We start from the raw sequence: 57,671 nt of genomic DNA, 5'->3' as shown, positions 1-57,671 counted from the left end.
TATTTGTAGATCTCGCTGACGGACACAACGCCCGGATCCTCGTGCGCCGCAAACTCTTTTTTATCGGTATTGGCCTTATACCAGTCCAGAATTCTGCCCACAAACGGCGAGATGAGGTAAACGCCCGCCTCGGCGCAGGCCCGCGCCTGTGCAAACGAGAACAGAAGCGTGAGGTTACAGTTGATGCCCTCTTTTTCCAACTGCTCAGCGGCGCGAATGCCCTGCCAGGTTGAAGCCAGCTTGATCAGGATGCGATCGTTGCTGACGCCGGCATCGTTGTAAAGTTTTATCAGACGCTTCGCTCTGGCGATACTGCCTTGCGTATCATAAGACAAACGCGCGTCTACTTCGGTAGAAATACGGCCCGGAATAAGCTTTAGAATTTCCAGGCCGATATTTACCGCCAGTTTATCAGTCGCGTCAGTCACCTGTTGCGCGCGATCGTCGCTCTGACCACGCGCCCAGGAGACGGCGTCATCAATCAGTTTGCGGTATTCAGGAATTTGGGCGGCGTTGAGGATAAGGGAAGGGTTAGTTGTGGCATCCTGCGGCTGGTATAACTTCATTGCCGCGATGTCCCCTGTGTCAGCCACTACGGTCGTGAACTGACGCAGCGAGGTCAATTTATCCGTCATGATACTCTTTCTCTTAAAAACGATGATGTTAGGGAGATGTAATCAGTCTGCCTCGATAATATCACGCGACACTTTCGGCGCAACCGAAGTCATTATGACGGGCACGCTGTGATAAACTGCCCGCCAAAACGGATGAATATTCGGGTCTTTCCTATAGCCACCGCGCGGGATAATCGAATCGAGTCGCCCTGGGGAACATGCATGCGAGATTTTTTACTATTTATCAATGATCTGCTCTGGGGCTCGATCATGTTTTATCTGCTCACTGGCGCAGGTCTGTGGTTCCTGTGGCATATCTGGCGTATCCCGCTGCGCTACTTCAACACCTTCTTTGACACGTTGAAAAACCGTCCCCGCGTCGAAAACGGCAGCATTACGCCCTTTCAGGCGCTGACAATCGCGCTGGCCGCGCGCGCAGGCAGCGGTAATCTCGCCGCGGCCGCGCTGGCGCTGGTTGCCGGCGGCCCCGGCGCTATCTTCTGGATGGGGATTGCAGGCCTGTTTGGAATGGCGATCATTTTCGCAGAAAGCGCCCTCGCCCAGCTCTACAGAAGACGAAATAATAAAGGGTATTTTCGGGGCGGCCCCTCCTGGTATATGGAGCACGGGCTGGGTATGTACTGGGTAGCGCGGATTTTCGCCGTTTTGCTGGTACTGACGTTCGGTTTTATATTTAACGCGCTACAGGCCAGCTCCATCAGCAAAATCGTTAATTACTCTTTTAATATTCCACCTTCTGTTACCGCCGCTACGATGGCCGTTATCGTCGTGCTAGCGATCCGCCAGGGTATCCAGGGCGTAGCGCGTATTACGCAATGGCTGGTGCCGCTACTGACAGTGATATGGCTACTTCCCTGCCTGGGCATTATTTTCTGGAATATCGGGCGTCTGCCGGACATTATTTCAACCATTATTAGCAGCGCTTTCGGCTGGCATTCTGCCGCCGCAGGCGCGTTTGGCTATACTCTGGGCCAGGCGCTCAATAACGGCTTTCAGCATGGTTCTTTCTCCAGCGATGCCGGGCAGGGCTCCACGCCAAACGTCGCAGCCGCGTCTTCCAGCACGCCTGCGCATCCGGTTTCACAGGGTATCGTGCAACTTATGGGCGTATTTATTGATACGTTAGCCATCAGCACCCTCACTGCCACGCTGGTGCTGCTGTCCGGCATGCTGGAGACCGATACGCTTCGGTTAAACGGCCATATGCTGGTCTATCACGCCATGACCAGGCTGCTCGGCCAACAGGGCGGTGAGTTTATTACGCTGATGTTCTGTGGTTTCGCCGTCATATCCGTATCCGCGAATATTGTTTATGCCGAAAACAGCCTCAGTTTTTTAATGAAGTTGAAGTCCTGCCAGAAAACCATTTTCCGCATTTGTGTGGCAGGCATGATAGCGCTGAGCTGTTTTGTAAGCATTCCCGGTATGTGGCAACTGGCGAAAGTCGCGATGGCGTTACTGTCAGTGATTAACCTGAGCGCTATTTTGCTGCTTACGCCCGCGTTAAAAATTATCGTCAACGACTGGCTACGCCAGCGCAGCCTGGGCCTCACGCCAACATTCGATTCAAGCCACTATCCTGAGCTGCACGGACAGCTTGAACCAGACGCCTGGACAGAACCTGATAACGCGTCAGAATTCAATCGCAGCCATTGGCGTTAACGGCCGCCATAATGGGTGTAGTTTTGTTAAAATAGCGGCAATTCATCCGGAAGGAAAAGCGATGCTTATACTTATTTCACCTGCTAAAACGCTTGACTATCGAAGCCCTCTCGCCACTGAACGCTATACCCAACCCGAGCTGCTGGATGCCGCGCAACAGCTTATCCGCGAGGCGCGTAAACTGTCTACTCCGCAGATTGCATCGCTGATGGGTATCAGCGATAAGCTGGCCTCTCTTAGCGCCACCCGTTTTCACGAATGGACGCCGGAGTTCACGCCAGATAACGCCCGGCAGGCCATTCTGGCATTCAAGGGCGATGTTTATGCCGGGCTGCAGGCCGACACCTTCACTGACGGGGATTTTGAATTCGCCCAGCAGCATCTGCGTATGCTCTCAGGTCTGTACGGCGTACTGCGCCCGCTGGATCTTATGCAGCCCTACCGCCTTGAAATGGGCGTTAAATTTGTGAATAAAAAAGGCCGCGATCTTTACAGCTTCTGGGGCGATACCCTCACCCGGAAACTTAATGAAGCGCTGACAGCGCAGGGCGACGATATCCTCATTAACCTGGCCTCAGAAGAATATTTTAAATCGATAAAACCCGCAAAGCTGAAGGCGGAAATCATCAAGCCTGTGTTCCTTGATGAGAAAAACGGCAACTTCAAAGTTATCAGTTTTTATACCAAAAAAGCGCGTGGCATGATGAGCCGCTTTATTATCAAAAATCGTCTGACTAAGCCGGAACAGCTCACCGGGTTTTGCAGCGAAGGCTATTTCTTTGATGAAACCTCATCCAGCCGCCATGAACTGGTCTTTAAACGATACGCGCAGTAGCGCAATACCGTAACCGCGACGAACTCGCGCCGGCCCGTACGCGCCAGTCTCAATACGCGCCTTCTCATTTCATTAAACGCAAAAAAACCGCTTCGAAGAGCGGTTANCTCATTTCATTAAACGCAAAAAAACCGCTTCGAAGAGCGGTTAGAGACTGCTGACAAACCCCATCCTGTCGCAGACAGGATGGATGAAATACAATAAAAAATACGGAAAATCAATGAATTGATTTTCGCCTGCTTACTACAAAGAAGGAAAAACCCCGGTTTTTCCTTCTTTGTCAACAACCTGAACCGCTCCGAAGAGCGGTTAGCCGTTCGCGCCTGCGTGCTTATTTCAACAACAGCGCTCTTAGCGCATCAAAATCAGCAGGCAAATTTACTGACAGCAGCGCCATACCGGCACGTTCAGCCAGTTCAGGGGGTAACGGCAGCGTTTCGCCGAGAATAGCGTCCACGCTTTCCTTAAATTTAGCCGGATGCGCTGTGCCAAGAAAAAGGCCAAACTCACCGGGCTGCAGCGCATCACGCAGCGCCCGCCAGGCCACCGCCGCGTGCGGTTCAGAAATATAGCCAAGCGTTTTAAGTTCGCGTACTGCCGCGCGCGTAGTTTCTTCATCAACGGCGGCATAACCCAGTTCTTTAAGCTGCCAAACTTTGCGGCGGAAAAGCTCTTCCACGCGCGGCCAGTTATTCGGCTGGCTGACGTCCATCGCGTTAGATAAGGTAGCGACCGTCGCTTTTGGCGTCCACTCGCCGCTTTGCAGATAGCGCGGCACGGTGTCATTGGCATTGGTGGCAGCAATAAAACGCTTCACCGGCAGACCCAGCGCTTTTGCCAGCAGCCCGGCGGTAAGGTCGCCAAAATTACCGCTCGGCACCGATATCACTAGCTGATTACGGGCCTCCTGCGGCAATTGCGCCACAGCTTCAAAGTAGTAACAAATCTGAGCCAGCAGGCGGCTGATATTAATGGAGTTTGCTGAATTAAGCCCCAGCGTCTGCTTGAGCGTCTCATCATCAAACGCCTGTTTAACCAGCGCCTGGCAGGCATCAAAGTCACCCTCCACCGCTACGGTTTCGATGTTGCCGCCCAGCGTGCAGAACAGCTTCTCCTGCAACGGGCTGATTTTACCCCGTGGATAAAGGATCACCACGCGCACATTCTGCATGCCATAAAACGCATGCGCCACCGCCGCGCCGGTATCACCGGAGGTAGCCGTCAGGATCGTAACTGGCTTGTCGCCGCGAATGTGTGACAACATCTGCGCCATAAATCGGCCGCCAAAATCTTTAAACGCCAGCGTCGGCCCGTGAAAAAGCTCAAGGCAGGCTACATCATCGCTCACCCGCACGACCGGCGCCGGGAATGCAAAAGCGCTGCGCACGCGCTCCTCAAGGCGCTGAAAGGGAATTTCGTCGCCAATAAACGCTGAGAGAATTTTGCTACTGCGGCTAACAAAGTCCATTTCCAGCATCGCATCAATATCTGTCAGGCTGAATTCCGGCAGATCGTGTGGGAAAAATAGCCCTTGCTGGCGGCCCAGTCCTTGCGTCACGGCCTGCGCAAAGCTGACCTGCTCGTTATGATCTTTTAAATTATAGAGTTTCATGCGTTATCCCAGTACACGCGCGCCCGTGGTATCCAGACGGCAAATATGAACGAAACCTTCATCATTTTGTAAATAGTGCTGATTGAGCCAGGCAGCCATGCGCTGCGCCGTATCCTGTTGCCCGCAAACGGCAAACAGCGTCGGGCCGGAGCCGGAAATACCGCAGGCCAGCGCCCCCATATCCGTTGCGGCCAGGCGTGCCTCTTTGAATCCCGGCAGCAGTTGCGTACGATACGGTTCGGCAATCACATCACGCATCAACGCCGCCGCAAGCTGAGGCTGGCGCGTATGACAGGCATGAATAAAGCCGGCAAGGTAGCGGCCGTGGCTGATAATATCTTTACGCGAATAGTTGGCGGGCAAGATTGCGCGCGCCTGTGCGGTAGAGACTTTTATCCCAGGGTACGCCATCACCCATAGCCACTCGTCAAACCCCGGCACTGGCTGGCTGATAATGCCCTGTTCTTCCAACATCAACTGCATGCCGCCCAGAAAACACGGCGCGACGTTATCGTAATGCACGCTACCTGAAATCCGCCCTTCCAGCTCGCCCATGAGCGCCAGCAGTTGCGTATCATCCAACGGCCTGCCGCAGTGCTCATTAAGCGCCATAAATGCCGCGACAACCGAACAGGCGCTGGAGCCAAGCCCGGACCCAATGGGCATATTTTTTTCCAGCGTTAACGCGACCGGCACGGTTTCACCCAACGCCTCGCAAAAACGTTCCCAACACTGATAAACAATATTTTCACGCGGTTCAACGGGCAGTTTGTCAACAAAGCGCCCGACATTTTCCAGGCTAAAGCTTGCGGCAGCCTCAACGCTCACGCAGTCGCCCAGCAACGCGCCATCCACCGGCGAGACCGCAGCCCCCAGCACATCAAAGCCCACGCTGACATTGCCGATAGAGGCAGGGGCATACACTTTAACCATCTTAAACTCCCGAATTCCATGACAGGGTACGCAGCAAATCCGCAAATACGCCAGCGGCCGTTACGTCATTACCGGCGCCATAACCGCGCAGCACCAGCGGCAGCGGCTGATAATAGTGGCTGTAGAACGCAAGCGCGTTTTCGCCATTTCTGACTTTAAACAGCGGATCGTTGCCGTCCACCGCTTCAATCCTGACGCGACAGCGCCCGTCTTCTTCAATTAACCCCACATAGCGCAACACTTTGCCTTCATCGCGCGCCTTTACCACACGGCTGGAGAATGCATCATCAAGCTGCGGCAGACGCGCCATGAAACTTTCCACATCGCCTGTAGCGTCAAAGCTTGCAGGCAGCACAGGTTCAACCACAATATCCTTTAATTCAAGGGCGTAGCCACTTTCTCGCGCCAGAATCAAAAGCTTGCGCGCCACATCCATTCCAGACAGGTCGTCGCGCGGATCCGGTTCGGTATACCCCATTTCCCGCGCGATACGCGTGGCTTCAGACAGCGTAGCGCCTTCCTCCAGCTTACCAAAGATAAACGACAGCGAACCGGAAAGTATCCCGCAAAAACGCTGAAGCTCGTCACCGGCGTTAAGCAGATTTTGCAGGTTTTCAATAACCGGCAAACCCGCGCCCACGTTGGTGTCGTAAAGAAACTTACGACGCGAGCGCGCAGCGGCAGATCGCAGTTGCCGGTAATAATCCATCGTAGAGGTGTTAGCCTTTTTATTAGGCGTAACGACGTGGAACCCCTCATTGAGGAAGTCGACGTACTGATCCGCTACCGCCTGGTTCGAGGTACAGTCAACAATAACCGGATTTAACAGGTGATATTCCTTCACCAGGCGAATCAGACGGCCAAGGTTGAACGGCTCAGAGGCTTGCGCCAGCGCCGGGCGCCAGTTTTCCAGGTCCAGCCCATGAACATTCGTGAGCATGGCGCGAGAATTAGCAAGTCCACAAACACGCAAATCAATATGCTTCTTCTTCAGCCATGCCTGCTGGCGCTTAAGCTGCTCCAGCAACGCGCCGCCGACGCCGCCGACGCCTATCACAAATACCTCGATGACCTGCTCTGTATTAAACAGCATCTGATGCACCACACGCACGCCTGTAGTGACATCGTCATTATCCACCACCACCGAAATAGAGCGTTCCGACGACCCTTGCGCAATAGCGATAATATTGATGCGCGCGCGCGCCAGCGCGGCAAAGAATTTTGCTGAAATACCGCGCAACGTGCGCATGCCATCGCCTACCACAGAAATAATGGCCAGGCGTTCAGTAATGGCTAACGGCTCCAGCAGCCCTTCTTTCAACTCCAGTTGAAATTCATCTTCCAGCGCGCGGCTGGCGCGGGTACAGTCGCTCTGCGGCACACAAAAACTGATGCTGTATTCAGAGGAAGACTGGGTAATCAACACAACGGAGATGCCGCTGCGCGACATGGCGGCAAACACGCGCGCCGCCATGCCCACCATGCCCTTCATACCCGGACCGGAAACGCTGAACATCGCCATGTTGTTAAGGTTAGAAATGCCTTTAACCGGCATATCGTCCTGCTCACTGCTTTTAGCCCCAATCAATGTGCCAGGCGCATCAGGGTTTCCGGTATTTTTTATCAGGCAGGGGATCTGGAACTGGGCGATGGGAGAAATAGTACGCGGGTGAAGCACTTTGGCGCCGAAGTAGGATAGCTCCATCGCTTCATGCCATGACATCGATTTCAGCAGCCTGGCATCCGGCACCTGGCGCGGGTCACAGGTATATACGCCGTCGACGTCAGTCCAGATTTCACAGCACCGGGCACGCAGACAGGCAGCCAGCACGGCGGCGGAATAGTCAGAGCCGTTACGCCCCAGTACCACCAGCTCACCTTTTTCATTACCCGCTGTAAAGCCTGCCATCAGAATCATATTTTCTTCAGGAATACGGCTTGCGGCGATACGACGCGTAGACTCAGCGATATCCACCGTTGACTCCAGGTAATGCCCAACGGCAAGCAGTTTTTCCACCGGGTCAATAACCGTCACTTTACGCCCGCGCGCTTCCAACAGCGCAGCCATAATAGCGATGGACATTTTCTCTCCCCGGCATATGAGCGCGGCATTGACGCTATCCGGGCACTGCCCAAGCAGGCTAACGCCGTGCAGCAGGTGCTTAATTTGAGCAAACTCCTGGTCAACAAGCGTTTTCATGCGGGTATAAGCAAAATCCGGCTGCGCCTGCGCCAGCCCTTGTAACAGTTCGTCAAAAATACGCTCAGCATCGCTGATATTTGGCAGCGCATCCTGGCCGGCGATAGTTTTTTCAATCATCGCTACCAGGTGGTTGGTGATTTTAGCAGGCGCAGACAAAACGGCCGCAACCTGTCCCTGTTGAGTTTTACTTTCCAGAATATCGGCAACGCGTGCGAAACGCTCCGCGTTAGCCACCGAAGTACCGCCAAATTTCAACACATGCATACTTTTATTGCCCCCTGAATTCCGTCCAAAAAAAAAGCCCGCTCCTTACTACGGAGCGGGCTTTCTCGATGTTTCCTGTACGCGTCAGCCCGCCCCGTTACCTGTGGTAATGGTGGTGGTGATGGTAATAGTCGTGGTCAGGCCGTTGCGAAACATGATGTTTGTTTTAACTCTGCATTTCCATACGTGTATCTCTATTGGATAAAGTATCTGCGCCGGCAGGTCAACGATTTTTTCATTCCATCGCGGTCGTTATCATTGGTTGACAACGTGGTTTTCTTCTAAAAAATCGTGTTATTTTGCCAGCCTGCAGGCCACATCCGGCAAAAAAAACCCATCACCACGCCTGATGCAGTTTTTTACTCTGGCAGTTTTTTTTCAATATCGTGCAGCAAACGGTGCAACATAACCGTATCCCGCTGGCCCAAAAACCCCAGTCGCTGCTGCAACCAGTCGGCCATTTTTCTGTCATCCGCTACCGCCAGCTTTGCTAACAGCGCACTAATACGTCTTCGCAGCGCGTCCAGTTGCCCTGTATCCGCTATGGCGCTGTTTCCAGCTTTAACGCCTGCCAGCGAAGCAAGCTGCCAGCAGTACACCATTACCGCCTGCCCCAGGTTGAGCGAAGGATAGTCCGACGCCATTGGAATGCCTGTCAGCACATCCGCAAGTTCCAGCTCTTCGTTTGTTAACCCTGAATCTTCACGTCCAAAAACGAGCGCGGCGGTTGACATCCACTGCCGGCGCTCTTCAAGCAGCGGTAACAATTGCTGCGGCGTCGCATAATAGCGATAGCGCGCGCGGCTGCGCGCAGTGATCGCAACGGTGAAATCAACATCATGTAACGCCTCGGCCAGTTCGCCGTAGCGCTGCGCATTTTCAATGATATCTGTCGAACCATGCGCGACATAACGCGCAGCCGGCTGTAAATGCGCCTCGCTACCCACAATGCGAAGTTCAGAAAAACCCATTGTTTTCAAGGCTCTGGCCGCAGCACCCACATTTTCTGCTCTTGCTGGCTCTACCAGGATAATAATTAACCGCATAAGTCCTCTTAATTAACGCCAAACCCAATCCACAGGTAAAGCGCCATACGTCAACGTGATATTTCGCCTGCTTAATTTACCTTTCATCAACAAAAAAACAGCACATTATTCGCCTAAATTCATAACAAAAATTGATGTAAACATCGTCACACTTTTAGCTAAGAAAGACAAAAAAAGAGCGGTATCTTTTTGTTTATTAGCAATAAAAATGCTAAATTTCATATCAAGCATCGTACATGGCGCGGTCCAAAAACGGGTATAAAAAACGAAAAAACATTAATAAAATGTGATTAACACAGGCAATTCGCTATGAATAGTTCATCAATCTGTTAACGTGCTACAATTGAAATTGATATATGTCAACGAAGCGTAGTTTTATTAAGTGTCGTAAACCATGCGCTCTGTTATGTTGCTGTTAAAATGGTAGGATGGCAGCCGTTTTTGACACTGTCGGGTCTTGAGGGAACTGGATCCCACGACCAAGCTAATGATGTTGTTGACGTTGATGGAAAGTGCATCAAGAACGCAATTACGTACTTTAGTCATGTCGTCGCCTAACATGTTAATTCACGACATGTATCAGGCAGGTCAGGGACTTCTGTACTCCTGTTTCGATTTAGTTGGCAATTTTAGGTAGCAAACATGCGGACCCCTCATATTCTTATCGTTGAAGACGAGCTGGTAACACGTAATACGTTAAAAAGCATTTTCGAGGCGGAGGGCTATGATGTCTTCGAGGCGACTGATGGCGCCGAGATGCATCAAATCCTCTCCGATAATGATATCAATCTTGTGATAATGGATATCAATCTGCCGGGCAAAAACGGCCTGCTACTTGCGCGCGAGCTTCGGGAACAGGCGAATGTGGCGCTGATGTTCCTGACCGGTCGCGACAACGAAGTGGATAAAATCCTCGGTCTTGAAATAGGCGCGGACGATTATATCACCAAACCATTCAATCCGCGCGAGCTAACCATTCGCGCGCGTAACCTGCTCTCGCGCACGATGAATCTGGGCAGCGGCAGCGAAGAACGCCGTTCCGTTGAAAGCTATAAATTCAACGGCTGGGAACTGGATATTAATAGCCGTTCACTTATCAGCCCTAACGGCGAACAGTATAAACTTCCCCGCAGTGAATTCCGCGCCATGCTGCACTTCTGCGAGAATCCCGGAAAAATTCAGACGCGCGCGGAACTGCTAAAGAAAATGACCGGCCGCGAGCTAAAGCCGCATGACCGCACCGTTGACGTGACCATCCGTCGTATCCGTAAGCATTTCGAATCCACCCCGGATACGCCAGAAATCATCGCGACAATTCACGGAGAAGGCTATCGCTTCTGCGGCGATTTACAGGAATAACGGGGCAGACCCCGCTAAGTAAAAAAAAGGCGGATATTTCCGCCTTTTTTTTAAGGTTATATCCGCCTGTTTCTCTGCCAGGAATGGCCGAAACGCCATATATATTATATTTTTTGCAACCATTAATAACTTAAGCTTATATCACTTATTTAAGCGATAAATATAACGCCACGCTTTACAGGGTTATGCCATTACGCCTCGAAATAAAGCCCGCTTTTCTCATTGGGTATTCTCTCGTTTGTCAAACCTGTATTCCTTTTGCTCTGAAGCGTTATTGCATTTCCTTACCGGGATTAACCGTTAATCGCGAATAAAGAAAGCCGGAAACCGCAACCGTGCGGCGACGGTTGCCATCAGCATACTACCCCGCCTATTTCCAGGGCATGATCGGTACAGCGCTTAGCGCGTTTTTAGGCGAGCCATCAACAATTTTATCCGAATAAGAAAGGTAAACCAGAGTATGGCGCTGCTTGTCATAAAAACGGACCACCTGCAACTTCTTAAACACCAGCGACGTACGCTTACGAAAAACGACTTCGCCTTCGGCTTTTCCCGCAGCGATCTTTTCACTGACTTCAACAGGGCCAACCTGCTGGCAAGAAATCGCCGCATCGGCCGTATCTTCAGCCAGCCCCAGACCACCTTTGATGCCGCCTGTTTTCGCACGACTGATATAGCAGGTCACGTTTTTTACATCAGGGTCGTCAAAGGCTTCAACCACGATTTTGTGGTCAGGCCCGAACATCTTAAAAACCGTATCCACAGATCCAATTTGTTCCGCTCTGGCGGCGCCCGCGGCCAGAAGCAGCGACAAAAGGGATACCATTACCTTACATTTCATATTGTTACCATGCTTAACGTTGCGTTTAACCATTAACAGCGTATCGTCAAAAAAAATGTTTAATATCACGTTATTAAACTTTTCCGGGTTTACCCCCCCTAATTTGAGCATGAAATGCATAAAAAAACACTGAATGCTTAAACAATAAAAAATGTTATTATCCATTCCTAAAAGTTGAGGTATACGCTCGTCAGGATGAGGATAATTTATGGATCAGGCTGGGATTATTCGCGACTTATTAACCTGGCTGGAAAGCCATCTCGACCAACCTCTTTCGCTGGATAACGTTGCTGCCAAAGCCGGTTATTCAAAATGGCACTTACAGCGGATGTTTAAAGAGGTTACCGGTCACGCCATTGGCGCATATATTCGGGCCAGACGGTTATCCAAGTCCGCCGTTGCGTTACGCCTGACCGCCCGCCCGATACTGGATATTGCGTTACAATACCGTTTTGATTCACAGCAAACCTTCACCCGCGCCTTTAAAAAACAATTTGCCAGAACGCCCGCGCTGTATCGGCGTTCTGCGGACTGGAGCGCCTTCGGCATGCGCCCCCCGATTCGCCTGGGGGAATTCACGCCGCCGCAACCCCATTTTATTACGCTGCCGGAAACGCATCTGCTGGGCACCACGCAAAGCTATAGCTGCACGCTCGAGCAAATCAGCGCCTTTCGAAACGAGATGCGTATTCAGTTCTGGCACCAGTTTTTGAGCCACACCTCGACCATTCCCCCCGTACTGTATGGCCTGCATGAACCGCGCGCCAACGCAGATAAAGACGATGAACAGGAAGTGCTCTATACCACCGCGCTGCCGCCAGAGATGGCTAACAGCAATATTCCTAACCTACAGCCGGTGCATCTTGAAGGCGGAGACTATGTGCAGTTTAACTATGAAGGGCCAGCGGAAGGGTTGCAGAATTTTGTTCTAACGCTTTATGGCACCTGTATGCCCATGCTGAATCTTACCCGTCGCCGTGGGCAGGATATCGAGCGTTTTTATCCTGCCCACCGAGAAAAACTGGCCGAACCGCCGAAAGAGGTACGCTGTGAATACCTCATTCCGGTACGCCGCTAGCGTTGTAATTCATCCAGCGCGGGGGCGTCAAGGTGCGAGATGTCGCCCGCCATTTCCACCACCCAGCCAGGCGCAAGCCACGGGCTTTGCTGAAAATCAACCCTTGAGAGCGAACAGTTACGCAGGCGTAACCGGCGTTCAGCCCAGGGCGCCAGGCCAAGAATCGTACTGACCAGGCAGCCCAGCGCCATGCCGTGACTCACCAGCAGCGGCCGGCTGCCCTGAGGAAGTTCACAACAGGCATTCAACGCGCCGTGCATGCGCACGCTCACCTCCTGCATGGATTCCCCGCCGGGTATACGCCCGTCCGGCGTACCGTTAACCAGACGCCGCCGCCAGCTTTCTTCTTCTTGCGTGAGCGAATCAAGCTGTCTGCGTTCCAGTACGCCCATATCCAGCTCGCGAAGGCGCGGGTCGAGCGTCACGCCGCAGCCGCAAATATTGGCAATGATTTCTGCGGTGCGCGTTGTACGCCCCAAATCACTGGCGATAACGTGCGTTATGTTCAGTTGCTTCACGCGCTGCGCGACCTGCGCAGCCTGACGTTCTCCACGCGCCGTAAGAGGGCTGTCGGATTGTCCCTGAATCCGTCGTTCGGCATTCCACATTGTTTCGCCGTGACGGACGAGATATACCTGTAACATGCGTTTTATCCATGATAACCCGCCATATTTTACGTACGCAAAAGCGGACGGCCCGTCATTTACACTTTAAGTAAACCACCGTTTCAGGTTAGCTAAGTGTATTGACTGCCGACAGCCTTTCTGCAACGCAAAGTATTTTGGGTATACTGCTTTCATAAATTTCTATCAGAGTTCCACAGATTATGTACCATGTCATCTGCGCAACCCAAAACCCCGCCAAAATTCGGGCAATTCTGGCGGCATTTGAATTAATTTTCGGCGCCGGATCCTGCCATATTGACGCCGTTAGCGTTGAGAGCGGCGTCCCGGAACAGCCCATCGGCAATGAAGAAACGCGACGCGGCGCCCGTCAGCGTGTTGAATATGCCCGTAATGCCAGCCCTGATGCGGATTTCTGGGTCGCTATCGAGGCGGGCATAGATGACGCAAGCACCTTCAGTTGGGTGGTCATTGAGAACAAACACCGCTGCGGCGAGGCGCGATCTGCTACGCTGCCGCTACCGAAAGCCATTCTCGAGCGCGTGCTGGCAGGCGAAGCGCTGGGGCCGGTGATGTCTGAGTGGAGCGGCATCAGTGAAATCGGCCGCAAGGAAGGCGCAATAGGCGTTTTCACCGCAGGCCATCTTACGCGCAGCAGCGTTTACCATCAGGCGGTGCTACTGGCGCTCAGCCCTTTTCATAACGCGGTGTATCACTGACTGTCAGCCTCGCCCAACAACACCGCCTCCAGCCAGGCGCGCAGCGCTGGCGGGGCGGATTTCAGACTATTGGAACCCCGAGTGATAGTCGCAATGCCAGCGCCCAGCTCATTTTTAAGCTCGCGCTGGCTCATTTCGCCGCGCAGAAGCTCTTCAATAATACGAATACGCGTACCGAGCGCATCACGCTCATCCGGGGTAAGCATTAGCGTCAGCAGCGGCAAATGAAGCTGTTTATCAAACGCCTGCTGCAACAGCGCTACAAAACGCAGCCACTCTTTATTACTCTGTTCCGCCTGCGCCGCAGAATACTGGGATAGCTGAGACATGTTATGCCACCATACCGTTAACAATACTATCTAACTAGTACAGCAGCATAACATAGCTACGGGAAAAATCAGTAACGCGACTGCCACTCAGCATCCGTCATCAACCCAGGCGCACGGTCTTTACCGGAAAAATAGCGATAGTAAGCATCATAGGCCAGTACGTTCTTTACATAGCCGCGCGTCTCAGAAAATGGAATGCTTTCTACAAACGCCACCGCGTCAATACGCCCGCCGCTATTGCCGCGCCAGGTTCTCACTCGCCCAGGCCCTGCGTTATAAGCCGCCGAGGCGAAGATACGGTTATAACCAAACTGTTCATACACACTCTGCAGGTAAGTGGTCCCCAGATTAATATTCATATCCGGGTCGAGCAGTTGACGTGGGCTGGAGTAAGGAATTCCATACGTTTTCGCCGTATGGGCCGCCGTTGCAGGCATGAGCTGCATCAACCCGGTCGCGCCAACCGGTGAGCGCACCTTAGGATTCCAGGCGCTTTCCTGGCGAGCAATCGCCATCGCATAGCTGGAAGAAATATCCTTATTGCGGGTGTAGCTGTCAAACGTAGACTGCCAGGCAAGCGGGAAGCGCTCCTCCAGGTGATTCCACAGCTTACCGGCAATCGTTGCCTGCACGCTCAGATCCCACCAGCCCTGGTTAAAGGCGTATCGCGCCAGGCCTGCCTGCTCCGACGTCGAGCGGCTGCTTACCAGGTTTGCCCATTCTCCGCGCGCGGTATTGTCCAAATTCCAGTACATCAATTCACGCACGCGCGCCATCTCAGCGCCCTGAAGCAGAAGCGGGCTAACCGCCGGCGCTTTATCAATACGCAGTACGTATTTTTCCCCCAGCCGCTGCGCGGCAGCCATAGGATAAAAACCACGACCGCGCATCAACTCATGCAATATCTCTTTTGCTTCTCTATCACGCCCTTGCGCCAACAGCAGGTCAGCCTGCCAGTAACGCCACTCGTCTTTGCTTTTTGCTTCCATCGGCAGGCGCGCCAGCCAGGTGTTAAGGCCCTGTCGATCGCCAGCCCCCAACGCCATGCGCACGCGCCGCTCCAGCAGTGAAGTGGACTGAGAATGCATAATGACGTCATCGCGCCAGTTTGCCTGGCCAGGGGTGATATCATTCCCCATCAGCCGCCAGGCCACTATCTCTTTTAGCTCCTGTGTCTGGTCTTCTGATAACTGCTGCGCCTGGGCCAGAGAGGGGATCATCAACCTGGCGTTTTCCGCATCCTGACGCGCCACGCTGGCAAACGCCACGGCAGCCATCTGGCGGGTAAAGTCCGTTGCGCTCACGCTGCGGGCAAATTGCAAAACGCTATCCGGGCTGGCGGCAAGCGAACGAATCGCGCCAGAGATAGTGCCGTACCCCGCAGGCATACCAGCCGCAAGCCTTAACGTCAGTGAAGTATTGCCAGCCTTCATCGCCAGCCGGATACGCTCGAGATAATCCTCGGCCGTCTGCGTGCCCGATGCGCGCCAGGCCTGGAAAAGTCGATCGCAGGCCGCAGGCTGGTTTTTACCCGTCATCCACAGCTCATGCGCGCCACGCCAGGCCTCGGTCGTCTGGCCCGTGTTCCATTTTGCGTAATAGTAATTACAGCGGGCCTCCACCGCGCCTGGCTCTTGTGGGCTGAAAGCCAGGATGCCGCGCCAGTCTTCACGCCTCGCCAGCTCGTTAACAAAACGCGATCTGAGGCTGCGCGCCAGCGGCAGCGTCGGGTATTTCTGTACAAATGCCGTGACACTGATGGAAGGCTCATTTTTCAGGTAATCGGTCAACCGTCGGTATTCCAGGTAAGGATACAACGGATAATCACGCAGCGTGGGCATCAGTTGCGCGACCACGTCCATTTGTTTGTTGTCCCAGGCTTGCCTGACCTGCGCATATCGGCTACGTTGCTCATCCAGTGAATCAGCGTGAACCGCCTGACTGTAACTCAGAAAACAAACGCTGAGTACCAGAGTGCGCCAGACGGCCTGTTTGGCTCTTCCCACAAAAAACCTCGCGTTATTAATTATGCCATCGCGGCGTCAAGCCGCTGAAAAGTATTCTCATTTATGCTAACTGCGGACTGCCGGTTATGCCATGTTCTGAACGTTTTTTCTCTGCCGGGGGCGATTACCGCTCATTTATCCTTCATCTACATATAAAAACCGGCTCCGCACTATTGTAGCCAGCAATAGCGCAACCGGAAAAATGGCATTGTTAATGCGACAGCGCACGCAAGGCGGGCAGGAGCGGTATCCGACAGGCGAGCGATAAGCGCCTCCCGGCGTACAGCGGGACGCTCAAACCAGGCGCCGCTGAGATTTTCCAGGCCACGCCGCCTTAACGGGCCAGTTCGCATCACGGCCTACGCGCCTTTCATTACATTTCTCAAGACAGCGCCCGGAACGAAGCCGCCCCTTCCCCCCCCCCGGCTGGGATTAAGGCTTGAAAAAGGCTAAACTTCGCTTCTGAAACGAACCATTTTTCCATTATAAAAGAGGCGAAGTCGCAACGTGGCTCAATTCGTTTATACCATGCACCGCGTCGGCAAAGTTGTGCCGCCGAAGCGCCATATCCTTAAGAATATCTCTCTGAGCTTTTTCCCGGGCGCTAAAATTGGCGTACTGGGCCTGAACGGCGCCGGTAAATCCACCCTGCTGCGCATCATGGCGGGTATTGATACCGATATAGAAGGCGAAGCGCGTGCGCAGCCGGGTTTAAATATCGGTTACCTCCCGCAGGAGCCGAAGCTCAATCCAGAGCACACGGTACGTGAATCTGTCGAAGAGGCCGTCGCGCAAGTGGTAACCGCCCTTAAGCGCCTGGACGAAGTGTATGCGCTTTACGCTGAACCGGACGCTGATTTCGACAAACTGGCCGCAGAGCAGGGCAAACTTGAAGAAATAATCCAGGCCCATGACGGCCATAACCTGAATATGCAGTTAGAGCGTGCCGCCGACGCGCTGCGTCTGCCAGAGTGGGACGCTAAAATTGCTAACCTGTCCGGCGGCGAACGTCGCCGCGTGGCGCTTTGCCGACTGTTGCTTGAAAAACCGGACATGCTGCTGCTTGACGAACCCACTAACCACCTGGACGCCGAATCTGTCGCCTGGCTGGAACGTTTCCTGCATGATTTTGAAGGCACCGTCGTCGCCATCACCCACGACCGCTACTTCCTCGACAACGTGGCAGGCTGGATTCTGGAGCTGGATCGCGGCGAAGGCATTCCGTGGGAAGGCAACTACTCTTCCTGGCTTGAGCAAAAAGATCAGCGCCTGGCCCAGGAGGCCTCTCAGGAAGCAGCACGCCGCAAATCTATTGAAAAAGAGCTGGAATGGGTGCGCCAGGGCGCTAAAGGCCGGCAGTCCAAAGGTAAAGCGCGCCTGGCCCGCTTTGAAGAACTCAACAATGTCGAGTACCAGAAGCGTAACGAAACCAGCGAGCTGTTCATTCCGCCCGGCCCGCGCCTCGGCGACAAAGTGCTGGAAGTAGAGAACCTGACCAAATCCTATGGCGATCGCGTTCTTATTGACGGGCTTTCTTTTGCTATTCCGAAAGGCGCAATCGTCGGCATCATTGGCCCAAACGGCGCGGGGAAATCCACGCTGTTTCGCATGATCGCTGGCGCAGAACAGCCGGATTGCGGCACTATCACGCTGGGCGACACCGTGAAAATCGCCTCCGTCGATCAGTTCCGCGATGCGATGGACAATAAAAAAACGGTGTGGGAAGAGGTATCCGGCGGTCTGGATATCATGAAGATCGGTAATTTTGAAATTCCAAGCCGCGCTTACGTGGGCCGCTTCAACTTCAAGGGCACCGATCAGGGAAAACGCGTAGGCGAGCTGTCCGGCGGCGAGCGCGGGCGCCTGCACCTTGCCAAACTGTTACAGGTTGGCGGCAATATGCTCCTGCTCGATGAGCCGACTAACGATCTTGACGTAGAAACGCTGCGCGCGCTGGAAAACGCCCTGCTGGAATTTCCAGGCTGCGCGATGGTTATCTCGCATGACCGCTGGTTCCTTGATCGTATCGCAACCCACATTCTGGACTACCAGGACGAAGGCAAAGTTGAATTCTTTGAAGGCAACTTCACCGAATACGAAGAGTACAAAAAACGCACCCTCGGCGCCGATGCACTTGAGCCGAAGCGGATTAAATACAAACGTATAATGAAGTAAAAAGGGCGTTAACAGCCGCCCTTATTTCCGCTGGCAAACAACGGGCCGGGCAATGTCAGCCCCGCGTGACGGCAGAATAAAGAAAATAGACCTGGTGATTTTCAACTGTTAGCCGCAAAGGAGGGGGAAAGCACGCTTTTCCTCTCCTTTAAGTCGCTGACAAACGCGGTTACGTGCGGCTTCGCCCTGTCACATCAGAAAAAGAAATACACGGGTTTTCGGCTAATAGCGACAAAGAAGACAAACTCACATTTGTCCTGAGACCGCTGACAAACCCCAACCTGTCGCAGACAGGATGGATGAAATACAATAAAAAATAAGCAAAATCAAAGCATTGATTTTCGCCTGCTTACCACAAAGAAGGAAAAACCCCGTTTTTTCCTTCTTTGCCAACAATCTGAGGATAAACTCACGTTTGTCCTTTTCGTTATTATCGCAAGGTCGCCGTTCAGGCTAAGATCGCTTAAGGCTATGCTGCCTCTTTCTGCTACGCTCTCTCGGTTACAAAACTTCAGGGCGTATCCGGGCCGGACTCGCCCATCATCTGCTTTACCAGATCCACACAGCGCAGGAAGCGAGAATCGTAATCCGCTTCTTCTACATGAACATAACGAATGCCATTTTGCCCCAGCATGGCTACCAACATTTGCTGAAACTGACGGCGATCGAGCGAACTGCCCAGGCTACGTAGCCCATCTGCAACCCACGGCGTATTATTTTCCAGCAAAATGACCAGATCAAAACGATATTCGTCAATCAGCGCCTGAACAAAAGGATGCTCCCGGCCCTCATACTTCTTACAAAACGCCTGCGTAGTAACGAAATCTGTATCGATAAAGGCTACACGATTGGCATATTTTACAGCAAAATCAATATATTGAGCCTGGCCAAGCGCGATTTTATCATAATCGGAATATTGTAGCGCCATCTCATCGCCGCCCAGGTGCGAAAAGACATAGTCACGCCCGTACTCCCAGGCGCTGGTAGTGTTGAAAATATTCGCAAGCTTGTTCACCAGCGTCGACTTTCCGCTTGATTCCCCGCCCAGAATCGCCACCGTGCGCACAAAAAACGGTTTTACTTCAGTAGGAATATACTCCCAGTAGCGAAACGGATTTTCGCGGATCTGTGTACCGCTGATGCTCATAAACGTTCTTTCAGGATCGATAAGCCGCGTTTCAATCCCCAAATGCTCCAGATATTGCGATGCATCGCCCTCTTCAGAGGTATAGACCCAGTCAGGGTGTATGCCTTTATCGACCATAAAGGTTTTAATGCCCTCGCTCCACACTCCCCAGCCGTGGGGGTAAGGCTCCATCCCTTCCTCATTAAAGGCATGAATACGAATGTTTTTCTGATATTTGAAGGTTTGAAGCAGCCAGCGCAAGCGATCGCTGATGGTTGGCTGCTGCGACATGGCGCTGTCTTCAAATAGCGCGCGGTCGCGCGTTTCGTCATAGCCCATGATGATATGCAGCTCATCCACCTGGCTACAGGCGCGCTGAATCAGATAAATATGTCCGGTATGGAGCGGATAAAATTTACCAAATACAACGCCCACGCTTTTCTGCCTGAGCGGATACTCCAGCCCAAGAAAACGATGCAGCGCCTCCAGTTTGCGGGCGCTGGGGCTTTTGATTTTGGCATTCAGCAGTTGGCTGAGATAACCTTTTGTCATGCCGCTGGCATCCGCGACCTGTTGCAGAGTGCAGCCTTTCTGTCGTATAGCGGTCTTAATGTAGTCGAACGACGACATTTACAGCCTCCTGCAATAATTCCTTTGAGTCAGACGCGACCCGAACAACGAATAGAAATAAGTGGAAATACCATTATAAGTCGTCAAAAATCGCCAGCGCATCCGCCAGCTTCTTCACGCCAAACACCGTCATCCCTTCCGGAGGCTTTTTCGGCACATTGGCGTGCGGCACAATAGCGCGGCGAAAACCGTGCTTGGCAGCTTCGGTAATCCGCTCCTGCCCGCTCGGCACAGGCCGGATCTCGCCTGCAAGCCCCACTTCGCCAAACACCACCAGATCGTGCGGCAGCGGGCGGTTGCGCAGGCTCGACACCATAGCCAGCAGCAGCGCCAGGTCGGCGCTGGTTTCCATCACTTTCACGCCGCCGACTACGTTTACAAACACGTCCTGATCGGCCATTTGCAGCCCGCCATGCCGATGCAACACGGCCAGAAGAATCGCCAGGCGATTCTGCTCCAGGCCGACTGCCACACGGCGCGGATTCGCCATCATAGACTGATCCACCAGCGCCTGAATTTCCACCAACAGCGGGCGCGTACCTTCCCATACCACCATTACGGAACTGCCTGCTGTCAGTTCATCGCCACGGCTTAGAAAAATTGCCGACGGATTGCTCACCTCACGCATTCCCTGCTCCGTCATAGCAAATACGCCCAGCTCATTTACCGCGCCAAAACGGTTTTTATGGCTGCGCAACGTGCGAAAGCGGGAATCGGCATCGCCATCAAGCAAAACCGAGCAGTCTATACAGTGCTCCAGCACCTTCGGCCCTGCCAGCGAACCATCTTTAGTTACATGGCCGACCATGACGATAGCCACGCCGCGTGTTTTGGCAAAGCGCGTCAGATAGGCCGCGGTTTCGCGCACCTGCGCCACGCTGCCGGGCGATGACTGCACGTCCGCCATATGCATAACCTGAATAGAGTCGATAACCATAAGCTTCGGCTGCTCCGCTTCGGCAATCAGGCAGACCTGTTCAATGCTGGTTTCCGAAAGCATATTAAGGTTATCCGTCGGCAGCCCCAGGCGGTGGGCGCGCATCGCAACCTGCTGTAATGATTCCTCGCCGGTGACGTAAAGGGTTTTCATTTCCACCGCAAGCTTACACAGCGTCTGCAACAGCAGCGTGGATTTGCCCGCGCCGGGATTGCCGCCGATAAGAATAGCGCTACCGGGCACAACGCCGCCGCCCAGTACGCGATCGAACTCTTTAAAGCCGGTGGAAAAGCGCGGCAGCGCCTCCAGGCTGATATCAGAAAGCTTCTGCACTTTGCTGACGCCTGCGCTACCGGCATAGCCGGACAGACGCTCGTTGCGCGCCGCCTGCGGCGAGGCCGCAAGCCGCACTTCAGTAATGGTATTCCAGGCATGGCAGGCGCTGCACTGCCCCTGCCAGCGCGGATAGTCCGCGCCGCATTCATTACAAACAAACGCGCGTTTTACCGCTTTCGCCATGTCATTATTCCTGGTTAAGGCTGCCGGAGAGAATACAGAATACCCCCATCAGATCGGCGTTGCGGATAGTCACTTCCGCCTGCTGATTCACCTTAGGTTTGGCATGATAAGCCACACCGAGCGCTGCGCGCCTGAGCATGGGTAAATCGTTGGCGCCATCGCCAATCGCCACCGTCTGGGCGGGCGCTATATGATATTTTTCCATCAGTTCGGTAAGGGTTTGGGCTTTATGCCTGGCATCGACAACAGCGCCGCAAACTTCGCCGGTCAGCCTGCCGTCGCGAATTTCCAGCACATTGGCCACCGCCTCGTTCAGGTTGAGCTTTTCACGCAGATAATCGGCAAAGTACGTAAAGCCGCCAGAGGCAATCGCCACCTTCCACCCCAGCGCCTGGAGTTTTACTACCAGCGACACAAGGCCCGGCATCAGCGGCAGCGCATCGCGCACCTGACGCAATATCGCCGCGTCGGCGCCTTTTAGCGTCGCCACGCGCTGACGCAGGCTGGCGGTAAAATCCAGTTCGCCGCGCATCGCGCGCTCGGTCACTTCAGCAACGCTCTCACCGGTACCCGCCAGCTTTGCAATTTCATCAATACATTCAATTTCAATGGCCGTGGAATCCATATCCATTACCAGCAAACCCGGCGTACGCAGATGAGGAAGCTTACCCATTGGCGCGACGTCCAGCCCCGCCTCGTGCGCAAGCCTTGCGGCGCGAGGCGTCAAAGACCCCGCCAGGCGAATCACCTGATAGTCTTCCACGCACCAGGCGCTAACAATCACCATCGCCGCGCCCAGCTTGCGCTGGTAGCGCGTAAGGCGTTCTTTATCCAGGCTGCGCCCGTACAGAAGCCATCCTGTGCGCCCTGCACGATAATCCAGAGGCATCACCTCATCGCCGCTTAAAGAAAGGGGTAACCCGGGCCAGAGAGGGACCTCATTAGGCAGATCGCGCCAGGTCAAACTATTGGGCATTTCAGCTCCTGTATCAAGTTAGGCCGCAACAAAACAACGCATGAGGCTACCCTGTTGAGAGCACATCTGGCAACATGCAGACTGCAAATTTTAACGGGTGAAATATGGTTAAGGGAAAATTTAAATTCCGGCTGCACCGCGCGGCGATCGTACTTCTCTGCCTGGCGCTGCTGGTCGCGCTGATGCAGGGCGCCTCATGGTTCAGCCAGAATCATCAGAACTCGCGCAATGTCCAAATGGAAGAGATTGCCCGCACGCTGGCGCGCCAGGTGAGCTATACCCTTGCGCCAATGATGAAAAGCCAGACGCCGGACGAAAAACAGATAATGGCCGTGCTTCGCCAGTTGACCGAAGGCAGCCGCGTGCTGGACGCCAGCGTTTATGACGAAGGCGGAGCGCTCGTCGTGCGCGCGGGTGAAAGCGTTGACGTGCGTGACCGGCTGGCGCTCGACGGCAAAAAAGCTGGCGGCTATTTCAATCAGCAAATTGTAGAGGATATTAAGGGTAAAAATGGGCGGCTTGGCCAGCTGCGCATGACGCTGGATACGCATACCCTGGCGACGGAAGCAAAACAGGTGGATAACACGACCAATATTCTGCGCCTGATGCTGCTACTGGCTCTGGCGATCGGTATAGTGCTGACCCGCACGCTGTTGCAGGGAAAACGCACCCGCTGGCAGCAGTCTCCTTACCTGCTAACCGCCAGCCGCCCGGTTCCTGAAGATGATGACATGCCCGGCGGCCCTTCGCGCTAAAACCTACTGCACGATACGCGCCCGGCTCCGGGCGCGCGCTATCCTTCAGGTTCGTTTTCATAAAGGCATCCGGCCTGCCTTCCTTGCGACGGCTAATTTCCGCGCTTCATATCTCCTGCAACGGCCTCAGCCCGCAACAATGTGAAAACCAGAACCTCGCGTGACGACATTATGAAAATAAGTTCACAATGTCCGGATTGCCGTTTCGGACTGCCACTGGCTACAAAAACGCGCGGCATGCGCCCGCCAGCGTATGTGGTACGCGATCGCGCTCAATCAACGGGCGCTAAACAAGGCCGCGAGAGCGGCCTTTGAGACGGCTGACAAACCCCATCCTGACGCAGACAGGATGGATGAAATTCAATAAAAAAATAAGGAAAATCAACGCATTGATTTTCGCCTGCTTACCACAAAGAAGGAAAAAAACCGTTTTTTCCTTCTTTGCCAACAATCTGAAGGCCGCGCGAGCGGCCTCCGGTTGTCGCCCGTAATACGATTAGCGGCATGTTATGGCAAAGTTGTATTTATACCGTTTTAAGCTTAGCCGCTTTTTGCACATCATAACTAAGTTAACGCCTTGTTTTATTAATAGTAATTAGATGCATGGGCGTCAATAGCAAGTAAATGCCGGGAGAAAATGCTGGTATGGCTAACAAAATAAACTTGCCGCAGTGCGAAGTTGCCTTCAGGGAAAAGGGTTCAGCGCCTGGAAAGAGGGGTAACTTAAGCGATCGGATATCTTTTCTGTCTTAACGATAAAACCGCCTGCACAGGGACGTTTATTAGCGGCGGTTCAATGAAAGAAACCGTCCTGGATTCAGCACTGCCCGCACCAGCCCCGTGACTGAGCTGTAACGGGTGAGCTTAACCACTTCTGTAGATCAGTAAGTTTTTACAGTAGAACAGCCCCAGTTTAGAAATGGTTAAATGAGTATCTAAATAATCTGATGGCCCTTCGTCCTTGCCGGGTAAAAACCATAATCAGACTATTCTTAAAACACCATCCGCGTGGTAGCGAGTTTTCCTCCTGCTCTGTTCTGCATAGCGAAGCATAATTTCTTTAGCCCTGATTAGAAAATATGCTTTATGTCATTAAACCTGTACTGAAATGGAATGAAAAAAATTCAGATTGTTTAAAAATTAATTCATGCAATGAAAGCCCTGTCGCCAGGACGCCTAAAGAAATTAATGAGTTTACATAATTCAAATTAAGCGATCTGGGTCACAATACTTTATCTAAAATTGCCAATAAATTCTGATATTCGTAGGAATGCCACTCGGTGAAATTCATAAAAACACGATCTATATCAAACATTTACACTCGCTTTGCGATTAAGAATTAACTGACTAATTATAAACAGAGGCAATTATGTTTTTCTCCAGGCAAATCCAATAATTTATTGCAGTAGCGCGAGCAGGAAGCTTTAGCCTTGCCGCTAACGATATTGCTATAACACCTTCCGCACTCAGTCATGGAATTCATGAACTGGAGCAGCGTTTAGGAAAAAAACTGATACTGAGGAAAAAGACAGGCACTTTTCTTACCAGTTATGGGAAAGCTTTGTATAACGATATTGCCCCTTTATATGACAAAAGCATTAATATATTCAACCGTACTAAAGGAGATACACCCAGGACGGTTATTTGTGTCGATGCTTTTTTAAATCCTACGCTGCCGAAAAAATTAGCAATTCTAATTGAAAAATTTGGCAACAGGATTGAAATTAAATCATCTAAAGCAAGTTTACCGCTGGAAAATACTTTAGATGAATATTGTGATGTAATACTGGATGTCACATATGGGTTAAATGAAAAAATCCCCACCTCTGTTTATAAAATGGCGTTGCCGCCTGAAAAAATTGTAATTGTTGCCAGTGAGAAGGTTATCAGCAAATATAAAGATCCATTTCAGATGCTTAAAATGGAAAATATCTTCCTGCGTGATGCCGTATTACAACATAACGTTTTTCAAAAAATCAAAAATAACCTGCGCGAACATTGCATTAAAGGCCAATTCATTGCTCTTCCTGATGTGTATGATGTGATCGGGGCGTTGACGCTGGATATGGGCATTGCCTTAATTACTGAAAACGCAGTCAATCACCCTGCCTTTAATGAGAAGGATTTAATTTCCTTAGATATGCCAAAAGAATTTCAATTCATATTAAACAGAGGAATATATTTTAAAAAGGAGCGATATGATGAGTTAATAGATATTGTTTCGTGCATACATAATAACTAACCCGTTCTATGCGTTTTACATAAGCCAGATTCTCACTGGTTTACATCTGTTGAAACATTTTTCCTCATTATGTGGGGATAATAGACGACACCAGGTAAATCATAGTCAAATTATACATGTGGCTTAAAGCATATCCATTGCATTTCCTTATAAAGAATCGGACAGCTATGACTGGCGAGGTAGCCCATGAAAAGCGAATCAATTAATGCCACAGCGGCTGGCACAGAGAATATGACGCAGCCTAAACAAGCTATTATCCTGACTATCGGTATCTTTTTTGATGGCACAGGCCAAAATTCATCTGACGGCGGCTATCATCAGGTTAACTATACTGATACGCGTAATAGAATGAGAGAATTATCCTCAGATCAGCATCTCTTACCGGCTCACGGTTTTATCGGCAGAGCGGCAGTAAGTAGCCTCAATGCTCAAACCAATATTTACAAGCTCTACACGCTTTATCGCCAGGATATTGCCCCTGACTCCGGGTCTGGCCAGTATGCGCTATATATTGAGGGCGTGGGTACCGAAGATGGGGCGCACGACAACATCTATGGCATCGTCACCGGTAGAGGCGACACGGGAGTGGTGAAAAAAACAGATAAAGCAGTTGCGGCCCTGGCGGGCTGCATCCGGGATTATTTGGGCAGGCTTGACGTAACCCACCACTGCATCATCCAAAATATACAGTTTGACATTTTCGGTTTCAGCCGGGGAGCAGCCGCAGCGCGCCACTTCGCCAACCGTGTGTTTAGCCAGGATCCGGCCATCATCGCAGCACTTCAGCCTGTGCTGACAAAGAGGGTTTCACAGGGGGCTTTAGAGGTAAAAACACGTTTTCTCGGCTTATTCGATACCGTTGCGGCCATTTGCACTCCCATAAACGGTCTCAATCCGCATAACGCCGATACTGGCGAGGTCAATCTGAAACTTCGTCCAGGGGTTGCGCAAAAAGTATTTCATATCACTGCGCAACACGAATGTCGGTTTAATTTTGCCCTGAATAGTGTCAAACCTGCATGGCCGGAGCTGGCGCTGCCGGGTGTACATTCTGATATTGGCGGAGGATATAACACCTGTGAATACGAGCGATATTTCGTCACAAGACCGGAGTATGAAACAGTACCGCTTTCCACACCTGATAGCGGAACACGAATATATCAAAAGACGTGCGAACAGCTCAGCGCAATGGCGGCCTATCCGGCCATCGCGCCCCTGTTGCAGACGGCCGGGGTAACCGTTGAGAGCTGGCATGACGCGCGCATGCCCGCCGATCGGTATGGCGCCCGGCAAAAGCGAAGCGGCGCCGCTGCCGTTATCGAACGGCCAACGTACAATGACTGGTCAAAGGTGGTGCTTCGAGTCATGGTTGATGCGGCGCAGGATGCAGGAGTGGAATTTTACCCATGTGATAGCGCTGTTCCGGGAATTGCTTTTCAATCCGAACTACAGCGTTTTTGTGAAAAAGCGATCCTTATGGGGCGAGCAATCCGTACCGGACTTCAGGTTGACGGTTTTACAGATGAAGAAATTCACAGGCTGGCAGAAAAATATATTCACTGCTCTGCCAACTGGAATTGTGTAGAAAAAGACGATCAAGGCAGGCTGAGAGGCGCGGTCAGGCCGGCAAAATGGATTAATTTTATCAACCGGCCCGACGAACGCTGGCGAAGGGCCGTCTACGATATGGACGGAAAAAAAGTGCAGATATAAACCCTTTTGCAGGAGCGACATTTATATAAATATAAATTTTCTCAGCACGGATAAATCCGTGCTTTCAGGTCCGGCTAATTCCTGTGAAGTCGCGCCGCCTGTTAAATAAAACCAGAAATTTCCTCACGTCTGAATCATTAATAACTATGGATTTTTTTCTGTCAATGCAAAAACACGCCGCCATAACCAGTGTAGCAGGGTGCTGCCCAGCGTGCTACAGAGCCCTGCGGTAATCAGGGCCATCAGCGGACTGTTTCCGTGTTCAAAGCTGTACAAACCGCCAAGAAACCCTGTAAAGGCGGATATGATGATTTGTGATACAGCTTCAGTCCACTTACGTTTCCTCCTGCGTCTTTGGTTATCCATCAGATAACGAACCACGCCCCCCCACACGGAAAAAACGCCAACCATCAACCAAAAGACCGGCTCCGGAGAATGGTTGATTATATTTGTTAATAAATCGGGACTGAGTGCCATTATTCTCTCCTGGCCCGTAAGGGCTTCAATATGGTCAGTCCTCCTGCAATTTTTCCGTGTTGACTTTAATATTACACAGCTACATTGCAGGCAGCCAGGCCACTAAAAAGTTCCAGGTTCATACTGTCAATACCAGTAAAAAAGAAGATACCGAAAAATAACTAGCGGAGGATGAAATATTTTTAACGTAGAGATGAGAAGAATACATTTTCACTCATGCGCTAAGAGAAAATCAGCATACTAAAAGAAACAGGATGTGAAACATTGCGAGGTAACACACAATATTTAAGTTTTTTTATTCTAAAACAGCAATGTTCCATCACATAGTGTTATTCAGAGATTGACTGGCATTCAAGGAAACATAAAGGTGATATTTGTCACGAATTAAAGCGTAGCAAGTTAATGCTGCCTCAGGCAAACGCACACACATGAAAAAAAACGAACCTAAATTGAATTAATCTCGTTTCCAATAATTTAATGGCCATGTAATTCTTTACCCAGGAGAGTTTCCCCAAATATTTAATGGGATAAGTAACTCTACCTGGCTCAGAGAGTTACAGCATTTCATTCAGAGTTGCTTTATATAAATAGCACAAACAATTAAACGTATAAATTTAAAGGATATACAAATGAAAAAAGTTAAAGCAACCAATAACTTAATCCAGAATGGCGATTTTGAAGAAACGAAAAATACACAATGGATGTATTCACTCACGGGTAACCCAATTGAAGTGAGCGAAGAGGAGCACGAAGGAAAAAATAGTTATGCAGAGATTAAAACCACACAATCTATTTTCCAGCGCACCTTTTTTCATCCAAATGACAGCGGAACAATTACGCTCTCTATTCGTGGTATGCTGCCAGTCATCGTGTCTGTTATGGACGCTTCCTTAGCTGAACCTACAGTATACTGGTCTGGGGAAGCGACGCCAGATAATAGCAACGAGTGGAAGGTGGAGACTTTAGCTTTCGCTTTAGGGGATAATCTTGGCTCGGATCTGTGCCTTCATTTTCAGGCAAAATGGGATCAGAATGCTGACGCAACGGTAGATATTGATAATATCAAAATTGAAAGCGAAGCTGGCGCGGTCATTAACAATGGCGATTTCGAGAACGGGGCCGCTTCATGGACAGATTCTTTAACAGGCTCGGCTATCCAGACCTCAGATGAAGATGTTGTTGAAAAGAATCATTTCGCACGGATACATCCTACGGAATCAATTTTTCAGCGCCACGCATTTAAATCAAACCAGAGCGGTACGATTAAAGGTAAGCTGCGTGGCGTGTTGGGCGCTACCGTGGCAATTCTGGATGCCTCTACACCAGATGCGAAACCATACTGGAGCACCAACATAGCGGGCAGCCGCACAGATTTTACCGAGTTTACTGCTGATTTTAACCTCGGGGACGTTGATGGACAGGATTTATGCCTGCATTTCCAGGCTGATTATCATCAGAACCCGGATGAATATGTTGATATTGACGATGTTAGCATGACAATTAATCAGTAATCTAAGCCTGGCATCCTGTATTTATTGAACGTTATATGCAGGATGCCAACTTTTGTAATAATAAAAAGCTGAAAGCTATTTAACTGGCTATTCAGGCGTAAACAAAATTAATTTGCCAAATATTGCACCAGTATCCTTAAGCCTGCGCATGCTGGAGCGGGAAAGTAAAAAAGCCCTGCCAGCCCCCGGGACATGTCAATGCTAAATAATCCGCTTATGCGGCTTAGTAATATGCTCGGGCAGCTTCAGTCAGTTAACGAAACTGAGAATACCGCTTTGACGGTATGGCAACTGCCAGCGCAATTGTAAATAAATAGTCCCGCTTTAATTCTCTGCTCTGTTTTCAGGGAGAAGCTCATCAGTTAAACGCAATCAAGGGGGGACTAACGAAAAATAAAAAAAGAAGAGGCCCCATACCAGGCCTCAATACGTTATGATTTTTGCATTAACAGGAATCGTTATTCACAAACCCGCTTAACGGGCTGGCATTAGCCTTATGCCGCTTTATCTCCCAGCAACACAGACTCCAGCGCGATTTTAATCATATCGTTAAACGTGGACTGGCGCTCCGCCGCTGTGGTCTGCTCGTGAGTACGGATATGGTCAGAGACGGTACAAATCGTTAGCGCCTTCGCGCCAAATTCCGCCGCCACGCCGTAGATGCCAGCCGCCTCCATCTCCACGCCCAGAATGCCGTATTTCTCCATCACATCGAACATCTGCGGGTCCGGCGAGTAAAATAAATCAGCGGAGAACAGGTTGCCCACGCGCGCGTCAACGCCCAACGCTTTTGCCGCGTCCACGGCGTTGCGCACCATATCAAAATCGGCAATAGCGGCAAAATCATGATCTTTAAAACGCTGCCGATTCACTTTGGAATCGGTACAGGCTCCCATACCAATCACCACGTCGCGTAGCTTTACATCCGGGCGTACCGCGCCGCAGGAGCCTACGCGGATGATTTTCTTCACGCCGAAATCGGTAATCAGCTCTTTGGTATAGATAGAACAGGAAGGAATGCCCATCCCGTGGCCCATCACCGAAATCCGACGCCCTTTGTAGGCGCCGGTATAGCCCAGCATGCCGCGTACGTTGTTCACTTCACCGATCCCCTCAAGGAACGTTTCAGCGATATGTTTTGCGCGCAGCGGGTCGCCCGGCATCAGTACGACGTCAGCGAAATCGCCCCTTTCTGCATTAATATGTGGCGTAGCCATAGCATTATCCTTACAGTTTTCATGTACCGGACGCCGCAGCGCCCGGAATTTATCCCAGTCAAAGCATCGCCTTGCCGTACTGCATGTCGGACAGGCCGAAATATTTTGCCACCGTCTGGCCGATATCGGCGAACGTATCACGGTGACCCAGCGAACCCGGCTTTATTTGCGGCCCATAGATCAACACAGGAATGTGTTCACGGGTATGGTCAGTGCCAGGCCAGGTAGGGTCACAACCGTGGTCGGCGGTTAAAATCAGGATATCGTCGTCTTTTACCAGCGCCATCAGCTCCGGCAGGCGGCGATCGAACAATTCAAGCCCGGCGGCATAGCCAGACACATCGCGACGGTGTCCCCAGCTTGAGTCAAAGTCCACAAAATTGGTAAAGACAATAGTGTTATCGCCCGCGGCCTTAATTTCAGCAAGCGTGGCGTCAAATAGCGCATTCAGGCCGGTAGCCTTCACTTTTTTCGTGATGCCGACATTAGCATAGATATCTGCGATTTTACCCACAGAAACCACCTGCCCGCTCTTTTCATCCACCAGTTTTTTCAGGATGGTCGGCGCAGGCGGCTCCACGGCCAGATCGTGGCGGTTACCGGTACGCTGGAAGCGACCGGCTTTCTCCCCCACGAACGGGCGAGCGATCACACGGCCAATGTTATAGCCGCCTTCGGTCAATTCTTCGCGGGCGATTTCGCACAGCGCATAAAGCCGGTCGAGGCCGAATGTCTCTTCATGGCAGGCTATCTGAAACACCGAGTCCGCCGAAGTATAGAAGATCGGTTTACCGGTTTTCATATGCTCTTCGCCCAGCGCATCCAGAATCACCGTACCGGAGGAATGGCAGTTGCCAAGGTAGCCCGGCAGCTTGCCACGCTCGACCAGTTTATCCAGCAGCGCCTGCGGAAAGCTGTTTTCCTGTTGGGTAAAATAGCCCCACTCGAACAGCACAGGAACGCCGGCTATCTCCCAGTGGCCGGACGGCGTATCCTTGCCGGAAGAAAGCTCGTGCGCCCAGGCGTACGCGCCAATAATTTCCGCACTGGCGTCCATACCGGCGGGAATAGCGCCGGTAGAGCCTTGCGCCGCCTTTGCCAGACCAAGCCGGGTCAGATTAGGAAGTTGCAGCGGCCCCGTCCGCCCCTCGCAGGCCTCGCCGTTGGCGCAGGCCTGCGCAATATGGCCCAGCGTATCGGCCCCTTCATCGCCAAAGCGTGCGGCATCTTCGGTTGCGCCAATGCCAAACGAATCCAGCACCATAATAAATACACGTTTCATCATTTCTCCTGCGTCAGTACGCCCTTACGCAAACTGCCCGCCCTGCCTGCTTCGTTCAGGTTAGCCGAACGCCGGACCGCCTCGTTTTGCGTACCGCGTGTATACGTTGATTCAGCGCGGCTTCGACGTTTAAACAACGTCGCAGACGCCCCCGGGAACCTTTTCAGGCGCTAAAGAAAACATCCTTTCAGTATACCCGCAGGGCCGCCTTGCCGGCAGGGCTGTAGGTGTATTAGCCCGTTATGCGTCTGTAAACAACCATCGCCAGCTGCGGCGGCGCATCGCTCACCTGTATCGCAGCCTTCACGGCCTGCGCCGCAGCCTGCCACTGCGCTTCATCACGCGCGTGAATCACTGCCAGCGCTCGCTGCCCGTCAACAGGTTCGCCCAGCGCGATAGTTTCCGTCAGCCCCACGCCATAGTCGATAGTATCCGACGCCCGGCGGCGTCCTCCCCCCAATCCCACCACCGCCATGCCCAGCGCGCGGGTATCCATTGCGCCGACATAGCCATGCGTATCGGCATAGACCGGTTTGCGAAACGCCGCAGCAGGAAGATAGCGGTCATAATGCTCAACAAAGTCCGTCGGCCCTTTCTGCGCAGCCACCATTTGACCAAATATCTCCGCGGCCCGACCATTATCAAGCACTGCCTGTAACCGCTCGCGGGCATCGGCCTCATCGGCTGCCAGCTTGCCGGAGATGAGCATCTCCACGCACAGCGCCAGCGTCACCTCAAGCAGGCGGGGGTGACGATATTCACCGGTAAGAAAGCGCACAGCTTCACGGACTTCCACCGCGTTACCTGCGCTGGAAGCCAGCACCTGGTTCATATCGGTCAGCAGCGCCGTGGCGCGCACACCCGCGCCGTTCGCCACGCCGACAATCGATTCAGCCAGCGCCAACGAGCGCTCAGGCGTTGGCATGAACGCACCGCTGCCCACTTTCACATCCATCACCAACGCATCCAGCCCTTCAGCCAGCTTTTTAGCCAGTATCGAGGCTGTAATCAGCGGGATAGAATCCACCGTGGCGGTGATATCACGCGTGGCGTAAAAGCGTTTATCCGCCGGGGCCAGCGAGCGCGTCTGGCCGATAATCGCCACACCCACGTCTTTGATAATCTCGCGAAAACGCGCCTCGTCTGGAAAAATATCAAGACCGGGGATAGCCTCAAGCTTATCCAGCGTACCGCCAGTATGGCCCAGCCCACGCCCGGAGATCATGGGCACATAGCCGCCGCAGGCAGCTACCATCGGCCCCAACATGAGCGAGGTCACATCACCTACGCCGCCGGTGGAGTGCTTATCGACAACAGGGCCGTTCAGCCCCAGGCCTCGCCAGTCCAGCACCGTGCCGGAATCGCGCATCGCCAGCGTCAGCGACACGCGCTCGGCCACCGACATATCATGGAAAAAGATAGTCATTGCCAGCGCGGCAATTTGCCCTTCCGAAACGGTGTTATCGCGAATGCCGTTAATAAAGAAACGAATTTCTTCATCACTGAGCGGTTGCCCATCGCGCTTTTTACGAATAATTTCTTGTGCCAGAAACAAGGAACCTCCCGGAAAACGTCAAAAATCAATAGCCGCTACCGCGCCTGTCCGCGTCGTAGCCCAGCGCGTTAAGCAGGCTCGCCAGCAGGCTGGAGGCCCCAAAGCGATAGTGACGTGAATCAGCCCAGTCTGCGCCAAAAATGTCATCAGCCATTGCCAGATATTTTGCCGCATCTTCGGCGCAGCGAACGCCGCCTGCGGGCTTAAAGCCCACTGTTTTTTCCACGCCCATATCACGGATAACCTCCAGCATAATGCGCGCGCTTTCCGGGGTGGCGTTGACCGGCACTTTACCGGTAGAGGTTTTAATAAAATCAGCGCCAGCATGAATAGCGATTTCAGACGCCTTGCGGATAAGCGACGCGTCTTTCAGTTCGCCGGTTTCGATAATCACTTTCAGCAGCGCATTCGCCTGCGCGCATACTGCCTTACAGGCCTTAACCAGTTCAAAACCCACCTGGTCGTTACCGGCAATCAGCGCCCGGTATGGGAACACCACATCCACTTCATCTGCGCCATACGCTACGGCGGCGCGGGTTTCGGCAACCGCAATATCGATGTCGTCATTACCGTGAGGGAAGTTGGTCACGGTGGCAATGCGGATTTCCGGGGTGCCCTGCGCGTTTAGCGTCTTACGCGCAACCGGAATAAAGCGCGGGTAAATACACACCGCCGCCGTGTTACCTGCCGGCGTTTTCGCCTGTTGGCACAGCGCTATCACTTTCTCATCGGTGTCATCATCATTCAGTGTGGTCAGATCCATCAGCTTTAACGCACGCAGGCTGCTGGCGGTTAAGTCGGTCATAGTTTACTCCAGGTCGGTTCGGGGGGGCGGGTAGCGACGATTTTAGCGCTGACGCAACGGCGACCGCGTAATGTTAAAATAATAACATTCAGCGCAGTAAAATTATCGTGTCGCCATTCACAAAAGCCTAAATCTGCGTTGCGGCATGCCGACAGTATAGGGGATTAAACGCGTAAGACAACGTCTGAGGAGGGGAGAAAAGCGGCAGCCGGGGAATGTCCGGCCGCCTGAGAAAGATGTGAAAATTCTAACAACCACTGCTATTACAGCGCCAGGAACAGGCCTGCGATTGTGGCGCTCATCAGGTTCGAGAGCGTACCGGCGGCCACCGCCTTTAGCCCCAGTTGCGCCACTTCATGACGCCGGGTTGGCGCCATGCTGCCCAACCCGCCAATGAGAATAGCGATAGAAGAAAGGTTGGCGAATCCGCACAGCGCAAAAGAGATAATCGCTTTGGTATGGCCGGAAAGCACCTGCATACCGGCAGCACGCACGGTTTCATCATCCGCCAGGTACTGCCCAAAGTTCAGATAGGCCACGAACTCATTGATGATAAGTTTCTGGCCGATAAAGGAACCGGCGACCATCGCCTCACTCCAGGGCACGCCAATCACCCAGGCTATTGGCGCAAACACCCAACCAAGGAGCAGTTGCATCGAAAGCTGCGGATAGTCAAACCAGCCGCCAACGCCGGAGAGGATGCCGTTAAGCAGGGCAATGAGCGCGACAAACGCCAGCAGCATCGCCCCCACGTTCAGCGCAAGCTGCATTCCCGACGCCGCGCCGGCTGCCGCCGCATCAAGCAGATTAGAAGGTTTATCGGGATCGTTTTCCAGGCTATCTGGCTGCGGCTCATCGTGCGTCTTTTCCGTTTCCGGCAGGATGATTTTCGCAAACAGCAGTCCGCCCGGAGCCGCCATAAACGAGGCCGCAATCAGATAGTGCAGCGGCACGCCCATCTGGGCATAACCCGCCAGCACAGAACCGGCTACCGAGGCCAGGCCTCCGCACATAACGGCAAACAGTTCGGAGCGCGTCATTGTGGCAATATATGGACGCACCACCAGCGGCGCCTCGGTCTGCCCAACAAAGATATTCGCTGTCGCAGAAAGCGATTCAGTGCGCGACGTGCCCAGCACTTTACGCAGCGCGCCGCCCAGCACGCGAATAACCAGTTGCATAATGCCGATGTAATACAGCACGGCAATAAGGGATGAGAAAAATACAATCACCGGCAATACGCGCAGGGCAAAAATAAAGCCGCCGCCGCCAAACACTTCAAACATCTTATCAGATACCAGCCCGCCAAACAGAAAGCTGATGCCTTCATTGCCATAGGCGATGACGCTGGCTACGCCGTCAGACATCGCCATCAGCACTTTACGCCCCACGGGTACATAAAGTATCAACGCGCCGATACCTACCTGAAGACACCATGCGCCAAGGACAGTACGAAGATTAATGGCTCTGCGGTTACTGGAAAGGAGAATGGCGATCAGCACCAACACAACCATGCCAATCAGACCCATGAGGATTTGCATACGAATTCCCTGCGTAGTCAACAAAAAAGTTAAAAGAAGCCCTAAGAGCGCGAGGATTATACCGGCAGGTGGGTAAATATAGTCTGACTGGATCACATAACGATGTGAATTGTTACAAGATATAATCCCGCATAGTGACTTACGTCACATTTATAACTCAAACAGTCGGCAGGTATTAGCAAACAGGGCCTGAGCGATTTGCTCGGCAGGTTCATTGCGCAGAGCGCACAGCGCGGCAAAAACCTGCGCCGCGCGCTCAGGGCGGTTGGGCTGCCCCTGGTAACCGAAAAGCGGCATATCGGGCGCGTCAGTCTCCAGCAGCAACGCAGAAAGCGGCAGCCGCGCTATCACATTACGCGTCTTGCTGGCGCGTTTATAGCTAATCGTACCGCCAACACCGATATAATAGCCCAGCGCGACAAAACGTTCGGCCTGTTGCAGGCTTCCGGAAAAACCGTGAACCACGCCGGTGCGCGCCAGCGCGCACCGGCGCAAATGCTGCGCCAGCTTATCGTGAGTACGGCGAGAATGAAGCATAACCGGCAGATCGTAGCGCTTCGCCAGCCGTAGCTGTTCATCAAGCAACGCCTGCTGGCGCGCAAACTGCGGATTTTCTATATACAGATCAAGCCCAATTTCACCAACGGCCACGAGTTTTTCCGGGCGCTGCGCCAGCCGCTTTGCCAGCGAGTCAAAGGCCGCATCGTCATGCCTGTGGATAGCAACAGGATGCAGGCCAAGCGCGGCATAAACCTCAGCATACTGCCGGGCCAGCGAAAGGATGGCGTCAAAGCGCTCTGCCGATACGCCCGGAACCAGAATTTTCTCCACGCCAGCCTGCGCCGCCTGCGCCAGGCTGGCTGACTCATGGCCGGTAAAAGGCGGGAAATCAAAATGGCAGTGGGTATCAATAAATCGCAAGGTCATGCGCTGTTTTCACTGCTAAATTCGCTGTCATTGGCCTGCGCCCGGTTCAGGCCGGCGCCGGCGCCGCCCAACGTCACGACGGGCGTTACGCACGCCGGGAGCAAAGCCGCCTCACGCTTGCCCGAACGCAGGACAGATGTCGTAACGGGCAGCGCCGGGTTGGCCGCCTTTGTCGCAACAGGCGTGGCAAGCGGCAAAGTAAAGCGCCGCAGCGGCGGTTTTTTCGCCAGCAGTTTGCCTACCGTGGCCAGGAAATAGCGCCCGCAAAGACGCCCTGTGCGGTAATCAGCGCGCAGCGCGGCCGGACGGCTGCCAAGCGCGGAGCTTTGCAACGGCGATGGCGGATAGATCTCTATGATACGCAAATCGCCCGGCGGGTTTTCAATAAAACGCTGGATAGCCAGATAGCTTTCTTCATGGTGATGCACCAGGTTTACCAGCGGCATAAGGCTGCTCTCGTTAAGCCAGCGCTCCATATGCTTAAACCACTGCGGCGTATAGTACATCTGTGAAGGCACCGTACGAATCACCACCAGCGTTTTCGCGCCGCGCCGCGCGGCCTCGCGCACCGGCACCGCATCGCTGATGCCGCCATCCTGATAGCTGATGTTATCGAGCATAACACCACTGCGGTAGAAACCGGGAATAGCGCTTGAGGCACGGATAATATCAAGCCAGGTATCGTGCAGGGGAGAAAAATAACTTGCGGCGTAATCATCGCTGCGACAGGCACACATATAAAACGCCTTGCCGTCGTCAAAGCGGCGCAGGGCGGTATCCATAGACAACGGCATCGTTTTCGATGTTTCGCTTACCAGCCAGTCAAGATCGATAAGATTGCCGCCGCGCACAAAACGCACGGGATTAAAAAATTCACGTCGCGTGGTGTAACCGGTAATTACGCGCCGGGCATAGCCTGGCTGGTGGCAAACAAAGGCCGAAAGGTTTTGGGCGCCTGCGGAGGTGCCAAAGTAGCTATGAAAGGGATCAAATTTATTAATCATAAATTCATCCAGCACGCCTGCGGTAAATATACCGCGCTGACCGCCGCCCTCGCACACCAACGCCATTTTGCCTGGCTCAAAAGGCTGTAGCGCCAATGGCGCAATATTGCCGAGCGTAACGGGAATTCTCTGTCCCACCGCTGCTTTCCTGTATTGTTGCCGCCTGCCTGATAGCAGGACGGTGAAGGGTTGTCCTGGCAGCGCTGAATCCTCAAAGCCCCAGCCGGAGAGCTGGCCTCAAAGGGATATCAGGGAGGACAAAATCAGGGGGTTGTTCTCCGCGACGCCGTCAGCCGAAAATCATTATATTATCTTGCTTTTTTTCTGGCATTTCGGACCGAAGTCGTACATATCAATGTTTGTCAACGGTCACAGGCCAGCCCGATGGGCTGGCCTGTTAGCAACAGAATGTTACTTTCATCTAATTTCATCTAAGGACGCCTGCGGCCCATAAACAGGCTGACCAGGAACAGAATAACACCAACAACAAACACAATTTTAGCTGCGCCTGCTGCGGTACCTGCAAGGCCGCCAAAACCAAGCGCTGCGGCAATCAACGCAATAACCAGAAAAATAATGCCCCATCGAAACATCAGTCTCTCCTTTATTTATGTTCAAAGTGTAACTGCGTTGCTTTGCGACGTAGTACGCCGTAGAACCCTTTCATCAACCCGTTTGCCGATCGCGCTTGCCTGCCAGCCGCCGGGAAGGTGGTCAGATTGTTACTTTTTCACCTGCAGATCGTTTTTCACGCTCTTTACGCCGTCTACGGCTTTAGCAATGCGCTCGGCACGTTCGGACTGCGCCTGTGACTCCACCTCTCCGGTAAGCTGAACCACGCCATCGGTTGTCGTCACCTTCACGTGGCGGGACGGCACAATATCGTCAGCTAACAGTTTCGCTTTTATCTCGCCGGTCGTGGCCGTGTCGCCGGCATATTTGCCCATCGACTGCGACTGATCGTCTTTTACGTGCAGCTTATTGCTAACTGAGGTGACGCCTTCGACCCCTTTTGCGACGGCAACCGCTTTTTCCGCTTCAGCCTGGCTTGCGACAAAACCGCTCAGCGTCACGACATTCTTTTCAGTTTCAACGGAAATATCGGCGCTTTTGACGGTTTCATCATCAACCAGCGCGGCTTTAACCTTAGCCGTTATTGCGCTGTCATCCATAAAGTTACCGACTTTATCCATAGTGTTATCGATTTTCTGCCCCGCGCTTTCGGCAGTCGAATGCGCTTTATCCACCGTTTCGTTTTGCGCGAATGCCGCGCCACTAACCAATACAGAGCCCAGAGCAACAGCCAGCACAGTTTTCGAAAGCTTATGTGTATTCATCGATTTGTTCCTGTAGGTTTACCCAAAATTTGAGCCTCGAACCGCCATTTCAGCGGCCCTGTATACAGCAGAGCGTATGGCCCGATCTGTTCTCACTTTTACGTCATTGACGTAAGAAACCGTAATTAATCGCGCGCAAGCCGTCATTAATGGTCATAAGGCCTGAAAGCTTATGCAGACAGGGTTTTTTAACCATTATTCAGCGCGGATAATGAGGTAAATATAGTTCGTTGTTGTGAAAACGCCTGGGAATTGGGCTGAAAAAGACAAAAAGACGCAGCCCGGAGCAGAAACGAAGGCGGTTGTGCAATGGTTTGATACTGAAGGCTAATTTAACGGCGCACGTGAATATGTGCGCCGCCAGGAAGGCATTAATGTTCGCGGGTTTTGCGGAAAGTGACGTCAGGATAACGCTCCTGGGTCAGATTCAAATTAACCATCGTCGGGGCGATATAGGTAAGATTGTCGCCGCCGTCCAGTGCGAGTTGACCTTCATTTTTACGCCTGAACTCTTCAAATTTCTTCACGTCTGACGACTCCACCCAGCGTGCGGTAGCCACGTTAACCGATTCGTAGATCGCCTCCACGTTATACTCGCTTTTCAAACGCGCCACGACCACATCGAACTGCAACACGCCAACGGCGCCGACAATCAAGTCATTACTGGAAACCGGCCGGAACACCTGTACAGCCCCTTCTTCCGATAGCTGCACCAGCCCTTTAAGCAGTTGCTTTTGTTTAAGGGGATCTTTCAGACGAATACGGCGGAACAATTCCGGCGCGAAGTTAGGAATACCGGTAAACTTCATCGTTTCACCCTGGGTAAAGGTGTCGCCAATCTGAATAGTACCGTGATTATGCAGGCCGATAATATCTCCGGGATAAGCTTCTTCTACATGAGATCGATCGCCTGCCATAAACGTCAGCGCATCGGAGATAACCACATCTTTGCCGGTGCGCACCTGGCGCAGCTTCATGCCTTTTTCATATTTACCGGAAACCACGCGCAAAAACGCCACGCGGTCACGGTGTTTGGGATCCATATTCGCCTGAATTTTAAAGACAAAACCAGAAAATTTTTCTTCCTGCGCTTCAACGTCGCGCACATCGGTTTTACGCGGCATAGGCGCCGGCGCCCAGGAAACCAGCCCGTCGAGCATATGGTCAACGCCAAAGTTACCCAGCGCAGTACCGAAGAATACCGGCGTGATCTCACCGCTTAGAAAGAGCTCTTCATCAAACTCGGTGGAAGCGCCTTTCACCAGCTCCAGCTCATCGCGTAGCTGCTGCGCCAGGTCGTCCCCCACAGCAGCGTCCAGCTCAGGGTTATCCAGGCCTTTCACAATGCGCACTTCCTGGATGGTATGCCCCTTGCCGCTCTGATAGAGATAGGTTTCATCTTTATAAAGATGGTAGACGCCTTTAAACAGCTTGCCGCAGCCAATGGGCCAGGTGACAGGCGCGCAGGCGATCTTAAGCTCGTTTTCCACTTCATCGAGCAGTTCCATAGGATCGCGGATATCGCGATCGAGCTTGTTCATAAAAGTCAGGATCGGCGTATCACGCAGGCGCGTAACTTCCATCAGCTTACGGGTACGATCCTCAACGCCTTTTGCAGCGTCAATCACCATCAGACAACAATCCACCGCCGTCAGCGTGCGATACGTATCTTCAGAGAAGTCTTCATGCCCTGGCGTGTCAAGCAAATTAACCAGGCAATCGCGATACGGAAACTGCATCACCGAGGTGGTAATTGAGATACCGCGCTGCTTTTCCATCTCCATCCAGTCGGACTTCGCATGATGGCTGGAGCCGCGTCCTTTTACCGTGCCAGCGGTCTGAATCGCCTGTCCGAACAGCAGCACTTTTTCAGTAATAGTGGTTTTACCGGCGTCCGGGTGAGAGATAATGGCAAAGGTGCGGCGCCGGGCCACCTCCTGCAAATAGGGAGACAACGTCATATTTACTCTTCTCTTCAGGCGCGAGAGATCCCCGCGCAGCGCGTTATTCAAAAAAGTGCGAGGATTTTACCTATTGCGGGGCAGATACCCAAAAGAATTCGTCTGCGCGTTATGCGTTAAAGAGCCACTGCGCCAGTTCGTTAAGCGACGCCACCTGCTTATCCGGCGTAATGCCTGCCGGTAATTCCCGGCCATGCGCGTTAAGCCAGACGGTTTTCAGTCCGGCATTCATACCGCCGAGAATATCCGACTCTGCGGTATCGCCCACCATAAGCACACGCTCACGCGGAGGGTTGCCCATTTGCATCAGCGCATAGTCAAAAATTTTACGATCCGGCTTAGCCACGCCGACCTGCTCAGAAATGATCAATACATCAAAAAAATCGCTCAGGCCGGTACGCGCCAGGCGAATCTGCTGAAGCGCGGTAAAACCGTTAGTAATAATACCCAGTTTCACTTTGCCTTTCAGGGCATTAAGCAGCGATTCCGCGCCCGGTAGCGGCGTACAGATGTCCGCCATCGCGTTAAGGAACGCCGCATTCAGTTCGCTCGCCTGTACGTTGAGACGATCAGCCCAGCTTGCAAAACGCTGCACCTGAAGCTGGAGCGCGGTAATGCTACCGTTCTGATAATCCACCCACAGCGGCTTATTCACCGCCTGGTAATCCTGAAAATCCTTATCGGTAAACGTCACGCTGTAATCAAGAAACATGCGCTGTAGCCCACCGAAGGCATCGAAGGAAAATAACGTTTCGTCGGCGTCAAAGAGTATCCAGTCCCACTTCATTTACATCACCTTTAGCGTTATCACCCCAGCGGCAAAGCCATAATAATTGCGTCCTCACGGCCGTCTGCGGTGGGATAGTAGTTGCGCCGTACCGTCACCTCATTAAAACCGAGACTTTCATAGAGCGCGATGGCGGCGGCGTTAGAAGCACGCGCCTCAAGCCACAACGTCAGGATCTGTTTTTGTTCCAGCGCGTTGATGAGATACGTCAGAAGCTGGCGTCCCAGCCCGCGCCGCTGAAAGGCAGGATCGACAGCAATGTTAAATAGCGTGGCCTCGTCCAGCACGACCTGCGTAATGGCGAACGCCACCATATCGCTGCCGATATCCATACGTAAGTTGAAATAGCGCTCGCCCTGATTGCCAGCGAACGTCTTTTCGCTCCAGGGAAACGCGTGGCTACGTTGTTCAATAGCAAAGGCCTGGGCCAGGCCTTGCGAATCAAGAGAAGAAATACTGTTCATATTCACATATCTGTCGCCAGAGAGCGGCACGAGCCTGGGCGCTACGTTGAAGTTCGCCAGGATCTGGCGAGAGAAGCCGCGCGCCTGACAAAACCAGGTCGGTCTCCACGCCCATCAGCCAGCTATTGCAGCGCCGGCCTTCCGGCAGCATTGCCGCACGTTCGGGCGTTAGCAACATGACCTGTTCGGCATCAAGCGTAAGCGCCCGCAAAACATCCGCAACCAGCGGATCGGTAAGACGCGGCAGCGTCGCTGCGACGACCACCAGGCGAAGCGTATCGGGAAGCGTCAGCGCAACTTCGCCCTGCAATGCCGCAGGGCGGCGCAGCGTCCAGCGGACGATGCCCAGTTGCTGAAGCTGCCAGTCACGTCGGTCGGTCATAGCGAAACCTGTTTAAGTCACCTGAGGGGCGCAAATATAACAAATTCCGCACAAGCCCGCCAACAGCGCCACGCCGGGAATTGCCGGCAATTTCGTGCCGAAAACGTCACGACGCCTGCAAGTTGCAGGCTGTCCGTATATAATCGCCGCCTGATGATAAAAAGGAGCGTACTATGTCCGCGTGGACTCCGGCGAGCGAAGTGCTGCTGCGCCACAGTGATGATTTTGAACAACGCCGCGTGCTGTTTGCCGGCGATCTGCAGGATGACCTGCCCGCACGGCTTGAAACCGCCGACAGCCGCGCTCACACCCAACAATATCACCACTGGCAAACGCTAAGCGCGCAAATGGGCGAACGCGCGCAATTCGGCCTGCTGGCCGGGCCGCAGACCATCGCCGGCTGCGACACGCTGGTGTACTACTGGCCGAAGAATAAACCCGAAGCCCAGTTTCAGTTAATGAATCTGCTCTCATTGCTACCGGAAGGCTGCGATCTTTTCATTGTGGGTGAAAATCGCAGCGGCGTACGCAGCGCCGAGCAGATCCTCGCGCAAATCAGCCCGCTAAATAAAATCGACAGCGCACGACGCTGCGGGCTTTATTACGGTAGGCTGGAAAAGCGCCCGCTGTTTGACGCAAACGCCTGGTGGAACACATACCAGAGCGAGGGCCTGACGATTAAAACGCTGCCCGGGGTATTCAGCCGCGACGGGCTGGACGCCGGCAGCCAACTGCTGCTGTCAACGCTCACGCCGCATACCAAAGGTAAAGTGCTGGATGTGGGCTGCGGCGCCGGCGTGCTGGCCGCCGCGCTGGCGAACCATTCGCCGAAAGTGCGCCTGACGCTATGCGACGTTTCCGCGCCGGCGGTAGAAGCGAGCCGCGCCACGCTTGCGGCCAACGGGCTAAACGGCGAAGTGCTGGCAAGTAATATCTATTCCAGTATCACCGGCCGCTTTGACATGATCCTCTCAAACCCGCCCTTCCACGAAGGGCGACAAACCAGCCTCGACGCGGCACATACGCTGATTCGCGGCGCAACACGCCATCTGAATCCCGGCGGTGAATTACGCATTGTCGCGAACGCCTTCCTCCCTTACCCGACAGTGCTTGACGAAACCTTTGGCAGCCACGAAACGATGGCCCAAACCGGGCGATATAAAGTTTACCGCGCGGTATATGGACGCAGCGCCCGCCGCTGAGGGCCTTTTATGCCGTTTTTTCCAGCAATTGGGGAAACGGCACACAATTAAGTATTGACCTCCCCCGTAAAACATCTAGAATGCGCCTCCGTGGTTCAATACTTATCAGGTATTGCCGGTATGCGAAGGTGGCGGAATTGGTAGACGCGCTAGCTTCAGGTGTTAGTGTCCTTACGGACGTGGGGGTTCAAGTCCCCCCCCTCGCACCATCAACCACGCGGTATTGTTTTCAGCAGCGCCCTGCGAAGGTGGCGGAATTGGTAGACGCGCTAGCTTCAGGTGTTAGTGTTCTTACGAACGTGGGGGTTCAAGTCCCCCCCCTCGCACCAACTGCGGCAAACAATATCCTCAACTGTAAGAAAGTAGGCCGTGCGAAGGTGGCGGAATTGGTAGACGCGCTAGCTTCAGGTGTTAGTGTCCTTACGGACGTGGGGGTTCAAGTCCCCCCCCCTCGCACCACTTTCTTCCTGTCTCGTCGTTCCACTTCCTGCTCTTGTCTGACCGATCATACTCATCTTTCTGTCAACATCCCGAGACTTAGCGCCAGTAGCGCGATACCGCTGGCCAACGCGATACACGACGGCAGCAGCATGAAATGGCGCAGCCTTCGGTGAAACAACATGCCGATAGTCGTCACCATTGCCGATGCCATTAATAAGCGCCACTCGCCAAACGTAAGCCCGTTAAACACCAGCGCAGCGACTACCGCGCCTGAAATCAGCACGCCCCACCCGCTCTCAAGACTCCTTTGCAGCATAGCGGCATTCCCTTACATGATAATGATAACCAATATCATATATTAGTCTCTCTCAACTTTAAATCCTTCTGGCCGCCTCCCTGAAGGAGGAAAAATGCATTTCCCGATATGTAAATCCCTGTGAAAGCTTGCCATCAGATGCGCCAGTGATTAGTATCGCCAATCATTATCATTTAGATTAGCGATAAAGGCATGTCCCTTCACCATTCACCGCTTGCCGCGCCTGCCGACTGTCTTCCCCGGCGCAATATCCTGCCGCTGGCCGATGAACTTCACGCCATCTTCAGGGCGCAATACGCCTGGTTTCTGGAAACGTTTACCCTTGCCGGCCCCCCCGCGGCCAATAGCCTGACGCTTGCCGGCTGGATGCAGCCGGAGATGCTCGACACCCTGATAAAGCGTTATGGCGAGCATATCTACCGCGACAGCAATGAAGCGCAGCAACTCAAGCCGCTGAAGTCGCTGTGGGCGCAATGGTACCTCGGCCTGCTTCTTCCCCCGCTGATGCTGGCGCTGCTGACCGCCGGACGGGCTATTGACATCCGCCCTGCGCGTCTTCGGGCGTCCTTCCATGAAACAGGCCGCGTCGCACACTTTTATCTGGATGTGCGTGAAGACTGCCATGCCACCGGGCTACCGCCGCATCTACGTCTGGAAACGCTCTGGATACAAGGCGTGCGCCCGGTTGTAGCGGCGCTGGAGGCCACCGGCGATATCAATGGCAAGCTTATCTGGAGCAATATCGGCTACCTTGTAAACTGGTTTTTGGGCGAAATGCGCGACCGGCTTGGGGATGAGCAGTATCATGCGCTGCGTCATGCCTGTTTTTTTAATGCGCAGTTTAGCGACGCCAGCGCTAATCCGCTGTATCGCACTGTTGTACCGCGTAACGGTCTGCTGGCGCGACGCACCTGCTGCCAGCGCAACCGCCTGCCCGGCGTTCAACAGTGCGGCGACTGCACGTTAAAATAACGCGTCTGCCTTAAAAAACAGCCGCCGCTTATGCAGAATCTTTCCGAATTCACCGGAATTATTCACTACAGCCGGTTTACAGATTGCCCCGCCTTATGACAGATTATCCCGCGCTTTTATGTGGAGAGATTCATGAGCCTGCAATCTGTACGGCAGTTTTTTGCCGACCATGCCCCCGATATTGAAATTATTGAGTTGAACCAAAGTACGGCCACCGTGGCAATGGCCGCCGCAGCCCACCGCGTGGAACCCGGACAAATCGCCAAGACGCTGTCTTTGAAAGTAAAAGATAACGTGGTGTTGGTTGTGGCAAAGGGCGATGCGCGCCTGGATAATAAAAAGTTAAAAAAGGCCTTTGGCGCTAAGGCGCGTATGCTGAGCTGCGATGAAGTGGTGGTATGTACCGGCCACCCTGTAGGCGGCGTTTGCCCGTTCGGGCTGGAAAATCCGCTGGCGGTTTACTGCGATATCTCGCTAAAAGAGTATAAAGAAGTGTTGCCGGCCGCAGGGGCCATTCATAGCGCCGTACGTATTTCCCCGGCGCGTATGGCGGAGCTGTCCAACGCCACCTGGATAGACGTCTGCCAGTAAAGCGATGCGTGCAGGCGCTTTGCTATCGCAGGCCTTTATTTCCGCGCCCCCGTTGGGCAACGGTTGCCGTTCGCGTCGCGTTAGCTGTTTAACGGATGAAACCCGGTAGAACTAAACGCGCGTTAGCATAGCGGGCGCCTGTTCATATAATCACGTCTGCTCTGCGCCCCTGTACCGCCCTTTGCCCTCTCCTGGAGCTGGCGGAACGCCAGGAAAGCAAAAAATGGCGGCAGCCGGGCGGAAAGAAACTCAAAAACGTTAAAACAGACAACGTTAAGTATCCTAAGGTATCGGCCATATTTCGCCACACCCCCGCTCAAATGCGCGCAGCAAGCAAACGCGGCGACAGTGCCGATAACGCCACGCCGAAGCGGAAAAATGGCCAGACCGCCTGCCCCCGAAAACCCAGTCAAAAACGCCAAAAAATTCCTCGAAATAACAATTAACAGCCATAAATAACGATAATCACAGCATAACACACCGAACACCAGGAAATGCAACGCTACTAACAGGTAGAATTAAGCGTTTAAAAAGAAAAAAACGGCCTGTACGCAAAAGCGTGGTCAGCGATGCGCAATAACTTTTCCCACGATTAAAAATAACGAAATGAAGTGGAAAAGTTACCCAGCAGTTTATGCAAACAGCAAATATTCCCCTGGCGATAAAAGAGTTTCAAATTGTAAAAATATCCTGCTTAAAATTTCACAGTAAAAATTGCGTTAATATCGTGTTTCCCGCCTTACGGCGGGAAATAATTTTAACTTGTAGAGCGAAGTATATTCAGACAACGTCTTCCGTTATTGTTGATGGCGTCGACTGTAAGTTCAACTCTTTCATACCGCGCGGGCTGTTTATCCATGCATACATTTCAGCATTGCTGCGCAATGCAAGGCGGCGCATCGCGCTATTTTTCTGCGCACTGACAGTCTTATTACTCTTTTTCAACAGGGCTGAAATCTGATTAATGCTCCAGCCTTTCGCCATTAGCCTCAATACCTGGCGTTCCGAGAGCGTCAGGACGAGCGTGGCTTCGCTAACGCCGGCGGCCGCTTCGCCGATATCACCATCAAGATAGCTCAGCCCGCCTGCATCCATACGCGTACATTGCTGAATCTGCCTTAGCCCGGCACTGTTGGGTAATAAGATACTGTTCGGCCAAAGCAATTGCTGCACAGCGGTAAAACGGGCGTAAGCAGGAACAAGAAAGATCCAATGAATATGCGGCGCACAACGATAAAGCGGCTGTAGCTGCTGCAAATCCTGCTCAACTTCGTTAGCTTCTCCGGTTAAATCAATAATGGCTAACGATGCCTGCAACAAAAGCAGCGGCGTGAGCGACTCATAGCCGCAAACGGGCAAAATCATACAATGTGGATTATCATCTTTTATACACTGCTGAAGGCCAGCCGCCATAGCAGGATAACGGCTATAAACGATGGTTTTTTGGTGACGTCCCTGTGTCATTTTTTTCTCCTAACATAAGCATCCAGTGCATCTGCATCGGGCCGTTTTTTATTTGTTATAGATTCAGGCTAAAATAATTTTAGCAATTGTCTTAATACGTTCTATGAAACGTTTTATTGTTTTGCCCGGCAGGCAATGTACATTTCAGCCGAAAATGTCCGGCTACGTCAGTCCCCTGAAGACTTTATACTCTTAATATCACGTAATGATTTAGCCTTTATTCTTATTTTTCCGTAAATACAAAAAAATTTTGTTTGTCGCGCGATTAAGCAAACCTCAAAATTTACCATTAAGAATTTTCACACCGAGAATGAAAAATCCCATTCTTCCTTATAGAAAAAACGCATCTGTAAAGTAATCGCTGACACACGTACTGTCAATGCTGTTTAAAATTTTCAGAATTAATCTTCGTTATATTTCTTATCGTTATTAAAAATTTAAATTTATGAAACGACTCAAGCTTAATTATTCAGTCTGTCAACTTTGCGCTTTTTTTATTACTTAAATAATGCTTTAGTAACGTTAACCTTTTCGCGAGATGGCGTAGCGCATAACCCTCCCCGAACAGGAGCTTATTCTGATTACAACGCGTTAGAGGGGGATATTACATGTTCCACGTAAGGATAGTTTCAGGATAGAGTTGGATGGCGGCTTATATTACAAATTAAAAGCATAATTAGATTATGCATATCGGTACTAACACTCTGTAACAACTGAATATAACGTCGTTCTTCACGCGCATAACCTAATCTGTGTTATCCCCTGTCGGGCAGGCATGCCCTGGCGCATTCAGTTCATTATCACTAAAGTAACAATGCCAATTTACGCGTTGAGAAACGCTACTTTCTGCAAACAGCTCGCCTGGCTGCTCTTACCGCCATCTGTGTTACTATAAAAAGATGTTTCCGCCTTACTTCATTCGTTCTCTGAGATGGTGTTATGTCCGTAAAAATTCTGTCGCCTGATGTCACCGGTATCGATGCTTTTTACCGCGATCCCGCCGGCGTGCTGGCTGCCAGCGCAACAGGAACCGTTGCCGTGTTCGATAACAACATGCCCACTTTTTACGCCATCACGCCAACCCGGCTTGCTGAGCTGCTGGCTCTGGAAGCGAAACAGGCTCGCCCGGCCACTGACGTGATGCTGGAGGCCGCGCTGTATCACGACGCCCCCTCTCCAGACTGCGCGCCGCCGCTGGGCAAATTCAGCATGTACCCGGGCTGGCGGCCGGACGACGACTTTCAGCGCATGGCCGCCCTGTGGGGCATGGCGCTTAAAGATCCCGTCACACCAGAAGAGCTTGCCTCGTTTATCGCCTACTGGCAGGCGGAAGGCAAAGTGTTTCATCATATACAATGGCAGCAAAAACTGGCGCGCAGCGTACAGACAGGACGCGCGGCCAACGGCGGCCTGACGCCTCGCGATGTTAACGCGCTGTCGCAGCCGGATAGCTGCATTCCTGACGGATTTCGGGGGTAAGCATGAAAAACGTCGCCAGCCTGTTGGCCCGGCTGCAAAAGCTAATGCCCGCAGGCGTGAAGCCGGCTTTTACCAGCGGCGAAGAATTAATTGCCTGGCAGCAGGAACAGGGTCGCCAGCGTTCTGCCGCCATTGCCCGTGAAAATCTGGCGATGAAAATGCAGCGTACGTTTAACCGCTCCGGCATTCGTGAATTGCACATGAACTGTTCATTTGACAACTACCGAGTGGAAAATGACGGGCAGATGACGGCGCTGGCGCGCGCGCGGCAATACGCAGCGGAATTCGAAGGCAACATCGCCAGTTTTATTTTTTCAGGCAAACCCGGCACCGGCAAAAACCACCTTGCAGCCGCAATCTGCAATGAGCTGCTGTTAAGAGGGAAATCGGTACTGATTATTACCGTCGCCGATATCATGTCTGCCATGAAAAGCACCTTCGCCAGCGCAGGCGATACCACCGAAGAGCGGCTGATTAACGATCTCAGCAATGTTGACCTGCTGGTGATTGATGAAATCGGTATGCAAACCGAATCACGCTATGAAAAAGTTATTATCAACCAGATTGTTGACCGACGCTCCTCATCGCGCCGCCCTACCGGAATGCTTTCAAACCTTAATGTTAAAGAAATGAACATGCTGCTGGGTGAACGTGTTATGGATCGCATGCGTCTTGGCAACAGCCTGTGGGTTAATTTTAACTGGGACAGCTACCGCAGCCGGGTTACGGGAAAAGAATACTAACCGCAGCGCAGGCGCCGTCCCTCTTCCCTGGCGGCGCGATGATTTATCGGCTTTTTCTGTATGCCTCTGGCGTTATACTTGTTCGCGCACATAACAGAGACAGGAGTTTGATTGTGAAATTAACGAAAAGGATGATGTATACGGCGGTTCTGGCTACGGCACTGGCGTCAACAGGCGCCACGGCGGCAAGCTGGCAGGAAAAACTTTCCAGCGCGGCAAACCAGCTAAGCCAGAACAGCGGCACAACCGCTGCGGCGCAAAGCGGCGGCGGCCTGTCCCTGTCATCTCTGACGAACCTGCTAAACGGCGGCAACAGCGCGCTTAGCTCCAGCAGCATGACCAATGCTACCGGCGTGCTGGAATACTGCGCCAAACAGAAACTGGTTGCGGCGACCCGCGCAGACAGCATTAAAGAAAAGCTATTCGATAAGCTGGGGCTGAGCGATACCCAACAGCAAAGCCAGACGCAGGACTATCAGCAGGGTCTGGCGGGACTATTGAAAACAGGAAATGGCCAACAGCTTAATCTGAACAACCTGGGAAGTACGCCGCTGGCTGAGAAAGTAAAAACAAAAGCCTGTGAATTGGTGTTGAAGCAGGGAGCAAAATTTATTTCCTGATAAAAACGCATCTTTCCAGACGGCGGTAAAATTACCGCCGTGAGGCTGCTGACAAATCCCATCCTGTCGCAGTCAGGATGGATGAAATGCAATAAAAAATAAGTAAAATCAAAGCATTGATTTTTGCCTGCTTACTACAAAGTAGGAAGAGCTCCCGTTTTTTCCTTCTTTGTCAACAATCTGACAGCGGTAAAATTACCGCCGTTTTTAACTTTATTTTGTGCCAGTATTTGCACACGGTTCCGCTAGCGTTGCTAACGCACACTTTTCCCTCCCGGCTTATCGGTTACGTCTTATAAAACACGGCTTATGATGTTTACAAATGAGAACCCAAAACCAGAGCATAATATGCTGGTATCGCTTTGTTAAACTAAAACAACCAACGGCTCCCGCCCAGGCACTTTCTTATATAAATGCCGCCGCAAGGCCAACCAAATAGCGATGGCTTACTGGTCATATCCTGAACGGGACTCTTTCAATATTGTTCATTTTCTCCTCTTTGCGGGCATAAAACGCGTAAAAAGAATTTTTTATAAACCAATTCCGAATACCCGCGCATTTCTTTAACGGTAGAATCGCAGCCGTGTGACAACATAGCCAGATTAACGCACGCCAAATCCCCCTTCTACCGGGAGTGACGTTTTTTTAAGAGGATCGTCCGTTGCCAGAACTGCTTTCCATCGTCCTTTTTATCGCCTCCGTGGCGATATACAGCTATAAAGCCGGTCGTAACCGGTGGTGGTTTTTTGCCAACCTGTTTGTGCTGGGGCTGTTCGTTGTTATTAATCTGACTCAGTACGCCAGTAATTACTTCACAGGCGACGGCATTAACGATGCTGTGCTTTACACACTCACCAACAGTCTGATCGGCGCGGGAGTGAGTAAATACATCCTTCCCGGAGTAGGCATCATTGCCGCGCTGGCAGGGGTGTTTGCGCTGCTCTCATGGATACTGCGCCGCCGCTGGCACCGCCCGCACCATTTTGGCTACAGCCTGCTGGCATTACTGCTGGCGCTCGGTTCAGTAGATGCCAGCCCGGCGTTCCACCAGCTCGCCGAACTGGTTAAATCGCAGACCCGCGATGGCGATCCGGATTTTGCGATGTACTACAAAGAGCCGGGAAAAAAAATAAAAAAACCAACCCTCAACCTGGTTTATATCTATGGCGAAAGCCTTGAGCGCACCTATTTTAACAACAATGCTTTTCCAGACCTTACGCCTGAGCTGGGCGCATTAAAAAACCAGGGGCTGGATTTTAGCCATACCGGCCAACTGCCGGGCACCGACTATACTATCGCAGGCATCGTCGCCTCTCAGTGCGGCATTCCGCTATTTGCGCCGTTTGAAGGTAATTCGGCCTCATCAATGTCCAGCTTCTTCCCACAGAATATTTGCCTTGGCGATATCCTGAAAAATTCCGGTTATGAAAACTATTTCGTTCAGGGGGCTAATCTGCGCTTCGCAGGCAAGGACGTGTTCCTGAAGTCGCACGGTTTCGACCATCTGTACGGTTCGCAAGAGCTGGAAACAAGGGTAAGCGATCCACAATATCGTAACGACTGGGGCTTTTATGACGACACCGTGCTTGACGAGGTATGGCGGAAATTTGAAGAACTGTCGAAGGCAGGCAAGCGCTTTTCCCTGTTTGCGCTTACTGTCGATACACATCATCCGGACGGTTTTATCTCACGTAGCTGCGAGCGCAGGCGCTACGAATTTGATGGTAAAGTTAATCAATCTTTCAGCGCTGTAACCTGCAGTCAAGAACATATCGCCGCGCTCGTGGAGAAGATTAAAGCTTCCCCCTGGTTCAAAAATACGGTCATTGTGGTCTCGTCCGACCATCTGGCGATGAACAACAGCGCATGGAAATACCTTAATGAGCAGGAGCGTAGCAACCTGTTCTTTATTATTCGCGGCGACCGGCAGGAGCAGAAAACCATAGCGGAAAAACGTAACGCTATGGATAACGGCGCAACCGTGCTCGATATTCTCGGCGGGGATAACTTTATCGGGCTGGGCCGCAGCTCATTGTCCGGTACGTCGCTCTCTCAGGTTTTTCTAAACCTGAAAGAAAAGGTTACCGGCTGGAAGCCGGAAATCATACACCTGTGGAAATTCCCGAAAAAAATCGACGCCTTTACTATCGATAGCGAGAAAAAAACTATCAGCTTCTCCGGTTCACAGTTTCGTCTGCCTCTACTGTTACGTATTTCTGATTCACGCATTGAACCGCTGCCGGAAAGTGAATACTCCGCACCGCTGCGCTACCAACTGGCCGACTTCGCGCCGCGCGATAACTTTGTATGGATCGACAACTGTTACAAGATAGCGCGGCTCTGGAAACCCGAGCTGGCGCTCTCAACCGATCTGTGCGTCGCGCAGGGGCAGACCGGCGGCGAGCAGAAGGTGGAGCGCGTAGACCACGCGCAATGGCAGGGCAAAGTCGCTATCAAAAACAGCGTTATCGATGCCGGACGCTATAAGCGCAACGTTACGCTGCTGAAAACCGCAGATAATGATATTCGCTATAAGGCCGACAGCTTTGTGTTTAACGTAGCAGGCGCGCCGGAGAACGTTCTTCAGTTCAGCGGCATTTCACGCCCGGAAAGCTGGGGGCGCTGGTCTAACGCCAATCTGGCCCCTCAGGTAAAAATTGAGTATCGCGACCCGCTGCCTGCAAAATTTGACCTGATTATTACTGCTAAAGCTTTCGGCCCCAACGCCGACAAGCCGGTGAAGGTGCGAGTGGGCGACAGCGAGCAACTCCTGACGCTCGGCCATAACGTCACGACCACAACGCTGCACTTTAACAACCCCGGCCAAAGCAACTTACTGATTCTCGAACCGCCGACTCCGCAACTTACCAACGAAGGCAACATAACTGGCCACGCCCCGCGTAAACTGGGGATTGGTATGGTGGATATTAAAATTGTGAAAACGGCAGGCTGACCTTATATGCGGCGCCTGCGGGCGCCGCGCGGCTACGTTGTGGCTGCCCGGGCTACTGAGCCCATCGCGACGCCGCAGGCGCTATCCCGGCATCAGAACACTGATATGCGTGCGCCTGCTCTGTACGTCGCGGTTATCAATGTCAGCCACCGGCTTTTAACGCACTGCGCATAGCTTTATGCGCAATGGCGGCTGTGCGCTCCGTGACGTCAAACCGCGTCCATGCCGTTTTTTGCGCATGCGGACATTGTTAAACTTCATCATGGTTTCTGGCGCCAGGCCGAAAGCGTTAGCGCAAAGGCTATTGTGGCGCCCCAAATAACGGATAAACGGCAATGTGATACGGCAGGAGGTAAGTAAGCAAGAGGAAATATAACGACCGGGGGGGAGTAAAAGTAAGAAACTGAAATGGAGTACGTCATACGCGGATACGGCCAGGCGGGAATAATGCTTTAACAAAACGACGGCAAATAACCCCAGGCCACAATACCGCCGCTTTAGCTATATCAGAAAATTACTCAATCATTTCTGACTGCCGCTGTTCAGCCGCTTTGAGAAATTCATTTAGCTCATCGCCTTCCAGCTCACGAGACTTACGATCGATAATTTTTTCCAGTAAATCAACCGAACCGATACGCGCCAGGACTTCTTTCCATTTGTTTTGCTTCGCCATATCTCACGCTCCTTGTATTTCGCAATTGGGGTTTATAGCCAATCTTAACGCATTATCCAATACGAAAAAGACTAAAACCTGATGTCCAATATATAAGAGTTCTTAATGATAACAATAAGTAAACAGAAATTAACGCCCATAGCCGATGAACAAAAATAATACCCTCTGTTATTTTATAGGGCTGAAAAGCGTAGAAAATATCAATTTAAATTAAGGGAAATCACAGTTTATCACTGCAATGATATTACGCTCCACACCAGAAAATGGAAGCCATAAATTCAGACAAAAAAACTATAATTATAAAAAATGTGCAATTATTAATTAGGATAAAGCGTAACATTATTCCCGGTTAATATAAGTTTTAACTGCCCCCCCTACGGTCCACACCATAGCGCAGACCGCCCTGCCACGCACATAGCTTTAACGGGCAACCTGCTTTAGCGCGCGCTCTTCAGAGCAGGCAGGTGTGGCAAAACATCCCTTGTTTTCCTGTAACACGTAGCTTTCTGCTATCAGGCCAGGGCAATAATACCTTCAACCTCTATGAGCAAGTCAGGATGAACAAGCCCGGAAACCTCAACCATCGTACAGGCGGGGAAATGCCCGGAAAAAAAGGTTAACAGCAGCGTGCGAATCAGCGGTAGCGTATTAATATCGCGCAGGTAAATGGTGAGCTTAATAAGATCCAGTTTGCCACGTTGCTCATGGGCCAAAATAACCTCAAGTTGACGCAGGATCTCAGCGGTCTGTTCTTCCAGCCTGGCCGACTGAGCCTCGGTATTGGCCGCCGTCAGCCCGGAGACATAGAGCGTATCGTGGTGACGAACGGCATGAACATACGGACCCATCGTACGAGGCAATTGCGAATAGGTTTTACTGGTGGACAAAAAGCAGCCTCCCTTATCTTTAATACAGCACGCTGCGGCTATGCAACACGGCGTTATAGCACATTACAGTGCCCTCTCTGCAACCTTTAGCGTTAACGCAGGGAAAAAGCAATCTGATGTTTTGGCTGTTATTCAAGGCCAGCAACTAAGTTAACATCCCGCACCCCACATACGGCCGCCCGCTTTACCGGCCAGACGCCTGCGCTTTATACGCCACGCCGGCGTTGTTGCGTAACCAACACGAAACGATGCGCGCTGGAACCGACCTTCTGGCGCAATAAGCCCCCCGGATGTGAACGCTTTTAACGGTAAAACGCCAGGGCGCGTAGAGCATATTAAAATACAGCGCGTTAAGCGGGATGCCGGATAGCCGCCCTGCGGTAAAGCCTGTACGTCAGAATACGGCGAAATAACGTAACCACGGGAGAGTAGAATCTCCTGGCATTATAAAAAATCACTATCTTTAAGCACAATTAGCGGTTCTATATCGCTCTCTTTTTTAATCACCAGCGAATCATCGCTACGCAGGCATGCACCGCCGTAATTACCGCCAACAGTAAAGGCGCACACCTGGAGATACTTGCCGTCTACATTTGGCAAACACCATAGTTCCTGATAGATATTTTTACGATCGGCAAATTTGCCGCTGCTCTGATCCAGCACTTCATTATGGTGGCTGACCAGATCAATATTGCTACCGCAGCGCCCGGAAATGGGCTTTGCCGCATAGCCGGTTTTCGCCAGATGTTCATTAACCTCAAAGTCAGTATCAAGCAAATAGGGATGGCCGGGGAATAGCGACCACAGCACCGGCAGGATTGCCTTGTTGCCGGGAATCACAGTCCACAGCGGCTCAAACACCAGTACTTCCGGGCGCAGCAGCACATCGATAAGGCGAACGTCGTTGTGCGGATGGCCGGTGCGGATCGGCACCGCCGCGTATTCGGTTTCGCTCACCTCGCGCACTTGTTCAATCACCGTTTCCCACGCCCAGGTCTTCCATACACAGTTAACCAGGCGGCCGTCGCCGTCAATAAGCTGGCCGGTCGCATCCCAGCGGAGTTCATCAAGGCCGAAAAGGATTTTGCTCTCAAAGCCCGCGTTGGTCAGCGCTCGCTGCATAAACTGCGCGTGGTAATTTTCCTCAATATCCTTGTCCTGCATGATATGCACAAACGGGCGGGCGCGGCTGTGTTGCCAGGCGCCAGCCAGTTCGTCAAGCAGCGCCCGCGCCGGATTATGGCCTGTTCCCTGATAGCCCGCTTTGGCCCACTGTTCAAGGATAACTCCCCCCTCGGTATGGCAGGAGGCGGAGTCAGCATTGTATTCATATATTTTGATCCCACGCTCATCCATGCAGAAATCCATACGCCCGGTAATCATATGGTGACGGCGGCGCTGCCAGGAAAGACGCAGGCGGGGCCACAGGATTTTCGGAATGTCGAACAGCGCCAGAAGGTTATCGTCTTTCATAACCTTATCGGTGGCGTGCAGATACATCAGATGCATCTCATTGGTCGCTTTAATCAACTCCTGCTCGGCGCTCTCAGAAATGCTGAAATAGCGGTACGGATTCTGATTGATAACCTGCCCGTTGGCCCGCACATAAGCGCTTTGCAGCGGATCGGTTTCGTCGATCCATTTTCCATCATACTGCCCTTTATTTTTTATGCGCGCGCAGTGGATAGCCAGCTCCTCAGGTGGTACAGTCTGCAGCGGCTCGCTGTAGCGGGTATCGCTCGTCTGCACCATCCAACCGAGAATCGTCGTATCTGCAAAGGTGTCTTGAATAAAATAACGCCCGTTTTTAACTTCAAGCGTTAGCTCACGAGTCCACTGCTGGCCCGGCGGCAGGGGGTGGTGAAGAACATTTTGTTCAGCAATACGTACTTTATTGCCTACCAGTTGAGTCACGACCGCCACATGTCCGGTTTTTTCAAACTCCCCGCCCTTTTGCCAGATAAGCAGCGAACCGGCAACCGGCGGACGCTGGCAACCGTTAATAAACGCCTGCAACGGCAAAATGTTGTCGTTAACCACCTCACGCAAAAAACGCAGCGAAAAAATCTCATATGCCATGCCGACATCAGTAAAAACATAACCGTAAGTCAGGAAAAGGAAGCGGCGCGCAAACTCCACACACTGCCATTTGTAGCCCATATATTCGTTGCCGATATAGCTACGAAACGAAGCGTCGCCTGGGTACTGATTGCTATCCAGATTGCTGTAATTAGAGGAATAGATTGCCACGCCGCCTGGCGCATAACCCAGCAAGGCGCCAAATGGAGCGTCGGTATTGCCTGTTCCTTTACTCATAAACCTGCCTTAAAAGTATGCGCCAGCCCAGACTGGCAACAGTTTCTCCACCGTCTACGCAAGGCATCAACCAGCCAGAAAGGTAAATATGATAACACTGCCACTATAAAGCGCGCAGGCAACAAGGGTGAAAAGGTGCGTTTTAGCGGTAGATTGGTATGACGGTAACGCTACGTGCGCTGGTTAAGCGCTGGCTGGCGCTTAACCAGCCGGACAGGCAGAGCGTTTATCTCGTAAGCCCGGTTAAATAGCCGTATGAAAATAATATATAGGTGGATTTCTCACGGAACCGACAGATAATGCATTGTTTAGTGGTCAAGTAATATTGGCCACGGTTTTACAGTAAAAATGGTATCTGTTCTCTGACTCTTCCGGCGTCAGTCCACCGTTATAATGGTGAGGTCTGACGCTGTTGTAGTAGTTCAATATGTAATCATTAATTTGCTGCCGGGCCTTGTCCTTGCTTACGTAACCATTCGCTGGCGCCCATTCTGTTTTCAGACTGCAGAAGAAGCGTTCCATGGGGCTGTTATCCCAGCAGTTTCC

The 57,671-nt window shown here is 52.3% G+C and carries 49 protein-coding genes, 3 tRNA genes, 3 pseudogenes and 1 other annotated feature (1 of these 56 running past the window's edge); of the genes and pseudogenes, 21 read left to right on the top strand and 34 right to left on the bottom strand.

What is annotated here, in order from left to right:
- Positions 1-635: the 5' portion of a transaldolase gene (tal, locus tag JJB97_RS10205; RefSeq protein WP_238713908.1), read on the bottom strand. 319 nt of this gene lie to the left of the window's left edge; only the first 635 of its 954 coding nucleotides appear in the window; its start codon is at positions 633-635; the stop codon falls past the left edge of the window.
- Between the two features lie 201 nt (positions 636-836).
- Here tal and JJB97_RS10200 point away from each other — a divergent pair, with 201 nt between their 5' ends.
- Both JJB97_RS10200 and yaaA read left to right on the top strand, forming a co-directional pair.
- Positions 837-2,297, top strand: a complete 1,461-nt coding sequence (locus JJB97_RS10200; RefSeq protein WP_238713907.1) for an alanine/glycine:cation symporter family protein — start codon at positions 837-839, stop codon at positions 2,295-2,297.
- A gap of 61 nt (positions 2,298-2,358) precedes the next feature.
- On the top strand, positions 2,359-3,132 hold the full coding sequence (gene yaaA, locus JJB97_RS10195) for a peroxide stress protein YaaA (RefSeq protein ID WP_238713906.1): 774 nt from the start codon (positions 2,359-2,361) through the stop codon (positions 3,130-3,132).
- A gap of 331 nt (positions 3,133-3,463) precedes the next feature.
- Here yaaA and thrC read toward each other — a convergent pair whose 3' ends face one another.
- The 6 genes and pseudogenes from thrC to yjjY all read right to left on the bottom strand — a co-directional run bounded on the left by thrC (position 3,464) and on the right by yjjY (position 9,736).
- The gene (gene thrC / locus JJB97_RS10190; protein WP_238713905.1) at positions 3,464-4,744 is read right to left on the bottom strand and encodes a threonine synthase; all 1,281 of its coding nucleotides are present in this window, start codon (positions 4,742-4,744) and stop codon (positions 3,464-3,466) included.
- 3 nt (positions 4,745-4,747) lie between these two features.
- Positions 4,748-5,677, bottom strand: a complete 930-nt coding sequence (gene thrB, locus JJB97_RS10185; protein ID WP_238713904.1) for a homoserine kinase — start codon at positions 5,675-5,677, stop codon at positions 4,748-4,750.
- 1 nt (position 5,678) lies between these two features.
- Positions 5,679-8,144 (bottom strand): bifunctional aspartate kinase/homoserine dehydrogenase I, encoded by a 2,466-nt coding sequence (gene thrA, locus JJB97_RS10180; protein WP_238713903.1) that lies wholly within the window; start codon positions 8,142-8,144, stop codon positions 5,679-5,681.
- A gap of 27 nt (positions 8,145-8,171) precedes the next feature.
- Positions 8,172-8,293, bottom strand: a sequence feature (Thr leader region).
- Positions 8,229-8,300, bottom strand: coding sequence for a thr operon leader peptide (gene thrL / locus JJB97_RS18765; RefSeq protein WP_399198408.1), 72 nt, complete (start codon positions 8,298-8,300; stop codon positions 8,229-8,231). (Overlaps the previous feature by 65 nt.)
- Positions 8,301-8,503: 203 nt before the next feature.
- Entirely contained in the window at positions 8,504-9,190 is a 687-nt protein-coding gene (locus tag JJB97_RS10175; protein ID WP_238713902.1) for a tRNA/rRNA methyltransferase, read from the bottom strand.
- A 404-nt stretch (positions 9,191-9,594) separates the two neighbouring features.
- A pseudogene (yjjY, locus tag JJB97_RS10170) lies at positions 9,595-9,736 on the bottom strand (YjjY family protein).
- Between the two features lie 96 nt (positions 9,737-9,832).
- Here yjjY and arcA point away from each other — a divergent pair.
- Positions 9,833-10,549: a two-component system response regulator ArcA gene (arcA, locus tag JJB97_RS10165; RefSeq protein WP_238713901.1), complete on the top strand. Its 717-nt coding sequence runs from the start codon at positions 9,833-9,835 to the stop codon at positions 10,547-10,549.
- A gap of 370 nt (positions 10,550-10,919) precedes the next feature.
- Here arcA and creA read toward each other — a convergent pair whose 3' ends face one another.
- On the bottom strand, positions 10,920-11,390 hold the full coding sequence (gene creA / locus JJB97_RS10160; protein ID WP_238713900.1) for a protein CreA: 471 nt from the start codon (positions 11,388-11,390) through the stop codon (positions 10,920-10,922).
- Between the two features lie 208 nt (positions 11,391-11,598).
- On the opposite strand from creA, the gene robA reads away from it, so the two are divergent.
- Positions 11,599-12,468, top strand: coding sequence for an MDR efflux pump AcrAB transcriptional activator RobA (gene robA, locus JJB97_RS10155; protein WP_238713899.1), 870 nt, complete (start codon positions 11,599-11,601; stop codon positions 12,466-12,468).
- Here robA and gpmB read toward each other — a convergent pair.
- Positions 12,465-13,112 carry a 2,3-diphosphoglycerate-dependent phosphoglycerate mutase GpmB gene (gpmB, locus tag JJB97_RS10150; RefSeq protein ID WP_238713898.1) on the bottom strand — a complete coding sequence of 216 codons (648 nt, stop codon included), beginning with the start codon at positions 13,110-13,112 and terminating at the stop codon, positions 12,465-12,467. The two genes, robA and gpmB, sit on opposite strands and share 4 nt — an antisense overlap.
- 182 nt (positions 13,113-13,294) lie before the next feature.
- On the opposite strand from gpmB, the gene yjjX reads away from it, so the two are divergent.
- A complete protein-coding gene (yjjX, locus tag JJB97_RS10145) occupies positions 13,295-13,810 on the top strand; it encodes an inosine/xanthosine triphosphatase (RefSeq protein ID WP_238713897.1) in 516 nt (171 codons plus the stop codon).
- Here the strand turns inward: yjjX and trpR are convergent.
- Positions 13,804-14,139 carry a trp operon repressor gene (trpR, locus tag JJB97_RS10140; RefSeq protein ID WP_238713896.1) on the bottom strand — a complete coding sequence of 112 codons (336 nt, stop codon included), beginning with the start codon at positions 14,137-14,139 and terminating at the stop codon, positions 13,804-13,806. The two genes, yjjX and trpR, sit on opposite strands and share 7 nt — an antisense overlap.
- Before the next feature lie 68 nt (positions 14,140-14,207).
- Positions 14,208-16,145 (bottom strand): murein transglycosylase, encoded by a 1,938-nt coding sequence (sltY, locus tag JJB97_RS10135; protein WP_238713895.1) that lies wholly within the window; start codon positions 16,143-16,145, stop codon positions 14,208-14,210.
- Between the two features lie 507 nt (positions 16,146-16,652).
- Here sltY and ettA point away from each other — a divergent pair.
- Positions 16,653-18,320 (top strand): energy-dependent translational throttle protein EttA, encoded by a 1,668-nt coding sequence (gene ettA, locus JJB97_RS10130; protein WP_238713894.1) that lies wholly within the window; start codon positions 16,653-16,655, stop codon positions 18,318-18,320.
- Between the two features lie 511 nt (positions 18,321-18,831).
- Here ettA and nadR read toward each other — a convergent pair.
- The 3 genes from nadR to serB form a co-directional block, all read right to left on the bottom strand.
- Positions 18,832-20,076 (bottom strand): multifunctional transcriptional regulator/nicotinamide-nucleotide adenylyltransferase/ribosylnicotinamide kinase NadR, encoded by a 1,245-nt coding sequence (gene nadR, locus JJB97_RS10125; protein WP_238713893.1) that lies wholly within the window; start codon positions 20,074-20,076, stop codon positions 18,832-18,834.
- 73 nt (positions 20,077-20,149) lie between these two features.
- The gene (gene radA, locus JJB97_RS10120; RefSeq protein WP_238713892.1) at positions 20,150-21,532 is read right to left on the bottom strand and encodes a DNA repair protein RadA; all 1,383 of its coding nucleotides are present in this window, start codon (positions 21,530-21,532) and stop codon (positions 20,150-20,152) included.
- Positions 21,533-21,536: 4 nt separating this feature from the next.
- Complete coding sequence (serB, locus tag JJB97_RS10115) at positions 21,537-22,508, bottom strand: phosphoserine phosphatase (RefSeq protein WP_238713891.1); 972 nt, start codon at positions 22,506-22,508, stop codon at positions 21,537-21,539.
- Positions 22,509-22,612: 104 nt separating this feature from the next.
- Between serB and JJB97_RS10110 the strand changes: the two genes are divergently transcribed.
- From JJB97_RS10110 to JJB97_RS10100, 4 genes and pseudogenes are all read left to right on the top strand, one after another.
- Positions 22,613-23,263: a YtjB family periplasmic protein gene (locus tag JJB97_RS10110; protein WP_238713890.1), complete on the top strand. Its 651-nt coding sequence runs from the start codon at positions 22,613-22,615 to the stop codon at positions 23,261-23,263.
- 1,399 nt (positions 23,264-24,662) lie between these two features.
- A pseudogene (locus JJB97_RS18760) lies at positions 24,663-24,806 on the top strand (helix-turn-helix domain-containing protein); the annotation flags it as partial.
- A gap of 18 nt (positions 24,807-24,824) precedes the next feature.
- A complete protein-coding gene (locus JJB97_RS10105) occupies positions 24,825-25,505 on the top strand; it encodes a hypothetical protein (RefSeq protein ID WP_238713889.1) in 681 nt (226 codons plus the stop codon).
- Between the two features lie 186 nt (positions 25,506-25,691).
- Positions 25,692-27,218 (top strand): T6SS phospholipase effector Tle1-like catalytic domain-containing protein, encoded by a 1,527-nt coding sequence (locus JJB97_RS10100; protein ID WP_238713888.1) that lies wholly within the window; start codon positions 25,692-25,694, stop codon positions 27,216-27,218.
- A 144-nt stretch (positions 27,219-27,362) separates the two neighbouring features.
- On the opposite strand, the gene JJB97_RS10095 is transcribed toward JJB97_RS10100, so the two are convergent.
- A complete protein-coding gene (locus JJB97_RS10095; protein ID WP_238713887.1) occupies positions 27,363-27,695 on the bottom strand; it encodes a phage holin family protein in 333 nt (110 codons plus the stop codon).
- Between the two features lie 629 nt (positions 27,696-28,324).
- Between JJB97_RS10095 and JJB97_RS10090 the strand changes: the two genes are divergently transcribed.
- Positions 28,325-29,206: a hypothetical protein gene (locus JJB97_RS10090; protein WP_238713886.1), complete on the top strand. Its 882-nt coding sequence runs from the start codon at positions 28,325-28,327 to the stop codon at positions 29,204-29,206.
- A 494-nt stretch (positions 29,207-29,700) separates the two neighbouring features.
- Here JJB97_RS10090 and deoD read toward each other — a convergent pair whose 3' ends face one another.
- The 13 genes from deoD to JJB97_RS10025 all read right to left on the bottom strand — a co-directional run bounded on the left by deoD (position 29,701) and on the right by JJB97_RS10025 (position 42,468).
- Positions 29,701-30,423, bottom strand: a complete 723-nt coding sequence (gene deoD / locus JJB97_RS10085; protein WP_238713885.1) for a purine-nucleoside phosphorylase — start codon at positions 30,421-30,423, stop codon at positions 29,701-29,703.
- Positions 30,424-30,481: 58 nt separating this feature from the next.
- Positions 30,482-31,705: a phosphopentomutase gene (gene deoB / locus JJB97_RS10080; protein WP_238713918.1), complete on the bottom strand. Its 1,224-nt coding sequence runs from the start codon at positions 31,703-31,705 to the stop codon at positions 30,482-30,484.
- A 232-nt stretch (positions 31,706-31,937) separates the two neighbouring features.
- Positions 31,938-33,260, bottom strand: a complete 1,323-nt coding sequence (gene deoA / locus JJB97_RS10075; RefSeq protein WP_238713884.1) for a thymidine phosphorylase — start codon at positions 33,258-33,260, stop codon at positions 31,938-31,940.
- 25 nt (positions 33,261-33,285) lie between these two features.
- Positions 33,286-34,065 (bottom strand): deoxyribose-phosphate aldolase, encoded by a 780-nt coding sequence (gene deoC / locus JJB97_RS10070; RefSeq protein ID WP_238713883.1) that lies wholly within the window; start codon positions 34,063-34,065, stop codon positions 33,286-33,288.
- Positions 34,066-34,328: 263 nt separating this feature from the next.
- Positions 34,329-35,606, bottom strand: a complete 1,278-nt coding sequence (locus JJB97_RS10065) for a NupC/NupG family nucleoside CNT transporter (RefSeq protein WP_238713882.1) — start codon at positions 35,604-35,606, stop codon at positions 34,329-34,331.
- A gap of 150 nt (positions 35,607-35,756) precedes the next feature.
- On the bottom strand, positions 35,757-36,533 hold the full coding sequence (locus JJB97_RS10060) for a TatD family hydrolase (protein ID WP_238713881.1): 777 nt from the start codon (positions 36,531-36,533) through the stop codon (positions 35,757-35,759).
- Positions 36,530-37,675 (bottom strand): patatin-like phospholipase family protein, encoded by a 1,146-nt coding sequence (locus tag JJB97_RS10055; RefSeq protein WP_238713880.1) that lies wholly within the window; start codon positions 37,673-37,675, stop codon positions 36,530-36,532. Before JJB97_RS10055 ends, JJB97_RS10060 begins: the two co-directional genes overlap by 4 nt.
- Positions 37,676-37,968: 293 nt before the next feature.
- On the bottom strand, positions 37,969-38,130 hold the full coding sequence (locus JJB97_RS10050) for a DUF1328 domain-containing protein (RefSeq protein ID WP_238713879.1): 162 nt from the start codon (positions 38,128-38,130) through the stop codon (positions 37,969-37,971).
- Positions 38,131-38,259: 129 nt separating this feature from the next.
- On the bottom strand, positions 38,260-38,874 hold the full coding sequence (osmY, locus tag JJB97_RS10045; RefSeq protein WP_238713878.1) for a molecular chaperone OsmY: 615 nt from the start codon (positions 38,872-38,874) through the stop codon (positions 38,260-38,262).
- A gap of 371 nt (positions 38,875-39,245) precedes the next feature.
- A complete protein-coding gene (gene prfC, locus JJB97_RS10040; protein WP_238713877.1) occupies positions 39,246-40,835 on the bottom strand; it encodes a peptide chain release factor 3 in 1,590 nt (529 codons plus the stop codon).
- Between the two features lie 109 nt (positions 40,836-40,944).
- Positions 40,945-41,622 (bottom strand): pyrimidine 5'-nucleotidase, encoded by a 678-nt coding sequence (yjjG, locus tag JJB97_RS10035; protein WP_238713876.1) that lies wholly within the window; start codon positions 41,620-41,622, stop codon positions 40,945-40,947.
- A 20-nt stretch (positions 41,623-41,642) separates the two neighbouring features.
- A complete protein-coding gene (gene rimI / locus JJB97_RS10030) occupies positions 41,643-42,086 on the bottom strand; it encodes a ribosomal protein S18-alanine N-acetyltransferase (protein ID WP_238713917.1) in 444 nt (147 codons plus the stop codon).
- Complete coding sequence (locus tag JJB97_RS10025; protein WP_238713875.1) at positions 42,064-42,468, bottom strand: DNA polymerase III subunit psi; 405 nt, start codon at positions 42,466-42,468, stop codon at positions 42,064-42,066. The genes rimI and JJB97_RS10025 overlap by 23 nt, the downstream gene beginning before the upstream one ends.
- Positions 42,469-42,641: 173 nt before the next feature.
- On the opposite strand from JJB97_RS10025, the gene rsmC reads away from it, so the two are divergent.
- The 4 genes from rsmC to JJB97_RS10005 all read left to right on the top strand — a co-directional run bounded on the left by rsmC (position 42,642) and on the right by JJB97_RS10005 (position 44,129).
- Positions 42,642-43,670, top strand: a complete 1,029-nt coding sequence (gene rsmC, locus JJB97_RS10020; protein ID WP_238713874.1) for a 16S rRNA (guanine(1207)-N(2))-methyltransferase RsmC — start codon at positions 42,642-42,644, stop codon at positions 43,668-43,670.
- Between the two features lie 122 nt (positions 43,671-43,792).
- Positions 43,793-43,879: transfer RNA gene (locus JJB97_RS10015), tRNA-Leu, on the top strand.
- 33 nt (positions 43,880-43,912) lie between these two features.
- Positions 43,913-43,999, top strand: a tRNA-Leu gene (locus JJB97_RS10010).
- Between the two features lie 42 nt (positions 44,000-44,041).
- Positions 44,042-44,129 (top strand) — tRNA-Leu (locus tag JJB97_RS10005).
- Between the two features lie 52 nt (positions 44,130-44,181).
- On the opposite strand, the gene JJB97_RS10000 is transcribed toward JJB97_RS10005, so the two are convergent.
- Positions 44,182-44,427: a DUF1435 domain-containing protein gene (locus tag JJB97_RS10000; protein ID WP_238713873.1), complete on the bottom strand. Its 246-nt coding sequence runs from the start codon at positions 44,425-44,427 to the stop codon at positions 44,182-44,184.
- 192 nt (positions 44,428-44,619) lie between these two features.
- Here JJB97_RS10000 and fhuF point away from each other — a divergent pair, with 192 nt between their 5' ends.
- Both fhuF and JJB97_RS09990 read left to right on the top strand, forming a co-directional pair.
- Positions 44,620-45,399 carry a siderophore-iron reductase FhuF gene (gene fhuF, locus JJB97_RS09995; RefSeq protein ID WP_238713872.1) on the top strand — a complete coding sequence of 260 codons (780 nt, stop codon included), beginning with the start codon at positions 44,620-44,622 and terminating at the stop codon, positions 45,397-45,399.
- A 132-nt stretch (positions 45,400-45,531) separates the two neighbouring features.
- Entirely contained in the window at positions 45,532-45,990 is a 459-nt protein-coding gene (locus JJB97_RS09990; RefSeq protein ID WP_238713871.1) for a YbaK/EbsC family protein, read from the top strand.
- Positions 45,991-46,770: 780 nt separating this feature from the next.
- Here the strand turns inward: JJB97_RS09990 and JJB97_RS18850 are convergent.
- A pseudogene (locus JJB97_RS18850) lies at positions 46,771-47,010 on the bottom strand (helix-turn-helix domain-containing protein); the annotation flags it as partial.
- Positions 47,011-48,393: 1,383 nt separating this feature from the next.
- Here JJB97_RS18850 and dnaT point away from each other — a divergent pair.
- The 4 genes from dnaT to opgB all read left to right on the top strand — a co-directional run bounded on the left by dnaT (position 48,394) and on the right by opgB (position 53,249).
- A complete protein-coding gene (gene dnaT, locus JJB97_RS09980; protein WP_238713869.1) occupies positions 48,394-48,933 on the top strand; it encodes a primosomal protein DnaT in 540 nt (179 codons plus the stop codon).
- Between the two features lie 2 nt (positions 48,934-48,935).
- Positions 48,936-49,676: a DNA replication protein DnaC gene (dnaC, locus tag JJB97_RS09975; RefSeq protein WP_238713868.1), complete on the top strand. Its 741-nt coding sequence runs from the start codon at positions 48,936-48,938 to the stop codon at positions 49,674-49,676.
- A gap of 113 nt (positions 49,677-49,789) precedes the next feature.
- Positions 49,790-50,296 carry a DUF2501 domain-containing protein gene (locus JJB97_RS09970; protein WP_399198391.1) on the top strand — a complete coding sequence of 169 codons (507 nt, stop codon included), beginning with the start codon at positions 49,790-49,792 and terminating at the stop codon, positions 50,294-50,296.
- A 661-nt stretch (positions 50,297-50,957) separates the two neighbouring features.
- The gene (gene opgB / locus JJB97_RS09965; protein WP_238713867.1) at positions 50,958-53,249 is read left to right on the top strand and encodes a phosphatidylglycerol--membrane-oligosaccharide glycerophosphotransferase; all 2,292 of its coding nucleotides are present in this window, start codon (positions 50,958-50,960) and stop codon (positions 53,247-53,249) included.
- A gap of 514 nt (positions 53,250-53,763) precedes the next feature.
- On the opposite strand, the gene JJB97_RS09960 is transcribed toward opgB, so the two are convergent.
- From JJB97_RS09960 to JJB97_RS09945, 4 genes are all read right to left on the bottom strand, one after another.
- The gene (locus JJB97_RS09960) at positions 53,764-53,922 is read right to left on the bottom strand and encodes an Hha/YmoA family nucleoid-associated regulatory protein (protein ID WP_238713866.1); all 159 of its coding nucleotides are present in this window, start codon (positions 53,920-53,922) and stop codon (positions 53,764-53,766) included.
- A 512-nt stretch (positions 53,923-54,434) separates the two neighbouring features.
- A complete protein-coding gene (locus JJB97_RS09955; RefSeq protein ID WP_238713865.1) occupies positions 54,435-54,809 on the bottom strand; it encodes a RidA family protein in 375 nt (124 codons plus the stop codon).
- A 444-nt stretch (positions 54,810-55,253) separates the two neighbouring features.
- Complete coding sequence (gene gss / locus JJB97_RS09950; protein ID WP_238713864.1) at positions 55,254-57,125, bottom strand: bifunctional glutathionylspermidine amidase/synthase; 1,872 nt, start codon at positions 57,123-57,125, stop codon at positions 55,254-55,256.
- Between the two features lie 315 nt (positions 57,126-57,440).
- The coding region (locus tag JJB97_RS09945; protein WP_238713863.1) for an integrase core domain-containing protein at positions 57,441-57,671 on the bottom strand (231 nt) is incomplete at its 5' end.

The organism is Tenebrionibacter intestinalis (genome assembly GCF_016632365.1).
Classification (GTDB): Bacteria; Pseudomonadota; Gammaproteobacteria; order Enterobacterales; family Enterobacteriaceae; genus Tenebrionibacter; species Tenebrionibacter intestinalis.
Note: the sequence above shows the minus strand (reverse complement) of the source record. Positions and strands in the feature narration are given on the sequence as shown.

Bases quoted from the DNA above. Each gene is read 5' to 3' on its own strand.
- JJB97_RS09960 (WP_238713866.1), bottom strand. From the start codon at position 53,922: ATGGCGAAGCAAAACAAATGGAAAGAAGTCCTGGCGCGTATCGGTTCG.
- JJB97_RS10110 (WP_238713890.1), top strand. From the start codon at position 22,613: ATGGTTAAGGGAAAATTTAAATTCCGGCTGCACCGCGCGGCGATCGTA.
- gpmB (WP_238713898.1), bottom strand. From the start codon at position 13,112: ATGTTACAGGTATATCTCGTCCGTCACGGCGAAACAATGTGGAATGCC.
- dnaT (WP_238713869.1), top strand. From the start codon at position 48,394: ATGTCCGTAAAAATTCTGTCGCCTGATGTCACCGGTATCGATGCTTTT.
- JJB97_RS10025 (WP_238713875.1), bottom strand. From the start codon at position 42,468: ATGACCGACCGACGTGACTGGCAGCTTCAGCAACTGGGCATCGTCCGC.
- JJB97_RS10200 (WP_238713907.1), top strand. From the start codon at position 837: ATGCGAGATTTTTTACTATTTATCAATGATCTGCTCTGGGGCTCGATC.
- thrB (WP_238713904.1), bottom strand. From the start codon at position 5,677: ATGGTTAAAGTGTATGCCCCTGCCTCTATCGGCAATGTCAGCGTGGGC.
- deoB (WP_238713918.1), bottom strand. From the start codon at position 31,705: ATGAAACGTGTATTTATTATGGTGCTGGATTCGTTTGGCATTGGCGCA.
- prfC (WP_238713877.1), bottom strand. From the start codon at position 40,835: ATGACGTTGTCTCCCTATTTGCAGGAGGTGGCCCGGCGCCGCACCTTT.
- thrC (WP_238713905.1), bottom strand. From the start codon at position 4,744: ATGAAACTCTATAATTTAAAAGATCATAACGAGCAGGTCAGCTTTGCG.
- nadR (WP_238713893.1), bottom strand. From the start codon at position 20,076: ATGTCGTCGTTCGACTACATTAAGACCGCTATACGACAGAAAGGCTGC.
- serB (WP_238713891.1), bottom strand. From the start codon at position 22,508: ATGCCCAATAGTTTGACCTGGCGCGATCTGCCTAATGAGGTCCCTCTC.
- dnaC (WP_238713868.1), top strand. From the start codon at position 48,936: ATGAAAAACGTCGCCAGCCTGTTGGCCCGGCTGCAAAAGCTAATGCCC.
- JJB97_RS10050 (WP_238713879.1), bottom strand. From the start codon at position 38,130: ATGTTTCGATGGGGCATTATTTTTCTGGTTATTGCGTTGATTGCCGCA.
- arcA (WP_238713901.1), top strand. From the start codon at position 9,833: ATGCGGACCCCTCATATTCTTATCGTTGAAGACGAGCTGGTAACACGT.
- radA (WP_238713892.1), bottom strand. From the start codon at position 21,532: ATGGCGAAAGCGGTAAAACGCGCGTTTGTTTGTAATGAATGCGGCGCG.
- JJB97_RS10000 (WP_238713873.1), bottom strand. From the start codon at position 44,427: ATGCTGCAAAGGAGTCTTGAGAGCGGGTGGGGCGTGCTGATTTCAGGC.
- osmY (WP_238713878.1), bottom strand. From the start codon at position 38,874: ATGAATACACATAAGCTTTCGAAAACTGTGCTGGCTGTTGCTCTGGGC.
- gss (WP_238713864.1), bottom strand. From the start codon at position 57,125: ATGAGTAAAGGAACAGGCAATACCGACGCTCCATTTGGCGCCTTGCTG.
- fhuF (WP_238713872.1), top strand. From the start codon at position 44,620: ATGTCCCTTCACCATTCACCGCTTGCCGCGCCTGCCGACTGTCTTCCC.
- JJB97_RS10095 (WP_238713887.1), bottom strand. From the start codon at position 27,695: ATGGCACTCAGTCCCGATTTATTAACAAATATAATCAACCATTCTCCG.
- robA (WP_238713899.1), top strand. From the start codon at position 11,599: ATGGATCAGGCTGGGATTATTCGCGACTTATTAACCTGGCTGGAAAGC.
- yjjG (WP_238713876.1), bottom strand. From the start codon at position 41,622: ATGAAGTGGGACTGGATACTCTTTGACGCCGACGAAACGTTATTTTCC.
- JJB97_RS10175 (WP_238713902.1), bottom strand. From the start codon at position 9,190: ATGCGGTTAATTATTATCCTGGTAGAGCCAGCAAGAGCAGAAAATGTG.
- trpR (WP_238713896.1), bottom strand. From the start codon at position 14,139: ATGTCTCAGCTATCCCAGTATTCTGCGGCGCAGGCGGAACAGAGTAAT.
- rsmC (WP_238713874.1), top strand. From the start codon at position 42,642: ATGTCCGCGTGGACTCCGGCGAGCGAAGTGCTGCTGCGCCACAGTGAT.
- JJB97_RS10060 (WP_238713881.1), bottom strand. From the start codon at position 36,533: ATGACCTTGCGATTTATTGATACCCACTGCCATTTTGATTTCCCGCCT.
- deoC (WP_238713883.1), bottom strand. From the start codon at position 34,065: ATGACCGACTTAACCGCCAGCAGCCTGCGTGCGTTAAAGCTGATGGAT.
- deoD (WP_238713885.1), bottom strand. From the start codon at position 30,423: ATGGCTACGCCACATATTAATGCAGAAAGGGGCGATTTCGCTGACGTC.
- JJB97_RS10090 (WP_238713886.1), top strand. From the start codon at position 28,325: ATGAAAAAAGTTAAAGCAACCAATAACTTAATCCAGAATGGCGATTTT.
- JJB97_RS10100 (WP_238713888.1), top strand. From the start codon at position 25,692: ATGAAAAGCGAATCAATTAATGCCACAGCGGCTGGCACAGAGAATATG.
- rimI (WP_238713917.1), bottom strand. From the start codon at position 42,086: ATGAACAGTATTTCTTCTCTTGATTCGCAAGGCCTGGCCCAGGCCTTT.
- JJB97_RS10065 (WP_238713882.1), bottom strand. From the start codon at position 35,606: ATGCAAATCCTCATGGGTCTGATTGGCATGGTTGTGTTGGTGCTGATC.
- thrA (WP_238713903.1), bottom strand. From the start codon at position 8,144: ATGCATGTGTTGAAATTTGGCGGTACTTCGGTGGCTAACGCGGAGCGT.
- JJB97_RS09990 (WP_238713871.1), top strand. From the start codon at position 45,532: ATGAGCCTGCAATCTGTACGGCAGTTTTTTGCCGACCATGCCCCCGAT.
- creA (WP_238713900.1), bottom strand. From the start codon at position 11,390: ATGAAATGTAAGGTAATGGTATCCCTTTTGTCGCTGCTTCTGGCCGCG.
- yjjX (WP_238713897.1), top strand. From the start codon at position 13,295: ATGTACCATGTCATCTGCGCAACCCAAAACCCCGCCAAAATTCGGGCA.
- yaaA (WP_238713906.1), top strand. From the start codon at position 2,359: ATGCTTATACTTATTTCACCTGCTAAAACGCTTGACTATCGAAGCCCT.